This is a genomic window from Acetonema longum DSM 6540 (assembly GCF_000219125.1).
Lineage (GTDB): Bacteria > Bacillota > Negativicutes > Sporomusales > Acetonemataceae > Acetonema > Acetonema longum.
This window is the reverse complement of the sequence record NZ_AFGF01000056.1, coordinates 1-57,671: the sequence shown is the minus strand read 5'-3', so window position 1 is coordinate 57,671 and position 57,671 is coordinate 1. Positions and strand designations below refer to the sequence as shown.

The following is a 57,671-nucleotide window of genomic DNA, read 5'->3' as shown; positions in this document are numbered from 1 at the left end:
ACCATCGTTTCCAAAACCGCATTAGTTAATGCGTCTGGCTTGCCGGCTAATCTCATCTCTATATCCCCATGAGCCACTCGCCACTGAAAATCCCGGTTCAAATGAACCTTTATCCCCAGAAGCGCCGCCTGAGCAAGAGCGGAAACACCGGCACAGACAATGTCTTGCCCTCGCGGAGCAATACCAGCATGTCCTTTTACGTAAAATGTAACAATGTTACCGGATTGATCACGGGTAATTGTTATCTTAATCATTGGCTTAGTTCTAAAGACAGCTTACGCTTCGATTTTTTCGATAACAACTTTGGTAAACGGCTGACGATGGCCTTGGCGTCTGCGGTAGTTGGATTTGGCTTTATACTTGAAGACAAGAATTTTCTTGCCTTTGCCATGATCCACAACCTTAGCGGTCACTTTGGCCGATGCAAGATAGGGTTTGCCGACCTGGACACTGTCGTCTTTGACAACTGTCAGCACCTGATCGAAGGAAACAGCCTCCCCTGCGGCAGCATCCAGCTTCTCCACTGAAATAACGTCGCCTTCACTTACCCGATACTGCTTGCCACCGGTTTGAATAATTGCATACATTCTGGTACACCTCCCCTGGTCAAGTCTCGCCGGATACGGCACCGTCACCGGTTTTACAGCCTCTCCGAGCGGCTGGGCGCGCAGGCGCGCATACGCCTGCAGAATTAAATGGTAGCATATAAAAAGGCGGATGTCAATATTAGCAATCCTCATTACATATACACTAACCGGAACATTTTCGCAGCGCGTGCTTTTTAAATAATGTGTTGACGGGATAGGTCGAATATTGTACTGTTTTAATGGATATTTATGCATGTAAGTCCCACTGCCTTATGACTTATCCTGCAGCAGTTGATGAAAAAAAATAAAGAAAAGGATTATTCTGATTTTAGTCGAAATAGAAAAGATAATTTTATAAGGAGGGGTTCAAGTTTGAAAAAATGGTTAGCAATGCTGCTGGCAGCGATCGTGCTGATAAGCGTGGTCGGTTGCGGCCAGTCCACCTCAACCACTGATGCCAAGAAAAAAATCAAAATCGGCGTCATCACCGGTACTGTCGCCCAGGGCGAGGAAGAATACCGGGCAGCGGAAAAAATGGTTAAGAAGTACGGCAAAGATGTGATCCTGTTCAAGACCTATCCTGATAACTTCATGAAAGAACAGGAAACTACCATCTCCAACCTGCTGGCGTTTGCTGCCGACCCTGATGTCAAGGCTATCGTCATGGTACAGGCTGTACCCGGCGCCGCCGCTGGCTTTGAAAAGGTCAGAGAAAAACGGCCCGACATACTGCTGATCAGCGGCGTACCGGGCGAAGATCCGGATATGATCGCTAAGAAGTCGGATATTGTCCTGCAGGCGGATGAACTGACGATGGGCAAGACCATCCCCGCTCAAGCCAAGAAAATGGGCGCAAAAACCTTGGTTCACTATTCCTTCCCCCGGCATATGTCCTATCCTCTGCTGGCTCAGCGCCGCGAAATTATGAGAGAGGAATCAGAAAAACTCGGATTGAAATTTATTGACGCCACTGCTCCCGATCCGCTGGGAGATGCCGGCGTACCCGGCGCTCAGCAATTTATCCTTGAGGATGTGCCTCGTAAAGTAAACCAGTATGGTAAAGAAACCAACTTCTTCAGCACCAACTGCGCTATGCAGGAGCCGCTGATCAAAGCGACTCTGGACAACGGTGCGATTCTCGCGCAGCAATGCTGCCCGAGTCCCTTCCACGGCTATCCGGGCGCCCTGGGGATCGAAATTCCCCCGGAAAAAGCTGGCGACATCAACTATGTCGTAGAGCAAATCAAAACGAAAGTCGCGGCTAAGAACGGCACTGGAAAATTCGCCACCTGGCCGGTACCGGTCAACATGATGTTTGTCGAAGCAGGCGTGGAATACGCCAAAGATTGGGCAGAAGGCAAGATCAAGAGCAAAAATGATCAAGAGGCCCTAGCCCAAAAACTGTCGGAGGCTGCAAACGGCAAGAAAGTCCAGTACCAGACTTACGCTGGTACCGATAAAACCGGCAAAGAAGTAAAATTCGACAACTTCTACATGGTTCTTTCCGATTATATCACGTTTTAATAGTCTAACGGATGAACGCCCTGCAGGGTAAATCAGAAAGGTTGCTACTGGTACCGTAGTAGCAACCTTTCCCATATCCATTATCATAAGCAGACTACATGCTAAAGATACACACAATCTAGCGCGGCTGCATGCAGCCGTCCACCGGGAGGAAAGCAATGGACGCGAGCAACTTACTGGAAATGCGTAGCATTGAAAAAGAATACTTCGGCAACCGGGTCTTAAAAGGAGTCTCTTTAACGCTCAAACCAGGGGAAATCCACGCCATCGTCGGCGAAAACGGGGCGGGAAAATCCACACTGATGAATATCCTGTTCGGTATGCCGGTTATTTACAACACGGGCGGCATCAAGGGCGAAATATTGTTTAACGGGGAGCCGGTCCTGATCCAGTCGCCCAAGGATGCTCTTGACTTAGGTATCGGCATGGTTCACCAGGAATTTATGCTGCTGCCGGGTTTTACAATTACGGAAAATATCAAGCTCAACCGGGAAATCACCAAGCCCAACGCCTTCAGCAAAATCGGCGGCGATGGGTTCAAGTCACTGGACTTTGCAACCATGCGGCAAGATGCAAAAAAAGCACTGGACGTGCTGGGCATGAATGTGGATGAATGGCTGCCCATCGCCGGTCTGCCGGTGGGGTACATGCAATTTGTTGAAATTGCCCGGGAGATTGACAAAGAAAACCTGAAACTGCTGGTATTTGACGAGCCGACAGCGGTGCTAACGGAAAGTGAAGCCAGTACCCTGCTGGCGGTGATGAAAAAACTGACGGCTAAAGGAGTGGCCATCCTGTTCATCACCCACCGACTGGACGAGGTATTGGCGGTGGCAGATCAGATCACCGTGCTGCGGGACGGAGAAAAGGTGGGCGCTATGGCGAAGGCTGAAGCGACCCTGGAAAAAATAGCAGAAATGATGGTCGGCCGTCAGATTGAGCGGCTGAAGATCAATGTGGCAGAGGAAAAAGCAGCCGGGGAAACGGCTCTGTCGATCCGCAATCTGCGAGTGAACATGCCTGGCGAAATGGTCAAAGATATCAGCCTGGAGGTCCAAAAAGGAGAGATCCTGGGTATCGGCGGTCTGGCCGGCCAAGGCAAAATCGGCGTTGCTAACGGTGTGATGGGACTATACCCGGCGGAAGGGGAAGTATGTATCCATGGGGAAAAAATCGCCCTCAATAACCCCCGGCAGGCCATCAGCCGTAAGCTGGCATTTGTATCGGAGGATCGGCGGGGGATAGGCTTGCTGCTGGATAATTCCATCGAACTGAACATTGCCATAACCAGCATGCAGGTGCGGGAAAAATTCTTGAAACCCTTCCTGGGCATCGGCAAAGTGCAGATGGCGGATGCCCAAGCAATCCGTACCCATGCATTAAATATGATCAAGGACCTTGACATCCGCTGCACCGGTTCAACCCAAATTACGCGACGTCTAAGCGGCGGCAACCAGCAAAAGGTCTGCATCGCCAGGGCGTTGACGCTGGAACCGGAAATCTTGTTCGTGTCGGAACCCACCCGCGGCATTGATATCGGCGCCAAAAAGCTGGTGCTGGACCTTTTACTCAAACTCAATCGCGAGCTCGGTATGACCATTGTGGTAACATCCAGTGAACTGAGCGAGCTCAGGGCCATCTGCGACCGGATCGCCATTGTGTATGAAGGGCAGGTAGAAGCTACCCTGAGCCCAACGGCGGCCGATGTCGACTATGGATTGGCAATGGCCGGCAAATATAAAGCACGCAGGGAGGCCGTATAGACATGCAGGCATTATGGCAGCAATTAACGGAAAAATATGGTTTCCCCAAAGTATGTATTGTCATTTTTTTGTCAATGCTCATCGTCCTGGCATTTATACTTAAGCAGGATGTGGCGGCCATGGTGGGGGATTCGCTGGTGCGCATCGGCATGAACGGAGTGTTGGTGCTGGCCATGGCGCCGAGCATTGTCTCCGGCGCCGGACTGAACTTCGGCTTGTCCCTGGGCATCATCTCCGGGCTCTTAGCCGGCTGCATCAGCATTGAGCTTGATCTCAGAGGAGCGTCAGCTTTTTTCTGGGCGGTCATCATCTCCATTCCTTTTTCCGTAGCAGTGGGATATTGCTATGGCTGGCTGCTGAACCGGGTTAAGGGAGATGAGATGACGGTCGGCACCTACCTCGGATTTTCCATTGTTTCCCTTATGTCGATCGGCTGGCTGCTGATCCCGTTTAAGAGTCCGGAAATGATCTGGGCCATTGGCGGCTCCGGTTTAAGGACGACCATTGCCCTTACCAGCCGTTACGCCAAGGTGCTGGATGATTTTCTGTCCGTAACGATATTCGGCGCGAAAATCCCCACCGGTGCGCTGCTATTCTTTGGCGGCTGCTGCCTGTTGGTCTATTTGTTTATGAAATCCAAGACCGGCATGGCAATGATGGCTGCCGGTGACAATCCCCGCTTTGCCGCAGCTTCCGGCATCAATGTAAACCGGCAGCGCATCATTGGCACAGTGATTTCCACCGTTCTCGGCGGAATCGGCATTTTGGTGTATGCCCAAAGTTTCGGTTTTTTGCAATTATACCAGGCGCCCCTGATGATGCCCTTTGCCGCCACCGCCGCTATTCTCATCGGCGGCGCCAGCGCGCGAAAAGCCACCATCAGCCATGTCATCTCCGGCACGATCCTGTTTCAAGCGCTCCTGACCATCTCGCTGCCGGTCATCAATGAGCTGATGCCGGTGGGCAATCTGTCGGAAGTCGTTCGGATCATTGTCAGCAATGGCGTAATCTTATACGCACTGACCAAAGCGGGAGGTAGCCAGGCATGAATACAGGCATTGCAACTAACCAGGGCAACCTGATGCTGAAAAGCAGGCTGCGCAAATTTTTCACCAGCCATCCCGTACCCTTGTTTTTCCTCGTCTTATGCATCGCTGCCGTCATCGCTTCGGAGCTACCGCCGGTATTTGTGGTCAATGAGCTAATCACCCGGCTGTCGAGAAATTTATTTATGGTATTGTCCCTGATCATTCCGGTTCTGGCCGGCATGGGCCTCAATTTTGCGCTGGTCATCGGCGCCATGGCGGGACAAATCGGCCTTATCGCCGTCAAAGTGTGGGATTTAGGCGGCTTTGGCGGCTTTCTCGCCGCCGTGCTGGTTTCCACTCCCTTTGCCCTGCTGTTCGGCTACCTCACCGGGATTACTCTAAACAAAACCAAAGGCCGGGAAATGATTACCAGCATGATCCTGGGTTTCTTCGCCAACGGCCTGTATCAATTGGTATTTCTGCTGTTCATGGGCACGCTGATCCCTGTCTATAACCCGGAAATCATCTTAAAAGGCGGCGTAGGTCTGAAAAATGCTCTCGATCTAAAATTCGTGCAATACGCTCTTGACCGGATGCTCTACATCAATATCATGGGCCTGGAAATACCGATTGTCACGTTCCTGGCCATCGGTCTGCTGTGCTGGTTCACCCGTTTCATCGTCACCACCAAGCTCGGCCAGGAGTTCCGGTCCCTGGGGCAGGACCTCAATATTGCCCAGGTCGCCGGCATCCCTACCAATAAAATCAGGATCATCGCCATCACCATTTCCACCGTGCTGGCGGCCTGGGGGCAAATCATCTTTTTGCAGAACATCGGCACCCTGAATACTTACGCCAGCCACGAACAGGTCGGCATGTTTTCGATTGCCGCACTGCTGATCGGTGGCGCCACCGTCACCAAGGCGACCATCGGCGATGCCATCATCGGCACGGCCTTGTTCCACACCCTGTTCATCGTCTCCCCCCAGGCCGGCAACAACCTGTTCGGCGACGCGCAAATCGGCGAATTTTTCCGCGTGTTTATCGCCTATGGCGTCATCGGCATGTCACTGCTGCTGCATGCCTGGCATAAGTATATGAAGGCAAAAAAGAAGACGCTTCAGGAAGAATAACGACTCTTTTGAGGCCGTTGAAAAATAAAAACAAACCATAAGATTAGCCGAAGTGCCTGCAAGTTTTTACACATTTGCAGGCACTTCGGCTAATTAAACACTAAAAGCCTCTATATGATGATTATTGTTAGATCTATGCACGCAATCATGGCGACGGTTCTTTACGTCAATATCCACACAATCGCATTTTTATGATCTCCTCTTAGTTTAAATGATCTATTTCATCTTGTTTATATCAATGAACGGATTCGCTCCACCAGTTACAGTTGGAAGTTTACCGTCCCATTTCTCAATAGCTTTCATTTGAGCTTCAATTTTCCTTAATTCAATTAATTCTGGAGTAACTTCTTGCTTTTGAAGACGCAGGGATTCAGCCTCAGCTTTAGCCCGCTCAATTGCTTGCTGTGCCTCAACCTCGATACGCTGCAGGTCAAGTCTGGCTTTTAAAGCATTTTGCTCAGCGATTTGCTTTTGTTCAATAGCGTTATTATATTCTGCGCTGAACTTGAACTCCGTAATGTTAATTTCATCAAGCGCCATAAAGTAAGTTGAAAGCTTGGCAGCAAGGGTTTCCTTGACCTTGGCACTAACTTCTGAACGTTTGGAAATCAGTTCTTCAGCCGTATATTGCGCCGTAACCGCTTTAACGGCTTCTCCAATCGCAGGAGCTACAATCCGATCCTCATAGGCTAAGCCGACATTTTGATAAAGCTTGTTGACTTCCTCCGGAACTAAATGAAAGTTAACAGCAACCGTTGTATTAACAGTTTGTAAGTCCTTAGAAGAAGCAGTCTGATCTGACTGAGCTTTACCCACTCGCACATCAATGGGAATAATTTGTTGAACGAATGGAATTTTAAAATGAAATCCTTCATGTAAGACAAGGGGCTGCACTGCACCTAGCTGGAGTACGATTCCCCGTGTACCGGCTTGAATAATAACGATAGAATTAAAAGCAACAAAAAATAGAATCAATCCTGCTACAAGGGGCACTAACACTCTAGGCGCTTTGCCTCCAGAATCAAATTTCATTTTAACAACATTATCCAGATCCATTACCCAACCTCCTTTTACACATTTTGTAAACTCGAAAAGGATTCTTCCGGGGCACGCTTGTACAACCACTTACACTGTAGAAAGACTGACTAATTCTTATTGCGTCCTCCCTGATTGTCCTTATTATATTCGATATGACGAAAAATATAAAGAGAATATGCCAAAAAAGCTCATTTTCTTACAACTATTTCATCTAATCTTATCTTTTTGCGTTATTTCTTTGCTTTCCAACCTCGTGTTGTTCGAATCGATATCTGTTCATCGGTTTGGCTACATAAAGAATTAAGAACCTCCTCATCCTATTAAGGCGAAAAGGTTCTTTTTTAATAACCTACTCATAACGGAGGTGCAATTTTATGGCCTTTTGGCTGGCAAAAACAGAGCCTACGACCTTTAGTTACGATGATCTGGAGCGTTTGAAAAAGGATATGTGGGATGGGGTACGCAATTTTACGGCTGCTAAGCATATTAGAAGCATGAAGCCTGGCGACCTCATCTATATCTATCATTCAGGGAAAGAAAAAGCGATTGTCGGGGTAGCAGAAACAAGCTCCGAACCCTATCCTGATCCAACGAGCTCTGATTCTCGCTTTTTCACTGTGGATGTTATACCACGTTATCGCTTAAAACGTCCTATCACGCTGCGGGAGATTAAAGCTACGCCTGATTTTGCCGACTGGGAGCTGGTCCGCCAATCCCGTTTATCCGTCATGCCTGTTTCAGAAAATCATTGGCGCCTCGTTCAGAAATTATCCGAACATTAATCAGTCAGGCCCATCCGTTTTATGGATGGGCCTGACTGATTCTGAGTCATTTATGTACTTCCCTTTATTGATTGATTTTGATCCTGCAAAATAGAGAAAGCTTCCGGATGCATAGCCGGAACCGGCTCCACCGATATGGTCCGGGCCATTTCCTGATTGAGACGCTCCAGTTCTCCCTTTTGCAGAAAAACCTCAGCGACCTGGGGATGCACCTGGATAATCAGTTTGTCGCCAGAGCGGCCGCTGCCTGCCAGTCGCCGCAGTTGCCGCCGTACGTTGATGGCAACCGTAGCTGGCGATTTTACTTTGCCGCGGCCTTCACAGCAGGGACAGTCGGAGAATAGCACGGCATCCAGGCTTTGACGGGATTTTTTACGGGTCATCTCCACCAGTCCCAGGCCGGTAATGCCAACCACATTGCTTTTGGTACGATCTTGCTTCAATTTTTCCGTCAGCGCGTCGAGAACCGCCTTCTGATGTTCAGTTGACTCCATATCGATGAAGTCAATGATAATAATGCCGCCAATATCCCGCAGGCGGATCTGTCTGGCGATTTCGGCTGCGGCTTCCAGATTGGTGCGGAATACCGTATCCTCCAGATTGGTCCGGCCGATAAATTTGCCGGTATTTACATCCACCACAGTCAGTGCTTCGGTCCGGTCAATGATAATGTAGCCGCCGCAATGAAGCTCTATCTGGCGTTCCTCCAGTTTCTTCATTTCACTTTCCAGCCCGTAAAAACTAAAAATGTCATCTCCCTGATATAGTTTGGTCCGGGTGGCCAATTCCGGGGAATGATGGGCCAATAAATCCAATACCCGTGTGTGGGCTTCCTGATGATCGACAATGAACTCTTCCACATCGGCTGAAAAATAGTCCCGGACGATGCGAATCACCAGGTCCACGTCCCGGTACAGGACGCAGGGTGCTTTGGAACGCTTGGAACGGACGGTGAGAGACTGCCACAAATTGTGCAGGTATTCTATATCCTTGATCAGGTCTTCCTCGGTTTTCCCCTCCGCCACAGTCCGGATAATCACACCCATGCCGGCGGGACGGACTTTTTCCGCCAGTTCCCGCAGGCGTTCCCGTTCGCCATTGGCGGCAATTCGCCGGGAAATGCCGATGTAATCTACCGTGGGCATCAAAACCACATAACGGCCGGGCAGAGTCAGGTGGGTTGTGGCTCGAGGCCCTTTGGCGCCAAAGGCGTCCTTGACAATCTGTACCAGAATATCCTGTCCTACAGTCAGGATCTTGTCCTTAGGCGTTGCCCGTGACGGAACGTAGGGGAAAATATCGCCCACGTACAAAAAAGCGTTTTTATCGATACCGATATCGATAAAAGCCGCCTGCATCCCCGGCAGGACATTTTTGATCTTGCCTTTGTAAATATTGCCGACAATATGTCCGCTTTGATTTCTCTCAATGGAGACGTCGATTAGTTCGCCGTCTTCCAGTACAGCCATGCGGGTTTCATCCGGCGAGATATTCGTAATGATTCTCTTGGCCATGGTTCAGCCTCCTAAAGAGATGCCAGGCATCTCGGAGTAAGCAGGAAAGCGATTCCTTTTCGGGAGTCCCGACAGAAGCGCCGCATCGGAAACAGCCGAAAAATAGTGTCTCCTGAAATTACCGGCTGTTTATATTTTCATAGGGGAAACATAAGATCCGGCCTCATGAACCCAGAGGCCTAACCGGTGAATCGCCGCTCCAGCCGGGTCAACCGACAGATCATACCTCTCTGCCAGCACTTCCAGTACCTCTCCCGGCTTCACACTGCCGGCAGGTGTAACGGCAATGGCCATCTCCATAATGATGTCAGACCCGGTCTCCAGGAACCTGACCGGTTCCGGCAGAAATTCTTTCAGGTTTATGTCCCGCCGGCCTTTCGGCGTAACCCGGGTATAATCAACCGAACTTTCCCGGTTAAATCGCTCCAGACTGAGCGCCGGGTCGCCGCTCCCTCCCCTTCTGTGAGCGGTAATCCGGTAGGTGGCCCCATTCACCAAAGCCATCAGCGACTTATGCTGAGGTGTAATCTGCCTGAGTTCCTGCAGTGAAATTCCTGGCGGCAGCTGGGGAACCAACCTTTCCCGCACCTGGGACATGGGGATTTCTTGAGTCATGGTCACATCCATATACTCGGCCTGGCTGGTTACGCCTACCGCCAGAGCGGAGGCGAATGCCATACGCATATGGGGATTGAACCCTTCGGAATAGGCCAGTGGCAGCTTGGAACGGCGCAAGGCCCGTTCAATGGCGCCCGCATAGTCAAGATGGGATAGATACCTGACTGCTTCCCCTTTTGTGATTTCACAGCGTACGATCATGCATTTGCTCCCTCCCAGTCCACCACCGCTACTCCCAGACCCGGGCAGACACCACAGACGCCGCATTGACCGCGGCGGCAATCTACTGTGCCTTGTTCCTCCAAAGCTTTTTCATATTCTCTATACATGAACGCTTTGTCAACGCCGGTAGAGAGATGGTCCCAAGGCAGGACCTCCCCTGCCTGCCGCTCCCGGTTAGCGTAAAAATGCGGGTCCACACCGGCAGCCTCAAAGGCTGCCAGCCAAACATCATACTTGAAGTGTTCTGACCAGCCGTCATATTTGGCACCTCTTTGCCATGCCTCCATCAGCACCCGCCCCAGTTTTCTGTCCCCCCGGGCAAAGACCCCTTCCATAAAACTGACCGGGGCATCATGCCAATGCAAAGAAATATTTTTATCTTTCAGTAAGGATTTCAGCAATGCCTGTTTTTCTTCAATCATCTCTATGCTGTTTTGACCAAACCATTGAAAAGGAGTATGAGGCTTAGGAACAAAGGAAGATATGCTGACATTCACCGTTGCGCCGCGCCGCCCTTTCACTTCTTTATAGATATCCAGCACCCGGTAGGCTAAACGGGCGATACCCCGGACGTCTTCCTCGGTTTCTGTAGGCAGTCCGATCATAAAGTACAGCTTGACGCTGGACCAGCCTGCCTGAAAAGCCGATCTTACCGCTTCTTCCAGGTTTTCTTCCGTGACCCCTTTATTGATCACATCCCGCAAACGCTGGGTGCCGGCTTCCGGAGCAAAGGTCAGACCGCTTTTGCGAACTTTCTGCAGTTGATTGGCCAGTTCCACTGAGAAACTGTCAATTCTGAGAGACGGCAGAGATACGCTGACCTGCTGGGCCGACATGTCTGCCTGCAGAGCCGATACCAGGTCCCGCAAACAGGAATAATCGGCGGAACTCAGGGATATCAGGGACATTTCATTATAACCTGTGCTATCCACTATTTCCTGTGCTAACCGGCGCAGAGTTTTCGGACGCCGTTCCCGGACCGGGCGATAAATGGTTCCGGCCTGACAGAAACGACAGCCACGGGTACAGCCGCGAAACAGTTCCAACATGATCCGGTCATGGACGATCTCCAGATAAGGCAGTACCGGGTGAGTGGGAAAAGGCGCTTGATCCAGGTCTTTGACAATCCGCTTGACAATCCGGGGTTTTGCCTCCGGCTGCAGCGGTTCAATCCAGCTGATAGTCCCGTCTAAATGATAGCTGACCTCATAAAAGGAAGGTACATAGACTCCGTCAATCCCGGCCAGCTCTCGCAGCAATGCCGGTTTGCCCCCCTGCTTGCGGCCGCGTTTCCACCGGATCAGGCAGTCTGCTATCTCCTCAATGCTTTCCTCAGATTCTCCCAAGACAAAGCAATCAAAAAAATCGACGAGAGGCTCAGCATTAAACGCACAAGGGCCGCCGCCGATTATGATCGGATATTCTTCACTGCGTTGGCTGCTCAAAAGTGGAATGCCGGCTAAATCGAGCATATTCAGGATATTGCTGTAACTCATCTCATATTGAAGGGTAAAGCCAAACGCATCTATTTCACGGACAGGGCGAAAGGTTTCCAGAGTATATAAAGGCATCCCTGACCGGCGCATTTCATCTTCCATATCGACCCAGGGCGCATATACCCGCTCCGCCAGGGTATCTTGGCGCTGATTAAGAATATGATACAGAATTTTTAACCCCAGGTTGGACATCCCTACTTCATATACATCGGGGAAGGCTAGGGCAAAAGTTAGGTCTACCGAAGAAGGATCTTTGCGGACGCTGTTCCATTCCTGCCCCGTATATCGCCCGGGTTTAGCCACCCGGTTCAAGACAGTCGGTTCCAAAATAACCATGTTGTACCTCCGTATGCTGATACCATTAGCATGTATAAATTTTCCAGTATTATTCCATAATTGTAAGTCTATTCTACACCCTTTCATAAACTCCTGCAAAATCCTGGTGGAAAAATCTTCTTCAGCCTCGAATCTGGCCTTTTTGCAACAGCTCCCTGAGAGTCTGTTGCAAAACTCATCTGCAGCCTCGAATCTGAGACAACGCAGATGAGCCTTTTTCAGCGGTCCCGTAGGAAATCTTTCATCTTGGCCTGAACCCCATGGTACGGCATCCCTTCCCAAATTTCGGTTTCTGTCAGACTGCCTTTCAGCCTTAATCCATCATCTACTACCAATACCACATAATATTTCTCTGCTCCGAACAATGTCAGCACATCTTGAGCCCGTTGGGTTTCCAGTGCAGTATAATGGCCGGTAGGCATAATTCCTTTGTTTTTTAAGTCAATTTTTTTGCGCGAAAGAATCCGCATACTGCGGAAATTTGCCGCCACGATTTCCTTACGAGCCGCCAGAGGCAGATAGACAGCCAGTACGAAAAGAGTAATATTCAAATTGCGGCGATAGACAAAATCGGCAATAACGCCGGCAAATAAAGCGCTGCTCAAAAATAGGCCCAGATAGATCGTAACATTGGTTGCTTTCTGATAGGTGGAGTATTGAGACAGCCAGGCGCGAAAAATCCTGCCTCCGTCCAGGGGCAGTGCCGGTAATAAATTAAACAAGGCCAGCATGACATTGGTTTGATAGGCTAATTCTAACGGTCCGGCCCAGCCTGGAAATACGTCCCGGCTCAATCGCAGCATACCCGCCAGCAACAAGCTGGCAGCCGGTCCGGCGCCAGCCATGAACATTTCACTGCCCGGCGCCGCCGCATCCAGCCCCTCAATGCGGGCTACGCCGCCAAAGGGAAGCAATTCCACCTCTTGGACCTTATATCCCAAAAACCTTGCCGCCAGCGCATGCATTCCTTCGTGGGCCGCTACGCAGGCGAAGACAATCAGTACCTGTCCCAACATACCCACAGCCCCGTACAGGAGCATCAAGGCCACAAACCAGATATTTAAGGACAGAGTTACACCAGCAATTTTGCCGGCCCGCAAAAACTCACTTCCTTCCCAGGTCCTGACTTTGCTCGGTAAATGTTCCCTGAATGCGCTGCAGCGGATCAATGCTCTGTCCTTTCTCCCTAATTTCAAAGTATAGCCTGGGAGATGAGGTCATCCCGGTTTTACCTACCCGGCCGATAACCTGGCCCTGACTCACGATATCACCCGGTTTAACCAGCACTTCTCCCAAGTGGCCATACAAGGTATTTACCTCCTGACCGTGGTCCAGCATTACAATTTTGCCAAACTGGGCGCTTTCATCGGTGAGTTTGACTTTGCCGGCGGCAGCTGCCCGCACACCGGTGCCTTGGGACGCCTCTACGCCGATTCCTTCATACATAACCTGCTGCTTTAAGACCTGATGGGTTTGCCAGCCATAAGCGGCGACCAGCTTGCCATCAACGGGTTTAAGCATATACAACAGCGGGTTCGCCGGTTTAGCGACAGTAGCCCTCACTTGGTTCAGCCAGGCGGAATCGAATTGCCGCGGCATATAGGGAGTAATCTGGCCCACGATCATATCCAGGTCCGTTTCCACAGTCAGGAGGTATTTCACAGCCGCGTTCATTGTCGGCGCCAAAGGCGTGTCAGATATATGAATTGCATAGGTAATGATAAAGAGCAGCCCCGCTATCAACACTTTCTTGAGCCAGGCCAATCGCATTGGTTTCCTGCTCCTGGGCCAGGAATCGAGCGGCTCCTGGTAGGGACGAAAACGACTGTTATTCCAAGGTGTCATACCATCGACCTCCGCCAGCAGGGGACCGTTGAAAAAGGCCCATCTGCGTTGTCAGGCCAGCGAGAGAGCGCTTTCTCGGCCATCCTAGCATCTGGACCTTTTTGAACGGTCCCAGATTCCAGGTTGCAGATAAGTTTTGCAACAACCTCCCGGTTTATCATTCTAAATATATGATCGTCCTAGGGCGTTTTATGCGGATGGTTTTAAAAGAACCAGGAACACACAATGCACTTGCACCGTACGTCCCTGGTTCTTCTAGCAGAACTAAAACATAATTTTTTGTCGTCGCATATAGATATTCAGTAAAATACCCAAACTGACCATATTCGTCGTTAGGGCGCTGATGCCGTAACTCATCAGTGGCAGAGGAATACCGGTAACCGGCATAATGCCGGCGGTCATACCCACATTGACCAATAAGTGAAAGGCCAGCATCGAAACAATTCCGGCTGCCAGCAGCGTCCCAAAATTATCACGGGCTGCTCCGGCGATTTTGACGCCTCTATACAGCAAAAGCATATATAACGCCAATACCAGTACCGAACCGATGAACCCTACTTCTTCTCCTATGACGGCGAAAATAAAATCCGTATGGTTTTCCGGCAAAAAGTTCAATTGGCTCTGGGTGCCGCTAAAAAGGCCTTTTCCATAGAGCATACCGGACCCGATGGCAATTTTGGACTGAATGATATGGTAGCCTGAACCTAACGGATCAGTCCCCGGATCCATGAATACGGTAAGCCGCTTTTTCTGGTAATCCTTCAGAAAAAACCAGAAAATCGGCAGAAAGGCAATCCCGGCTCCGACAATCTTGCCCAACAGCTGCATCCTAATCCCGGCAATAAAAAGCATACCGAACAATATGGCCATAAACACCAGAGCTGTTCCCAAATCGGGCTGTTTTAAGACCAGGAGGAACGGGATGCCCACATAAATAAAAATCGGCAGTACATCTTTCATCGTGTTCAGTTGTCCTGACCGCTTATCCAGGATATGAGCCAGCGAAATAATCATGATCAGCTTGGAAAATTCAGAAGGCTGCAAACTGATCGGGCCAATCTGAATCCAACGTTGCGCTCCCAAGGCTGACTGCCCTATCAACATAACCGCCAGCAGCATGACCAGATTAATTCCGTACAGCACATGCGCCATTTTCCCCAGGGACTTATAGTCGTAATGCAACAGCCAGAATACAACAATAATATTGATCAGAGCAAAAGCGCCTTGCCGCTGCACATACCAATACCTGTCCTCTATGGACGAGTTAATATGGGTAGCACTGCCGATAAAAATCAGACTGATTGCAATGATTAATAAGGTAACGGCAATGAGAACAAAGTCTAAGTTTCTTACCAGACGATGATTTAACATAGATTGTTATCCTTACTTTAATACTTTACTTTTGCTTACGCATCGCAGCCTGAATCTGAATCGTTCCGCTGGCCAGACTGTTCCGCGATGACCCGCTTCATCCGGTTGACCGGTATGTTAGCCACCAGCGCCACTGAGTCGTTATCCTGGGACAGGTTGATTTCCATATCTTTTTCATTAATGTCCATATAATGCGATATCGCTTGGATCATATCATCTTTGAGATTTTGCATGAACTGCGGTGAAGCATTGGCCCGATCATGCACCAAGACCATGCGCAGACGTTCTTTGGCAATATCTTTCGATCCGGATTCTTGTTCTTTCCCAAAAATCTTATGGAAAAGGTCCAGCATGTCTACCCCCCTGTATTCTGAGACCTGCGGCGAAGCTTCTTTTCTGTCATGTACCAGGACCATGCGCAAGCGATCCTTGGCGATGTCTTTTGATCCAATGTTATCATGTTCTTTTCCAAAGATCTTGCTAAAAAGTTCCCGCATGTCAATCCTCCTACATTTTAAGCATTCCTTTGATTTTACCAAAGAAACCGTCATCACGATCCAACATCAGGAAAGGTACATTTTGTCCCATAAGACGCCGAACTATATTTCTGTACGCCATACTGGCAAGAGACGTAGAATTGACCACCGCCGGCTCACCCCGGTTAGTGGAAATAATGATGTATTCATCTTCGGGAATAATGCCGACCAGATCTACTGCCAGGATATCGATAATATCGTCAATATCCATCATATCGCCCTTCTTGACCATTTTAGGACGAATCCGGTTAATGATTAATTTGGGATTCACTTTCCCCTCAGAGCTTAAGATACCAATAACCCGGTCTGCATCCCTTACAGCTGAGACTTCCGGCGTAGTAACCACAATGGCTTTTTCTGCGCCGGCTACGGCATTCATGAATCCCTGCTCGATACCGGCCGGGCAATCCAAGAGGACATAATCAAAATCCTCAGCCAGTTCCTTGCACAGATGCTGCATCTGGTCCGGACTGACTGCATTCTTATTGCGGGTCTGGGCCGCCGGCAGAAGATACAGTGTTTCAAAACGTTTATCCCGGATCAAGGCCTGCTTTAGACGACAATTCCCCTCAGTAACATCGACCAGGTCATAGACGATCCTATTTTCCAAACCCATGACCACATCCAGATTACGCAGGCCAATATCGGCATCTACCAACACTACTTTTTTCTTCATGAGAGCAAAACCAGTGCCCAAATTGGCAGTGGTTGTGGTCTTGCCGACACCTCCCTTACCCGAGGTGATCACCCAAATTTCCCCCATGCAAATCCTCCTCAGCCCATCACATCTCACATCTTCTCAACCGAAATATCTTCGGAGATTATCTTGTGTGCGTATCTCGTGTACTCATCTCTATTGGGACAAATTCGTCTTAACTATATATATTCCTGCTTGTTTATGCAGAAAACTAAAACACACCCTCGCGAAAGCTCACCTGCGGCCTCGAATCTGGGGCCGTTCAAAAGGGTTCAGATGCTAGGCGCGACGAGGACGCGCGCGCAGACAGTACGTTCGAGAGGGTACGGCAAGCGCGTGCCCGCAGGAGCAACGACGCAGATGGGCCCTTTTCAACGGCCCCCTTACAATGCGGTATGCGGACCATACACCCTCGGCACATAATCCAGATTTTGGGTCAGATTAAAGGCCGCTTCCATAATCCGTTTGGCAATAGGCGCGGCAGACACTGAGCCAAAGCCGCCCTGCTCAACGATAACCACTACCACCAGACCCGGGTCCTCAAACGGAGCATAAGCCGCAAACCAACCGTGATCCATACCGTGGGAATTCTCAGCGGTTCCTGTCTTACCGGCCAGAGAAAGCGGAAAATCGCCAAAAATATAGGCTGCCGTACCGGTCCGGGATACTTCATGTAAGGCCTGCCGGATAATGTTGAGATTTTTATCGGTAATTTTGATACGGCCCATTTCTTCCGGTTCAAACGCTTTAATCACCTTACCGTCAGGCGAAGTCATCCGGCTTACTAAATAAGGCCGGTATCGGTGCCCGCCGTTGGCGATCTGGCTGACCAGAGAAGCCATTTGCAGCGGCGTAGCCAGTTGAAATCCCTGGCCGATAGCCGCATCAAAGGTTTCCGATAAATACCAGCTTTCACCATACACCTGTTGTTTATAGCGCTGATTGGCGACCAATCCTTCTGACTCGCCTGGTAGATTAATGCCGGTGACTTCTCCCAGGCCGAACATCCGTGAATACTTTTCCAAAGCATCAATTCCCAGGCGATTGCCCATTTCGTAAAAATAAACATTATCAGACATGGACAATGCCGTATGAAAATTGATCCAGCCCAATGCTTCGCCCTGAGAGTTGCTTTTAGGAATCAGCCAGTGTGTACCTTTATCGAGGATTTTCTCTTCCGGTGTTACTTTCTCCAGTTCCAACGCCGCTGTGCTGGTTACGATTTTGTAAAGAGAGCCGGGGGGATATTCCCCGGCAATAGCCCGGTTTGTCATAGGGTGAAACGGATTTTCACTCAATGCTTTCCAATCTTGCGTGGAAATTCCCACGGCAAACAAATTGGGATCAAAAGCCGGCCGGCTGACCATGGCCAAAACCGCCCCTGTCTTGGGATTCATCACCACTGCCGCCGCGGCTTTAGCATTTGGCTTTTTATACGCGGTTTGCAGCCACCGGAGATGCTCATCGATCGTGGTCTCGGCCGCCGTCTGAATTCTCCAGTCAATGGTTAATACCAGATTATTCCCCGGCACCGGTTCCTGTTTCCCCAGCACCTGGACCGGACGTCCATTCACATCCACTTCCACCTGGCCGCCGCCGTCTACCCCGCGCAAATCCTGGTCATAAACCTTCTCCAGGCCAAATTTACCGATCAGATCGCTCTGCTTATATTTAATCGCTTTCAGTCTGGCCAGTTCCAAATCGTCAATTTCACTGACATAGCCGAAAAGATGGGCGGCGTATTCCTTATTCAGATAGTTGCGCACCGACTGGATCTCCACAACGACACCCGGTAATTCCCCGCGCCGCTCTTCAATTTTAGCTACCACATCCTGTCCCACATCGATTTTTATCGGAACAGGCTCATAGGAGTCCTGGCGGCGTTTTAGCTTGGCGACGATCTCCTGCCGGTCCATTTCCAAGAGCTCGGCCAGCTTATCAATGATTGTATCCGGCACCTCTTTATTCGTGGACACAATCGAAACCGTAAAGCCGGGCCGATTGGACACCAGCGCCACGCCGTTCCGATCATAGAAAATTCCCCGGGGAGCATGGATGGGAATCATTTTAATACGATTTCCATCGGCCAAACGTTCATAATATTTTCCCTGCACCACCTGCAAATAGCCCAATCGACTGATCAATGCAATAAAAATTACAACGACAACAATACTTAACGTATCCAGACGGTGTATAAAACGTTGTACGATCATGCTATCACCTCTCTCACGATCCCCTATAGAAGGTATCGCGAAATATCGTCATATGATAAAGCTATTTTTCAAGAGCTAATAGTCGATACACCACCTGGTGCACCGGGATAGAAAATGCCATATTATACATGATCATTGGCACCAATTGATAAAAGGCCGTCGCCAGCCACTCGGCCTTGTAGCCTAACAGGGCCAACAGGCTCAGAGCAATGAAACCGTGGATCAATGTAAAAATGAACATGCCTGCCACAGGTAAAAACAAATTTTCTTTAAATATTTGTCTTTCTGCACTGCCGGCGATATAACCTACCGCCATTTTGGACAGAATATGAATACCGAACAAGTTTCCGGTAGCCAAGTCCTGGAGCAAACCGGCAAAAAAACCGATCCCAACGGCCCGTTCCTTGCCGCAAAGAAAACCGGTCGATACCACGATAACCAAGAGCAGATCAGGCCGGACGACAAACGGCAGCACAAATGGAACGACAGTTGCCTGCACAACGACTGTAACCAAAAGAAGCAGTATCCACTGCAAAGCTTTCATCGTGCCGTCCCTTTTGCCGGCGGCTGAGAGGGAGCTCCGGAAGGATGGGTCATAATTGGAGAACGGATAATCACCAAGACTTCTTCCAGTTTGTCAAAATTCACTGCCGGCTTCAAGACAGCATATTTTAGCAGACCGCCTTCTTCATTCACAACCTCGACGACTTCCCCGATCATGATGTTTTTGGGATAAATCCCACCAAAGCCGGAGGTAATTACTTTATCCCCTTTGATAATATCTGCATCCCGGGCCAGATTGATCAAACAGGGGGACAATGGTCTGGCCCCATTGCCCTCTACGATTCCGGCTACCCTGGATTCAGGTCTTTGCACCAAAGCGCCGACGGCGCTGCGGGCATCGATCATCAGTTGTATATGGGATGAATGAGGAAAAACCTGAGCCACATTGCCTACCAGACCCTGAGCGGTAACCACCGGCATATCCTTGGCGATGCCATCGGCAGAACCTTTATTAATCACCAGAGTGCTGGACCAGGAACTAGGGCTGCGGGCGATCACTGCCGCCACGGCAAAAGTAAGCTGCGGCACCTCTTTCTTATACTCAAGCAAAGTCCGCAGCCGCGCATTTTCCGCCATTGCTTCGGTTAATTCCATGTTCGCCAGACGCAAACGCTCATTTTCTGCGGCCAATGTCTGGTTACTCCAGTGTACTGTCATAATATCACCGGCGAAGTTGATCGCGTTTCGGATTCGATATCCTGTCTGAGCTATTGCATATTCAACCGGTGAAAGAATTGTGGATACCAGTTTCCCCGCCAGAGGAAACTGGTATCTATTTTTGGCAACTGAACTGGCCAGCAAAAAGACTATTAGCACCACTACAGCTAAAACAATCGCCTTTCTTTGCGCCAACTGCACCCTATGATCTCTCCTTTATCCCTTTTTGGACGAAATGAGCACTCGCTGCAACAACTCAATGCTGTCCAGAGCCTTACCCGTGCCGATAGCCACGCAGGAAAGAGGCTCCTCGGCAATATGCACCGGCATACCGGTTTCTTTTGCGATCATGAGATCCAGCCCGCGCAACAGCGATCCGCCGCCGGTCATAACAATGCCTCTATCCATAATGTCAGCGGCTAACTCAGGCGGCGTCTTTTCCAATGTTGCCTTTACCGCATCCAGTATGCCCAGCACCGGCTCATGCAAAGCCTGTTGCACTTCCTGTGCGCTTAAATTCAGCGTCTTAGGAAGCCCGGAGACCAAATCCCGTCCCCGGACTTCCTGGGTTTCATTGCTTGCCGGCATGGTAGCCGATCCCATTTTGATTTTTACTTCCTCGGCGGTACGTTCGCCAATCATCATATTATAGTTGCGCTTAATATAATGGATAATGGCCTCGTCCATTTCATCGCCGCCAATTCGGATGGACTTGCTGTTGACAATGCCCCCCAGTGAAATGACTGCCACCTCAGTGGTACCGCCACCGATATCCACCACCATATTGCCGATGGGATCCTGAACCGGTAATCCGGCGCCAATAGCGGCGGCCATCGGTTCTTCAATCAGATAGGCCTCTCTGGCCCCGGCCTGAATGGTGGCATCAATCACTGCCCGTTTTTCCACCTCCGTCACGCCGGAAGGAACTCCCACAATCACCCGTGGGCGGATGAGCGTCCGGCTGCCGATACTCTTTTTGATAAAATATTTCAACATGGACTGAGTCACGTCAAAATCAGCAATAACACCGTCTTTCAGCGGTCTGATAGCCACGATATTGCCCGGAGTGCGTCCGATCATTTGCTTGGCCTCATCCCCTACCGCCAGTACTTCGCCGGTATCTCTCTGCATGGCCACCACTGACGGCTCCTGCAGCACAACGCCCCGACCTCCCACATAAACAAGCGTATTGGCAGTCCCCAAATCTATACCCATATCGCGTGAAAACGATCCGAAAAAACCCATAAAAGACAATACTCCCTTCCTTACTTAGACAGCTTACTTAGGCAACTTGCACAGGCACATTCATTGATCATATTATTCCCTTTTCTTTCATGCTAACATACTTGCCATCGCCAATTATTACATGGTCGAGAACCGGGATTTCGATTAATTGCCCGATTTCGACCAGCTTTCTAGTCAGCGCAATGTCTTCCTTGCTGGGTGACGGGTCTCCGCTGGGGTGGTTATGGGCCACAATTACGGCTGCAGCGGCATAATTAATAACCTCACGAAACAATTCCCGAGGATGAGCAACCGATGCGTTGAGACTACCAATGGAGACAGTCGGCGTCGCCAAAACATGATTTTTAGTAGACAATAGAATGGCGATAAAGTGTTCTTTCGTTTCATAGCGCAGTCTTGGCATTAATAGATCCGCCGCATCACCGGGATGTCGGATGACCGGTCTGTCGTGGGGCGTGGCCGTCGATAGTCGCTTACCAATTTCTAAGGCAGCAATAATCGAGACGGCCTTAGCCGCTCCGACCCCTTTCATCCGGCTAAGTTCCTGCGGCGTTACACCACTCAACCCGCTCACCCCATCGTATTGCTTGAGCATTTTCTCGGCAATGCGCAAGGCCGACTCCTGGGGCGTGCCTGTCCGAATCAGTATGGCTAACAACTCAGCGCTGCTTAAAGATTGAGGACCGAATGACAATAACCGTTCCCTCGGCCTGGCCTCTTCCGGCAGTTCTTTAATTGTCAGCGGTTTCTCCTGATTCATAACATTCGAACACCAGCCTTTATCAGTAATCGGGAAAGCGTTACTAACGGCAACCCGACCACGTTGGTATAGCATCCTTCGATTTTCTCCACCAAAAGGACTCCCAGTCCCTGAATGGCATATCCGCCTGCTTTATCGGCAGGTTCTCCACTGGCAATATAACGTTCTATCTCATCCGGTTTCAAGTTTCGGAATATAACCTGTGTCACTTGCACGTCTGACCAGACGCTTTTCCCTTTTACCACAGCTATGCCGGTCATCACCTGATGACAACGGCCTGACAAGATATGCAGCATTTCTCTGGCTTGGCTGGGATGATCCGGCTTGCCAAACACCTGATTGTCCACAACCACAATGGTATCGGCCCCAATGACAATATCATCCGCCTCTGCTTTCGCCGCCACTGCTAATGCTTTTTTCTCAGCCAAGAGAGTGGCTGTCTGCGCCGGTGAGGAACCTTGACAGTTCTTTTCCTCTACTTCACTGGTGACAACGGTAAAGGAGAGTCCGACTTGTTCCAATAACTGCCGCCGGCGCGGCGAAGACGAAGCTAAAATGATAGCCATGGTACCCCCTAAAATATAACGCGATATCTTGTGTCGAATCCAGTCTAATTCAGCTTCAGCGTTATACCTAGTATGTGTATCTTCTACAATAAACAAAAGAAATCCTTGCGATTCGCCAGGATTTCTTTTAGGAATTTTTTTTGTTGAAAAATTTTTTTAAAGTTTATATTCGCGGCTAAGATAGTAGGAAATACTGCTCAAGCCGACGGAGAGATCTTCACTGACAAGACGGACATCGTCCGGCACCTTCAGCCGTATCGGAGCAAAATTCCAAATTCCTTTGACGCCGCATTCCACCAATACATTCGCAATAGACTGGGCATTGGAAGCCGGAACGGTAATAATGGCGATATGGATATCATATTCGTCTACAATCTGGGGTATTTTTTCACAGGAAAAAACCTCCACACCATTGACAATCTGGCCGATCTTCATCGGATCTACGTCAAACAGCGCTTTTAAATTAAATCCTAGCGAAATAAAATTGCGATAGTTGGCCAAAGCCCAGCCTAAATGTCCCACCCCGGCAATAGCAATATTCCAATTGCGATGCAAACCCAGAATTTCGCCGATATTGCGGATCAAATCCCGGACATAGTAGCCAACGCCTTTTTTGCCAAATTCTCCGAATGAGGCCAGGTCCTTGCGTATCTGTTCCGGTGTAACGCCGACCCGGCGGCCCAAATCCTCAGAAGAAATAATTTCGGCTCCTTCTTCCTGTATGTGACGCAAACAGCGAAAATATACCGGCAAACGGTCGATCGTAGCCCGGGAAATAACAATATGGTCTTTCAACAGTCAGAACCTCCCGTTGATTAGTCAATCTCTACAATATCAGTATGTCTAGTTCTGTTTATCCATATCAAATATGCTTCCACTGGGCCAATACTTTTTCCTCTTTTGTCCTTGTACTTTATTTAAAAAAATATTGGAAACAGAATTGGCGCCTCCGGAAAACCGGAGGCGCCAATTCTGTGATAGCGGTCTAGCAGCGTTCCTGGGGATGATAGTGAGTATGCAGCAGTTTATGCGATTTCTCGCCCAGCGGTTTGCCCAGCCAGGTATCATAAAGTTCTCTTACAGCCGGATTCTCATGGGATTTACGCAGTGTCATAGCCTGATCGCACTGGTAAATGGCGTTAATCCGCTGCTGGCGCACTTCCTGTGAAATTGGCGCCGGCTGTCCGCCTCCGCCGATACAGCCGCCGGGACAAGCCATAATTTCAATAAAGTGATAATCAGCCACACCGGCACGAATCTTTTCCATAAGCATACGGGCATTCCCCAGGGTATGAGCCACAGCCACCTTGACTTTTGAATCGCCCACCGGCACTACAGCTTCCCGGATTCCGGTCAAGCCGCGCACATTATGAAATTCGATGTCGGGCAACGCTTTACCGGTTACTGTTTCGGCCACAGTCCTGAGAGCCGCTTCCATCACGCCGCCGGTTGCGCCGAAAATAACGCCGGCGCCTGTGGAAATGCCCAGCGGCGCATCATATTCCTCCGACGGCAGAGCATTAAAGTCGAGACCCGCCTCCCGGATCATGCGCCCCAGTTCCCGGGTAGTAAGGACATAATCCACATCTTGATGCCCGTTGGACTTCATTTCAGTACGGGCTGCTTCGGCCTTTTTCGCCGTGCAGGGCATAATGGACACCGACACAATGCCGGCGGGGCTGATGCCGCTCTTTTCGGCATAGTAAGTCTTAACCAGAGCGCCAAACATCTGTTGCGGTGACTTAGCCGTAGACAGGTGCTCCAGAAGATCCGGATACATCAGCTCGATAAAGTTGACCCAGCCGGGGCTGCAGGAGGTAATCATCGGCAGTTTGCCTCCTTTGGTCAAGCGCTCGATAAATTCCGAACCTTCTTCCATAATCGTCAGGTCGGCGCTGAAGTCGGTGTCGAACACCTTATCAAAGCCTAAGCGGCGCAATGCCGCCACCATTTTGCCAGTCACGATTTGTCCGGCATCCAGGCCCAGGGCTTCCCCCAGAGCCACCCGTACCGCCGGGGCAGTCTGGACCACTACATGCTTCTGGGGATCGCTGAGAACCTTCCACACTTCCGCTGTGTTATCCCGTTCCACAATAGCACCAGTGGGACATACTGCCGCACACTGGCCGCAGAAAGTACAGGCTACCTGATGCAAACCCTGGTTGAAGGCCGGTGAAACCGTAGTATCAAATCCCCGGTTTACGAAACTGTAGACATGAACTCCCTGGCGTTCACTGCAGGCCCGGATGCATCGTCCGCACAGAATACATTTGGACTGGTCCCGTACTAGCGAAGGATTGGAATCATCCAGAGGATAGTGTTTCTTTTCTCCGTCAAACCGGACCTGACGCAGCCCCAAATCACCGGCGATGCTTTGAAGCTCGCAGTTTAGGTTGCGCTGGCAGGACAGGCAGTCTTGAGGATGGTTGGCCAACAGCAGTTCCACCACCATTTTGCGGCCTTCCCGCACTGCCGGAGTATTAGTCCGGACCACCATGCCTTCGTTGACCGGATATACGCAGGAGGCAACCAAGCTGCGAGCCCCTTCCACTTCCACCATACACACCCGGCAGGCCCCTTCCGGTCTCAACTCGGGATGATAACAAAGGCTGGGTATCTTAACGCCTGCGGACCGGGCCGCTTCCAGCACGGTCGAAGTTTTTGGCACTTGCAGCTTTTGGCCGTCAATCGTTATTGTTACTTTATCCTGGTCCATAGTCTCACACTCCTTCATTCGCCTATTTATCCCTTGACGATCGCTTTAAAGGGGCATTTGGCAAAACAAGCACCGCATTTGATGCATTTGGCCTGATCCATACTGTGTATTGCTTTGACTTCGCCGCTAATCGCGTCTACCGGGCAGACCTTCTTGCACAGGCCACAGCCTTTGCATAATTCGGTGATCTGATACCCGGAAAGGCTTTTGCAAGCTCCTGCCGGACAGCGTTTTTCCTTAATATGGGCTTCATATTCCGCCCGGAAATAGCGCAATGTGCTCAGCACCGGATTGGGAGCGGTCTGCCCCAAGCCACACAAGGCAGTGGCCTTGATGTTTTTGGCCATTTCCTCCAGGAGATCAATATCGTTTTCCTGGCCCTTGCCTTCGGTAATGCGGTTGAGAATTTCCAGCATCCGTTTCGTCCCTTCGCGGCAGGGGGTACACTTGCCGCAAGATTCAGACTGAGTGAAGTTCAGGAAAAACTTGGCGATATCCACCATGCAGGTGGTCTCATCCATGACCACCAAACCGCCGGAACCCATCATCGCTCCGGCCTGAATCAGGGAGTCATAGTCCACCGGCAGGTCCAAAAGCTGTTCTGGCAGACAGCCTCCGGAAGGGCCGCCGATTTGCACGGCTTTATATTTTTTGCCGTTGGGAATGCCGCCGCCGATTTCATAGATGATTTCCCGCATAGTAATCCCCATGGGCACTTCCGCCAGGCCGGTATTGTTAATTTTGCCGGTTAAGGCGAAGACTTTGGTGCCTTTGCTGCGCTCGGTGCCAATGGAAGCATACCAATCGGCGCCTTTGGTGATGATCTGAGGTACATTGGCAAAAGTCTCTACGTTGTTAATATTGGTCGGTTTACCCCACAAGCCGGCAATGGCCGGAAATGGAGGACGGGGTCGGGGCATGCCGCGTTTTCCTTCAATGGAATGCAGCAGCGCCGTTTCTTCACCGCAGACAAAAGCGCCGGCTCCTTCTTTGATTTTCAGATGAAAATTAAAACCGGAATTAAAAATATTATCGCCGATCAGGCCCATTTCTTCCGCCTGTTTCATAGCGATGCGCAGGCGTTTGATAGCCAATGGATATTCAGCCCGCACATAAATATAGCCTTCATCCGCACCTATGGTATAACCGCAGATAGCCATGCCCTCAATCACCCGGTGAGGGTCTCCCTCTAAAACGCTGCGATCCATGAAAGCGCCCGGATCTCCTTCGTCTGCGTTACAGACCACGTATTTTTTGTCACCGGCAGCATTACGGGTGAACTCCCATTTCGTGCCGGTAGGGAAACCGCCGCCTCCCCGGCCGCGCAAGCCGGATTTTTTCATTTCGGCGACAACCTCGACGGGCTTCATAACTGTCAGAGCCTTAGCCAGGGCTTCATAGCCGCCGGCAGCGATATATTCTCCGATTTCCTCCGGATTGATATGGCCGCAATTGGCCAGTACCATCCTGTGTTGTTTTTTATAGAAAGCAATATCATTATAATTCGGAATCTTTTCGTGGGATACCGGTTCACGGTATAAGAGCCTTTCGACAATACGGCCCTTGTATAAATGGGAGTCTACCAGTTCAGGCACGTCTTCCGGCTGCACCCGGCAATAAAAAACACCTTCCGGATACACGATCAGAATCGGCCCCATCTCACAGAAGCCGTGGCAGCCGGTTTCAACCACTTTTATTTCCTGATCCAGTCCTTTTTTCACCAGTTCGTCCCGCAAGGCGGTTTCTACTTTTTTAGAGCCGGACGAGACACAGCCGGTTCCGGCACAAATCAGCACATGCGCTCTAATGTGTTGCATATTTTCCCCCTCCTAATCTTTAGCATCATTCAAAGTATCATGGGCGCCTGTCATACTGTTGCAAACTCACCTGCGGCCACGAATCTGAGACCATTCAAAAAAGTCCAGATGCCTGGGTAAGAGCAACGCCTGCGTTGCCGTACTGAAGAATTCAGGTGACTTTGCGGCTTAATGAGAAACCATCCGCCGCTACCTATTTCCCGGAAAGTCACAAATTCTGATACAGCGCGACGAGGACGGCGTGAGACTGTACGTTCGCAGAGTACGTGTCCGTCCGCAAGAGGCTGAAGTGACGCATACGGGCCTTTTTCAACGGTCTCTGGTGATTTTGCCGACTACAAGCTCCTCCACAATCCGTCCGTTTACCACATGTTCTGCAATAATTTTAGACACCACGGCGGGTTTAACTTTGCCATAAGTAATCCTGGGCTCCCCGGGACGCACCACATCCACCAGCACTTCTTTTTCACACATGCCAATACAGCCAGTTTGCCTGACCTCCACGTCCTGTAAATTACGCTTGGCTATTTCATCCAAAATGGCAGTCATTACTTCCCTGGCTCCGGCGGCGATACCGCAGGTCCCCATACCGATGATAATCTGTGTTCCGCTGCTGTGACGCAGGCGGGTTTCGTCCTGTAGTTTTTCCCGCAGACGTTTTAAATCTTCCAGTGTTTTCATCACTTAACACCCCCGTAAAGTCTCGCCAAATTCTCCCGAATGTGCCCGTCAAGCCATAGCAGCACATCCGGGTGAGTCAGCGGAATACCATGCAAAATTCCGCGAATTTCCTGAGTGGAAAGAGAAAAGGTCTGACTGTCAACCTGATGATAATAGCGGATATTTACTCCCGGATTGCCGACCAGCAAAGCTTTCAGCGCAGCCCCAATTTTGCCCAGAGGCGGACAGTCTATATGATTTAAACAATAGGTCGCTTTAACCACCGTTCCCTTACCGGGTTTCGACTCGATATCCAGACTGCCGCCGGCCTGCCGGGCCGTCATGTCAATGAGCGGCAAGCCCAGCCCAACTTTGCGGGTTTTTCGGGTACTTACAAACGGGTCGCGAACCGTTCCCAGCAGAGTTTCATGCATTCCTTTGCCGTTATCAGTCACGCGGAGCATTAACTCATCTTTTGGCCGGTCCTCGATAATTTCCAGAAAGATATCGTTCGCTCCCGCTTCCAGGGAGTTTTGAACCAGATCTAAAATATGCAGCGAGAGTTCATGCATAAAATGCCGCGTCTAGTATTTGGCCAGAATTTCCGGCAGAATATCGGTGGTGAGCCGCCCGTGAGTATCATCATTGATCATCATGACTGGCGCCAGACCGCAGGCGCCGATACAGGCCACCGTCTCCAAGGTGAATTTCAGGTCCGGCGTGGTTTGACCGGCAGAAATATGAAGCTGATCCTCCAGGGCTTGTAAGATCGCCTTACCGCCCCTTACATGGCAGGCTGTTCCCTGACAGACCCGAATGATATTTTTACCCCGGGGATTTAGATGAAACTGCGAATAGAAGGTAATGACTCCATAAACCTGACTTACCGGGATACCCATTTTTTTCGCTATGCATTCTACAACTTCTTTCGACAAGTACCCATAGGCATTTTGGGCCTCCTGCAGAACCGGAATCAAGGCGCCTTGCACACCCTGATATTTGGCCAGAATCGCATCCAATTGCGCCATCTGACTGGCGTTGCCGCCACAGCAGCATTTTTTTACTTCGTTTTCATTGCTCATGATCTATTCCTCCTTCGATTGCAAAGATCGTCTGCGGCTCAAATCCGGGGCCGTTCAAAAAGGTCCAGATACTAGGAAGGTCGAGAAAGCGCGCGCAGACAGTACGTTCGCGAGGGTACGGCAAGCGCGCTCTCGCAGACCTGACAACGCAGATGGGCCTTTTTCAACGACCCCTGCCGGTATAGTGGTTAGACCACCACCTTTCGTGCATTTTGTCCCTGCAAAGCCTGAACTATCTCGGCTAAATTCGGCTGCCGAATATGAAAGACCATTTTCGGTCCGGTAACAAAATCATGTATAGTATGGGCATCGGAAGCGGTAATCACCGGCAGATTCCCGATCCCCGGGAACAAACGGCGGGCATCGCCAGGTTTGGTCAGCCGTGAAACTTCCACTGCTGCCAAAAACGCATCGGCCGGGATAAATCCCAATTGAGAAATAATGCTATAAGATGGGCGGTCGATATGGCTGGCTATCGAAATACCGCCCAGTTCAGCGACCTTCCGGCTGATTTCGGCGATTCCCAGAGAAAGGGACGCCAGCAGAAGTTCCTGTTTTACGGCCACAAATTCATCCTGTGCATCGACAATGAACTGGGCGCCAAATTTTTTTTCATCATTGAGGCGCTTCGGCCTATGGCGCGAGACGATCTCCTCCCAGGCTTTAAACCGATGCATGCTGTCAAATAAAGTGACCAGGTGGATCTCTTCCCTGGTTTCCACTTCCATGGCGGGCAGCACGGTCACATCCAGTCCCTTGGCCGCTTCTATCGCCGCTATTACGTTATCCCCGGCATTATGATCGGCCAGGGCGATAATATTCACTCCATGCCGAACAGCATGCAAAATAATATTGCGAGGCGTCATTTCCACCGCAGCGCAGGGAGAAAGCAGGGAATGGACGTGCAAATCCGCAACAAACTCATCCATTACATACCTCTGACCCCAAGTTGAAATAAGCGCCCCACTAATTCATAAGCCGGCAGCGGCGATAGTAGTACAGGGACTTTTTCACTTTCCGCTTTCTGAAGAACCTCATTTTCCGGCCGCACTTCTCCGGCCAGAAGCACTGCCGCCAGCCCAGCCAACGATGCTACAGCAATAATATTCTGGTGGGCCTGCACTGTGACCCAAATCTGACCGGGCTGTGCCTGCCCCATCACATTGCTCAGCAAATCCGAAACATAGCCGCCAGTCACAGGCTCGTCCAGCATAGATTCCCCGGCGCCAACCTCCAGGGATAAAGCACTGACAAGATCTCTCACCGTCACGGGATTCACCTCCTGTCCTGTACCGATAATCAAGACTCATCGCCTGATTGTTTGACCAGGGGCGGCGGCAGTCTGTCCGCCACTTCAACCATTTCCCGGGCTAAATCCCTTACCTTCTCCCGCAGTTTAAAAAGGCAATCGGTCTCACAGGCTGTTCCCTGAGCAATGTCCTCAGCTAATGCTTTGCAGTTAGGGGAACCGCAGGAGCCGCAGTCTAATCCGGGCAGTCTTTTTAGTGTGTCTTCCATGACCTCCACTTTATATAGAGCCCTGGAAATATCTTCATCCAGCCGCATGACCGGACGCGGTTCAATCACCCGTCGTTCATCCCCTCCTAAAACTGCAGCGTAATCCACATTCACCGACAAATTTCCAATAGCATCCGGGTTCATCTTCCCATCAACCCGCTGCTGCATACGGTATTGGGCTACAAATCGGCTTTCCACGGTCAGAGGTCCGCCAATACAGCCTCCGGCACAGGATAAGCACTCAATATACTCCACTTCTTTAAGTTTGCCTAAGGCAACCTGTTCCAGCACCCCGTTGACACTTTCAATTTCATTAACCACCAACGCTTTGGCAGCCTGTACGGCTGATACCTCACCGCCCGAGAGAGCCCAGCCGATACCTGCCGGAGAAGCTCGCCGCAATTTTTGGCCACCGTTGCAGTCAGGAAACGCTCTGAGCAAGTCCCCATAAATCTCAGAAATGCCGATTGCCCCGGAAATATTGGATGTTTCCGATCCCAACGGCTGTTTTACTGTGGTCATCTTGGCCGGACAGGGGGTAATAAACCAAACACCGATGTTCTCCGGCGCCAGTCCGGTTCGTTTAACAGCTTCATCCCGTGCAATGCGGGTGGAAACTTCTACCGGCGCATCAATGGGTATTAAATGATCAATCAATTCCGGAAACTGCACCTGCACCAGCCTCACTACCGCCGGGCAGGCGGAAGATATGGCCGGCCTTTTAATATCCGGCCGTTTTAAGTATTCGGCAATGGCACGGGAAACAATATCCGCCCCCAAGGCGACTTCAAAAACTGTATCAAATCCCACTTGCAATAAAGATTCAAGAATTTTCTCAATAGTCACATCGGAATTAAACTGTCCGTACAGGGAAGGCGCCGGCAAGGCCACATTAAATGGGTATTGTTTAATATGTTCCAAACAGTCAGTAACAGCTGTCTTGGCATGATTCGGGCAGCGCCTGATACATTCGCCGCAGTCTATACAGCGGGATTCCGTGATCCGGGCTTTGCCGCCGCGAATGCGAATCGCTTCCGTGGGACAATGTTTGATACAATTCACACATCCCTTGCAGCGCTCCGCTATCAGCCGCACAGAATGAAAGTATTCACTAATAGCCTCCACCCCCTCTGTCCACGAAGTTTTGTCATACAACTGGGGCCTCGAATATGAGACCGTTCAAAAAAGTTCAGATGCTAGGCGCGACGAGGACGCGCGCGCAGACAGTACGTTCGCAGGGTACGGCAAGCGCGCGCCCGCAGGAGTAACGACGCAGATGGGCCTTTTTCAACGGTCTCCTAGTGGAGGATCATCATATAGATCCTAGTCCCCTTCCCGACTTCCGATGTAATCTCAAAGGCATCACAGCAGCGGGCTATATTCGGCAATCCCATACCGGCGCCAAAACCCAATTCCCGAATATGGTCGGAGGCGGTAGAATATCCTTCCTGCATGGCCAGTTTAATATCCGGGATACCCGGCCCTTCATCTTCAATGGTGATTTCAGTCCGGTTAGGATAGATGCTAACTCTCATTTCACCGTGATAAGCGTGAATAATCACATTCATTTCCGCCTCATAGGAACTGATGGCAATGCGGCGGATCACGTCAGATTTGACTCCGACCTGCTGCAGGATTCGCTTTATTTTACTGGAAGCGGCGCCGGCTAATTCAAAGTCTGCGCCGTGCAAAGTAAACTCCAGAGACAAACCGGCATCAGCTTTCATGATGAACTCCTTGAGGAGAGGAACAGCCCCTGATACCGCCGCTGTATAATAAGCCGCAAGCTTCAAACATTGGCCAGCTCGTAACTAGCAAAGGAATACCGTTATTGGCGGCCAGTTGAATGACATCCTGACTCGGCCGCTTGCCTCTGACAAATACAATTCCCGCCAAGTCACTCATCTCGGCGGTCCGGATGACCTGCAGGTTCGTCAATCCGGTTAGCAGCAGGGTCCGTTCTTTGGTGAACGCCAACACATCGCTCATGAGATCCGCGCCACAAGCAGTGGTTACTTCCTTATCTAAAAGATGCCCCCCAAAAACCACTTCTGCGTTGAGCAGTATTTTTGCCTCACAAAGCTTCACCAAATCCCCCCTAGGTTCCGGCTGTTTGTTCGAATTTTCACAAATTAATACATAAAAAATTAGAGGGCACATAGCCCTACTAGACTTAATATATCTAATTTTATTTACTATTTGTTTTATTCGCTCAAAAAGAAATTTTTCCTGCTGCCTCGCCTGTCCTTATATATTTTTTTCGGCTCGGCAGTGCGCCACAACACTAAAACCATGGCATTAAAAAACCAGAACAGCATGGACATCTGGACACTAAACAAAACGTGGTCGGTCATGCCATTCACGGCAATACCGAAAAAAGCCGCCAGGATTCCCGCCGACAAACCGCTGACCCATGGCTCAGCCTTGCTCCGATACAGAGTAAAGGCCATCTTGGCATGATAGCCCATGAGAATTAAAAAGGCCGCCAGGCCCGGAATACCTGTTTCCGCTGCCATATGCAGGTACATATTGTGTGCATGGAAAATAATAATCGAGGGGTCTTGAATAAAAAAGTCGTAATGGGGATAGACCATCCAGTATGTACCCCAGCCAAACCCCAATAAAGGTCGGTCATGGATCATGGCCAGTGTACTTTCCCACAGAGCAAACCGCAAAGTCGAGGAAGTATCGGTGGGGTGCAAAATAGAAACCAGTCTAAGATAAACATCGTCCGTACAAAGGGCCGCCAGAGGCACGGCCAGCAGCAGCCATAAAACCCAGCGGCGGCACAATAGGCCATAGGCCAGAATAACTGCCAGCAAGCTCACCCAGGCGCCCCGGGAATATGTAAGAACCAGACAGCCGCTCATTAGCAGGATAAAAATCAACAGCAAAATCTTCTTGTCCCAATCCCGTGTACCTAATCCAAGCCCCAACCCCAGCCCAATCATCATGACCATAAAACCGGCCAGCAAGTTGGGGTTCTCCAGGGTGGAAAATATTCGTACTTTCAGGTCGGGAAACTGATCGCTGTCCACCCATTCAAAAGCCGAAATATCGACTCCCAGGATGTATTGGTAGAACCCGTAAAGAGCAACCACCACCGATGAGGCCAGCAGTGAATACACCACCTGTTTCAACTGCTGCCGCGATGTCACATTATAGCTGATGAGAAAATAGAGACCCAGGTAACGCCCCATCAGATGCACAAAATTGTAGAGACTGAACCCCCGGTCAGCCGAAACAAGAGCTGACGTCAGACCTAAAAACACCAGGAAAAATAAGGTCTCATCAAAAGGGGTGCGTTGGAATTCCCATTGACGGCACACCAGCATTTTAGCCAGCCAAAGAAATATGCCAAAAATCAACAGCACGGTGGACATTCGCAACGACAATGGCAGAAAGAATGCCAGAGCTAAAATGGTATATTCCATCAGTCCGCTATAGCCGGCGCTGATCTGGCGATATATAGTTTCTTTCACAATATTTTCACCTTGTGCGGAATTGGTACGCAAACAGCATTAATCCGTATAAATACCCTTACCATTATATCCTAGTCCTATTCTTTTGTCCAATTCCGCAATATTTGACGGGTGCTTCCAATTAAATACAAAGAGCCGGCGACACAGATTACCTGATCCGCCCCGGCCAACCGGCCGGCTTGCTGCAGACCGTTTTCCAGGCTGTCGGCTATCTTCGTCTGATATCCCGTTAACAATTGGGCCACCGACTCCGGCGCCGCCGCCCGCTCTGAATAGGGCTTCACCAGAATAATGCGGTCCTGGGGCCGGAATAATTCACGGATAACCCCGGCAATGTCCTTGTCAGCCAGCACGCCAAATACAAAAATAACCGATGCCTGAGGAAACACCTCATCCAAAGCGGCGCGCAAAATTCTAGCTCCGTCCGGGTTATGGGCGCCATCGACCACGATAGTGGGACTGCCGGGAAATACTTCAAACCGGCCGGGCCAGACTGTCTGCTCCATCCCCGTTTTCATAGCGGACACAGAAATTCTGGGATCATGTCCGGCCAGCAGTTGAGCCGTCATGATCGCCAGGGCGGCATTTTCCACCTGATGCCGCCCCAGCAAAGGTGTGATGAAAGTGCCGCTGAGGCCGGATTTCTGCAGCTGGATTGTTATTTTTTGCCGGAAAGATTCTATCCCTTCGGACTGAGCGTATATATCACGGCCATACAGATACAAGGCAGAGCCCAACTCAGCCGACCGGCTGGCGATCAAGTCGCCGGCCGGTCCCTGAGCCGCTGTCACCACCGGTTTTCCCGCTTTAATGATGCCGGCTTTATGGCGGGCAATGTCCAGGACAGTAGGACCGCATTTATCCGTATGCTCCAAAGTTACATTAGTGATAACCGAAACTTCCGGCAGGATAACATTGGTGGAATCATATAAGCCTCCAAGGCCCACCTCAATGACCGCATATTCCACCCCAGCCTCGGCAAAGAAATAAAATGCCGCCGCCGTCAACACCTCAAACTCGGTAGGATGCTCCATTCCCTGAGCGACGGCATGTTCCACAAACCGTCGGGTGTATGCCACCGATTGGGCAAAAGACTCCCGTGAGATATCATGCCCGTTCACCGTCATCCTTTCAGTATAGTCTTCCAGATGAGGTGAAGTATATAACCCGGTTTTAATGCCGCCGGCCCTGAGGATACTGGCCAGCATGGCGGAAGTGGAGCCTTTGCCGTTGGTGCCGGTTATGTGCACAGTCTTATAACAGCGCTCAGGATGATCCATCAATTCCAGCAGCGTTTCAATTCGTTCCAGGCCAAGCTGTATACCGAAGCGGGATAATGAAGCAAGGTAGGCTAAAGCCTCGGGATAATTCATAAATCGGGCGCCTCCTCTTAATTATAACGTAGCAAGATAGGCTAACCGTTCATTAATAACCGCACATTTTTCCTGAAATTCCTTTTGCTTGGTTTTTTCCTTTTCGATCACATCGGCCGGCGCTTTGGCGACAAACCCTTCATTGGAGAGTTTGCCGGCAATGCGGGTCAATTCTTTTTTCAGCCCGTCCAGTTCCTTTTTCAGCCGGGTGCTTTCTTTTTCCACATCAATCAAGCCCTTCAGGGGCAGATAGACCTCCACGCCGTTGACAACCGCCGCCGCGGCATTGGCCGGTTTTTCCGCCTGAATCAGCCCAATTACCGGTTCCGAGGCGCCCAGGGTTTTTAAATATTGAATATTAGCAGTAAAAACGGCTGCTAACGAAGGGTTGGCTGCCTGCAGGATGACCTCGCTGCGTTTTCCGGGGGGCACATTCATTTCCGCCCGCATATTACGAATGGCTTTAATGGTGTCCATTAAAAGGCTCATATCCCGTTCAGCCTCATCAGAGGCGTATTGCGGTTCCGGCTGTGGCCAGGCCGAGGTCATGACGCTCCGGCCTTCATGAGGCAGATGCTGCCAAATCTCTTCTGTCAGGAAAGGCATAAAGGGATGCAGCAGTCTCAGCGTATTGGACAGAACATGCCACAGAACATACTGAGCCGTGGCCCTGGCCGCCACATTCTCCTTATCATACAGGCGGCCCTTGGTCATTTCAATATACCAGTCGCAATACTCATTCCAGATAAAATCATATAAGAGCCTGGCGGCCTCGCCCAATTCGAACCGCTCCAGATTGCCGGTAACTGCCTCTACCGTATGAGTATAGCGGCTTAATATCCAGCGATCCGCCAGAGTCAGTCCCGCCGGCGGCTGAGACGGATTAAAATCCGCCAGGTTCATCAAAACAAAGCGGGAAGCGTTCCAGATCTTGTTGGCAAAATTGCGGCTGGACTCTATCCTCTCCCAATAAAAGCGCATGTCATTGCCCGGAGTGTTGCCGGTCACCAGGGTAAAACGAAGAGTATCGGCACCATACTTTTCAATTACATCCAGGGGATCGATGCCGTTGCCCAGGGATTTGCTCATTTTACGGCCCTGGGAATCCCGCACCAGGCCGTGGATAAATACATGACGAAAGGGAATCTCCTTTTGGAATTCCAGACCCATGAAAATCATGCGGGCTACCCAGAAAAAAATGATATCATAGCCGGTAACCAGCACCGAGGTAGGATAAAAATGCTTCAATTCAGCCGTATTTTCCGGCCATCCCATGGTGGAGAACGGCCAAAGGGCTGAACTGAACCAGGTATCCAAAACATCCGGATCCTGTTCCACATGGCTGCTGCCGCATTTGCCGCAGGCGGTTACGTCGGTGCGGGATACCGTAATTTCGCCGCAATCCCGGCAATACCAGGCGGGAATCCGGTGTCCCCACCAGATTTGCCGCGAAATGCACCAGTCCCGGATATTTTCCAGCCAATTGATATAGATCTTGGTGAACCGTTCCGGTACGAACTGAATTCTGCCGGAAGTAACCGCCTCAATGGCCGGCTCAGCCAAAGGCTGCATTTTTACATACCATTGCTTGGATATGAGGGGTTCCACCACGGTGGCGCAACGCTGGCAATGGCCCACGGCATGGGCATGCTCATCGATTTTTACCAGGAATCCCTGTTCTTTCAGATCAGCCACCAAGGCCCTGCGGCAGTCATAACGGTCCATGCCGGCATATTTGCCGGTATCTTTGGCCATGGTTCCATCCGGGTTCATGACCACGATTTGCTCCAGTTGATGCCGCAGCCCCATGTCGTAGTCATTGGGGTCATGGGCAGGCGTAACCTTAACGGCGCCGGTGCCGAAGGACGGGTCCACATACTCGTCGGCCACAATGGGCAGCCGTCTTCCCACCAGAGGCAGAACCAAATACCTGCCCACCAGATGACGGTAACGGACATCATCGGGATGAACCGCTACGCCGCTGTCGCCGAGAATGGTTTCCGGCCGGGTGGTGGCCACGGTCACATACTGGCCGTCGCTGTCTTCCACCGGGTAACGGACATGATACAGATGACCCGGCTGCTCTTCATGCTCCACCTCAATATCGCTGAGGGCGGTATTGCAGCGGGGACACCAGTTGGTGATGCGGTTGCCCTGATAGATCAGTCCCTTTTCATATAAGGATACGAAGACTTCCTTTACGGCCTGGGAGCACCCTTCATCCATGGTAAACCGTTCTCTCTGCCAGTCGCAGGAAGCTCCCATCCGTTTCAGTTGGGTAAGGATCCGGCTGCCGTACTGATGTTTCCAGTCCCAAACCTTTTCGATAAAGGCAGGCCGTCCCAGGTCGTAACGGGATTGCCCTTCCTTGGCCAGGTTTTCTTCGACTTTGATCTGAGTGGCAATGCCGGCATGGTCGGTCCCCGGCATCCAAAGAGTGTTATATCCCTGCATCCGGCGGAACCGGATCAGAATATCCTGCAGCGTGTTATCCAAAGCGTGACCCATATGCAGCTGCCCGGTTACATTGGGCGGTGGGATAACAATGCTGAACGGTTTTTTCCCGGGTTCGACCTCAGCATGGAACAGGGCTTCCTGTTCCCAGTATTCATACCACTTAGTTTCTACTGCCTGCGGATCATATACGGTCGGCATATTGTCTTTTTCCATGAATAATACCCCCTGGAACTCGAATTTTATAAATAAAAAAGCACTTTCATCCCCGCAGGGACGAAAGTGCTTAATCTTCCGTGGTACCACCTTGCTTCCCAGAGTGAATACAAAACAGCCTGGGCACTCAAAACGCGATAACGGCGCTATCCGGTTGCACCTACTCAAGTTCAGCGCAACAACTCCAGGCTGACCTTCGGCTATGATCCGCGGGAAACTTCGCAGCCTAAGAGTTCCTCTCTGAGCCGCCGATCATTGCGTACTCTGCCTATCATGGTTGATTCTATATTTTACTATACAGTAGTATTTACTATATCTGTTATTTCTATATTTGTCAAGATATGACCGCAATATTACAAGCTAACCAGAGTAAAGAGAAACATCAGAATCGACACCAGCCCGTTGCGCATAAAATAAGTCTGAGTGACCCGGGACAAATCCCAGGGCCTGACGATATGATGCTGATAGCAAAGGACCATCGCCGCCAGTCCTACCCCCAGGTAGTAATACCCTTTTAAGTTCAGCATCAGGCCCACCGTGATCAAGCCCAAAATGCTCAGGCCATGCATCCAGCGGGAAATCCGCAGAGCGCCGGGGATGCCGAACCGTACCGGTATGGAATGGAGTTGGTGCTCCTGATCAAAAACCGTGTCCTGGCAGCCGTAAATCACATCAAAAGCAGCAATCCATGCCGCTACCGATCCGCCTAAAATCAGAACCGGCCAAGGCATATCGCCCCTGATGGCCAGCCAGGCGCCAACCGGGGCGCAAGCCAGAGCCACTCCCAGCACCAAATGACAGGTCCAGGAAAAACGTTTCATGTAAGGATAAAGCAAAAATGGCAAAATTGCCAAAGGGGAAAGCAGCAAACAATTCGGATGCAATTGGGCCGCCGCCCAGAGAAATACCGACAGACTCGCCAGGATAAAGGAAAAAGCCTCCCAGGGCTTAATCGTTCCCTTGACCATCGGCCGGGCGGTAAAGCGGGGATGAAGCTTATCGTATTTTAGATCGATCAGGTTATTCAGAGCCAGGGCAGCACTTCTGGCGCCAATCATCGCCAGGGTGATCCAGCCCAATTCAGCCCATCCCGGCCGGCCGCCGGCCGCCAGAAAAGCCCCCATATAGGCAAACGGCAGAGCAAACACCGAGTGTGACAAGGCAATATTGGTTACATGAGCTTGCATCTTGTCTACAATCCTAGATTTTCCCATTTCTCATCCACCTGTTTCTTGATCTCCGGCGACATGACGATCTCGTCTGGCCATTCCCGGCTATTGCCTTCCTCCGGCCAGGTCTTGGTAGCATCAATGCCGACTTTCGTTCCCCAGTGGGGCATGGGTGACGAGTGGTCCAGCACGTCCAGGGGCCCGTCCACCATGACCACATCCCGCCGGGCGTCAATGTTATTATAGACCCGCCACCAGACCTCATTCATATCCTGAACGTTCACATGATCGTCTACCACAATAATCATCTTGGTAAACATCATCTGGCCCATGCCCCAGATGGCATGCATGACTTTTTTCGCCTGCTGGGGATAGCGTTTTTTGATGGACACAATGGCGCAGTTATGAAATACCCCTTCCAGAGGCAGGTTGATATCCTTTACTTCCGGCATGGCCACCTGCAAAAAAGGCAAAAAGATTCTTTCGGTGGCTTTGGCGATGAAGCAGTCTTCCATGGGAGGCTTGCCCACAATGGTCGCCGGATAAATCGGGTCCTTCCGGTGAGTGATGCAGGTGATGTGAAAGACCGGATATTGCCCCGCCAGGGAGTAGTAACCGGTATGATCGCCAAAAGGTCCCTCCAGCCGGGTCTCGTCCAGCTCGACATAGCCTTCCAGAATAATCTCGGCGTGAGCAGGCACTTCGATATCCACGGTTTCACATTTGATTAATTCCACCGGTTTTTTGCGCAGAAAGCCGGCGAACAGCATTTCATCGATGTCCGGCGGCAGAGGAGCCGTAGCGGCGTAGGTGATGGCCGGATCGCCGCCGATGGCCACAGCCACTTCAATCCGGTCTTTGCCCAGATCCTTGTGGGCCCGGTAATTATCGGCGCCGCCTTTGTGAATGTGCCAATGCATGCCGGTCGTTTTTTCATCAAATACCTGCAGCCGGTACATCCCTACGTTCCGTTTGCCATTTAGGGGGTTCTTAGTAAACACCAGCGGCAGGGTGATAAACCGTCCAGCGTCCTGAGGCCAACATTTAAGGATGGGAAATTTCGCCAATGACGGCTGATCTTTGATAATAACCTCTTTACAGGGACCGGACTTTACGTAACGGGGAAAGTTGATCGCCCGTTTCATCTGAGGAATAACCGAAACCAACTGGAGTTTATTCTGTAGTGAAATGTAGGGCAGCTTCAGCAATTGACGAATTTCATCGGCAATATCGTCAATTTTTTCGACCCCCAGGGCAAAAGCCATGCGTTCCACACTGCCAAAGGCGTTGATAAGCACCGGCACATCATAGCCTTTCACATTTTCAAACAGCAGAGCCACATTTTTATCCCCCGACATTTTGGAAACCCGGTCGGTAATCTCGGTGATTTCCAATTCGCAATCCACCGGTTGGTGAATCCGTTTAAGCCAGCCCCGTTCTTCCAAGGCCGCGATAAATTCCCGCAAATCCTGAAATGCCAAAGTAAATACTCCTTTCACAAGAGAAAAAACTCATCCTCCTCGAATCTGAGACCGTTCAAAAAGGGAGGGTCTCCTACTTGCCAAACCATACCCGGATGACCCAAACGCTCATCTCAAATAGCAGCATCAGCGGCAGCGCAAGCATAAGCTGTCCGAAGATATCCGGCGTCGGCGACACTACACCGCCGACAACAAATGCCCCCACTAAAACCACCTTGCGCTTGGACACAAGGAAGGTCGAACTGATGATTCCCATTTTGGCGAGAACCATGATGAACAACGGTAATTCAAAAATAAAGCCAAAGGGAAACAGCAGGGAAATGACAAAGGAAATATATTGCCCCAATGAAAACATGGGTTGTAAGGTATCAGTGGCAAACCCCATAAAGAAGGTAACTGCCATGGGCAAGACCAAAAAATAAGAAAAAGCCAGACCTATATAAAAAAGAACCACCGAGACCGGCATTAATGCGACAAACAGCTTCCGCTCGCTACGGGTAAGAGCCGGGACGATGAAGGCCCAAGCCTGGTACAGTACAATTGGCAAAACCAGCAGAAAGCCGGAGAAAACGGCGGTCTTAATATAGGCCATAAAAGCCTCAGCCGGATTCATGTAATACAGCTTACCGGCGGGCCGAATGATATAGGCTATAATTTTTTCCACAAAAAAATAGCAGGCTGTGCTGCCAGCGATAATTGCTGTCAGGGCAATGATAATGCGCTGCCGCAGCTCCTGCAGATGGTCTACGATGGTCATCTCAGCTACCGGAAGTTCCCGCTGGGAGTTGAGCTGAGCCTGGTCCTGATCCATTGCTTGTTCCTGTTGGCTTGTCGTTTCAGACATTCAACAGTTCCTCACTTTTTTTCAGCATGAGTCAGTCCGTCTGACTTTGCTTCAACAGCTTTGGCCTGCACGGTGATTTCTTCTTTCTGCTCGCCGCTGGTAGCCCGGCGGAATTCTGAAATACCCTTGCCTACCGCTTTGCCGATATCCGGCAATTTGCCAGGGCCAAACACCACCAGAGCAATAACCAGGATCAGAATTAATTCAGGCATACCCAAATTAAACATACAATCACCCTCCTCGTTAGTATCTCACAACGTATTTCCTATGCTGTTTTCTATTTCTTATTATAACTGTCTGTCCCGCAAAAAACAATCAGTCAAACCTTGTTTGCCGCCATCGTCATCATTCCAAAAATCAGACTTTTCCCATGCGTGCGCCGGTTAATTTTAAAAAAGCCTACTGTTTTTTTATCTTGATACCGGAGTTCATTGTATCCTGTTTCAGCTGCAGCATAGTTTTCTCCACCATATCCAGATGTTCGTGCATCCGGCTACGGGCCAGTTTCGAATCGCATGCCGCAATAGCGGCATAGACCCGGGAATGGGATTCATATACCTGCTGAGGCATATTTTTCACTAGAAACAGCTTTTGCCGGGAAGCGCGGAAACTGTTGGTCATCACGTCGGTAATGGTACTCATGACCTTTTCCAAAACCGGATTGTTCGCAGCCCTGGCTACGGCAAAATGAAAAGCATCATCCGCTTTGTCGCCAATGCCGCCGCTGTCTACCTCCTCAATCAGGGAGGAAAGAGTCCGGCGCAGTTCTTCCAAGTTCTCCGCCGTAGCCCGGATCGCCGCCAGGGCAGCCATTTCTGCCTCCAATATCTTCCTGACCTCAAGGACCTGGGTAATATCGGCGATATCCACCTGCAGCAAAAACGAAAGGGGTTCCAGCATGCCTTCATAGGATACCTGCCGGACAAAGCTGCCCTCGCCGGGACGTATCATAATGATTCCCATCATTTCTAAGGCGCTGAAAGCCTCACGCACCGAGGCTCTGCTGACATTGAGCTTTTCGGAAAGTTCCCGTTCCGACAACAGCTTATCGCCCGGCTGCAATTTGCCGTCAATAATAAGTTGTTTGATTTGCGCCACAATTTCTTCGTATACTTTTTTTGTTTTTACCGGATTGAACATGTTATCCTCCGCTACCCATCCGAACAGCTAAAATTTACGAAGTCCGACAAAGTCGGCAATTGCCACTAACGCCCGCTGTGCCTCAGGAGCCAGTGAAGCGGGCAGCCCGGCGATTGCTTCCCGCAGCTGCGCTTGAACCTTACTGTATGAATATTCGATAGCGTCGCAGTCTCTCACGATCGCCAGACAACGATTCAATACCGGATCCGACATATCCCGGGCAACAATAGCCATGCGCAGTTCCTCTCTGTGAGGGCTGACCTCCAGAGCCCGGATAACCGGCAGGGTGATAATTCCCTGGGCCAGATCGCCGCCCACCGGTTTACCCAGCTGGGGTGCAGAAGCGGTAAAGTCCAAAATGTCATCGGTAACCTGAAAAGCCAGCCCCACTAAATAACCATACTGCCGCACAGCCTGAACCGCAGCCGCCTCCATGCCGGCGGCCATAGCTCCCAATTGACAGCTGGCTGCCAGAAAGTCAGCCGTTTTCTTGGCGATACGCATTGCATAGTCATCTTCCGACTGATCCGCCAGAAACGCACTGTTTGCTTGCAGAATTTCTCCTTCGCATAAGGAACAGACTACTTCCGCTAATTCTTTCATGACCCGGTTGTCATTTGTCTTGGCCAGCAGCGCAAATGCCCTGGCAAAAAGATAATCTCCAGCTAACACCGAGGGATGATCCCCCCAGCGGGAATTCGCCGTCGGAATCCCCCGGCGGGTGGAGGCATGATCAATTACGTCATCATGCACCAGAGTGGCCATATGAATGAGTTCAATGGCAGCGGCCACCACAATGGCCTGATCCAGACCGGTATCCGTTTGCAGTCCCTTAGCAGATATAAGGTACAGCGCGGGCCTTAATCGCTTGCCGCCCGCCTGTACCAAATGCTGACCAATATCCGTTACCATATCAACCTGAGAATAAGTCACAGACATCAGCAGAGTCTCAACTTCTGCCATATCGCGTTCAATTAATGCCAAAGCTGCTGCTTCCACGAGTCTACACACCCTAACCGTGATAGTCTGTGTCTATAATACACCAAAAAATTCCCCACGTCTATATGTCCTGGCAAGGTGGCCATTACTTTTTCTTCTCCACCCGAATGGCACAGTCAGGACAAACCATTTGGCACATGCCGCAGAGAATGCATTTTCCCATGTTGGCTTCCACTCTTGGCGTTCCATACACGCCAAGATCATCAGACCAGCTGATGCATTTTACCGGGCATTTTTCGATACAGAGTCCGCAGCCTTTGCACAATCCGGGAAATACAGTCCAAAAGCCCTTGGAGCTGTTATATGTCGCACTTTTCCAGTTTGTTTTCGCCATGATATCCCTCCCGCCTCCTTACATCGCATTCCTTATGAGTTGATAGCCACGCTCCAACGCCCGGAAATTCATGGTGCGCAATTCGGGGTTAGATTTAAACTTATCGCCCAGTTTGACATCCAGCGCCTGCTTGATTTGATCTAAGGGCAATACTTCGGTAGCGGCGATCACTGCGCCAAGGATAATCATATTGAATACGCGGGGATGCAGGCCTGCTTCATTTTTAGCCATATCATTGGCCGGAATGGCGACCACCTTTTTTACCGACGGAATATCCGCCGGATTGATCCCCGGCCCGGGTTTGGTAAAGGAGACAGTTTTGGGCTCGCCGTCAATCATATCCCGGGGCAAATCCTTATTGGGGGCGTCGGCGGTAGGATTCGGCGGCGTCACGTCAAAATACTGCAGGCCTATGATATTGTCATTGACTTCACCTTCGACGATAAGGGAGTTATCATAGATATAGACGGTGTCTTTGCCGGCATGCATCCGGGTTCGTTTTACCGCACGAGCACTTAAGGGAATCAAAATATCGGCTTTCTGGAACTTAGGAGCGCCTATGGCGTCGTCACTGATCTGCACATAGGCAATGGAAACGCCGCCCCGCTGCTCCACGCCAAAATTGGGAATATAAAGAGCCTGTTTACCCCCTTCATTGGCAGCTTCCGCCAAGATTTCCGCAATAGACTGCACCCCCTGACCGCCTTCACCGGCCAGCGCAATTTTTGTTATTTTCGCCATCCTCAGCCCTCCTCGCTTTGGGGTGTACGCAATTCGCCCAATTTAAAATACTGGGCCATATCTCTTTCGATGAATTCCCAGGTTTGTTTGGCATTGGTGCGCCAGTTGGTGGGGCAGCCGGACAAACATTCCACGAAGGAAATACCGTTTCCGGCCATTTGATTTTCCAGAGCTTTCTTAAGATACGCTTTCATCTGGCGGGGATTGGAAACCGTGCCGCGAGCTACATAAGCCCCCTCCGGCGCAACAGCTGCCACCATTTCCGGCCCCTTGGTCGGATAACCGGTTTGCTCCACGTCACGGCCATAGGGAGTCGTCTCGGTTTTCATGCCGGGCAAAGTGGTGGGCGCCATTTGACCGCCGGTCATGCCATAGTTGCAATTATTGCAAAGAATAATCGTGATTCTTTCATTCCGTACGGCCGCATTGAACAAGTGTTGGGAGCCGATGGCATACCCGCCGCCGTCGCCCATGTACGCCACGCCTACAATATCCGGATTGGCGCGCTTCATGCCGGTGATGACAGGTGTGGTGCGGCCATGATGAGTCTGCACCGAATCCACGGCGAAAAAGTCCCAGGCTAACAGAGAACAGCCGATGTCACAGCCAAAAACGACCTTATCTTTTAATTCCAGTTCATCAATGGCTTCGCCCAGAGCTTTCAGGATAATACCATGTCCGCAGCCAGGGCAAAATTTGTGGGGTTTGGTTGCTTCGTTCCAGCAGGCAGGCATTGCCGGCTGCAGTTCACTATTTTTCATGACCTCTTGCATATGGATCCTCCCTTCTATTTTGACAGTTTCGCATATTCTTCTAAGATTTCCTCAGTAGTGATCCCCACACCCGGCCGCAGTACCGGTACGATTTCAACCGGATTGCGATAGAGGGCTGTTTGCACTGATTGCAGGAACTGCCCGTAGGCTGATTCGGCCACCAACAGTTTCTTAGCATTTTTTACTGACTTCACCAACTGTTCTTCCGGGAAAGGGCGTACAGTAATCGGCCGGAAGCAGCCTACCTTCTTGCCTTGAGCCCTCAGTTGTTTATAGGCTCCCAAAGCCGCCCGGGATACAACGCCATGAGTGACCAAAATGATCTCAGCATCCTCACAGCCTTGTTCGTCCCACTCTACAATCTTAGGAGCCATGGCATCCCAGTCTTTTTGATGAGCCAGGACTACTTCATACAGTTCATCCTCGGTGTTGTAAGTGTTGCGCAAGTGGCGAAAAGGCTCGCTTGTTTCGCCCAAAATGGCCTCCGGCTTGGCGAGGGTCTGGCCCCTTTCTTCCGGATCGTAAATCGTGAGGGTTTCCCGCATTTTCGCCTGGTATCCGTCTCCCAGAACAAAAGCGGGGAACCGATAGGTCCAAGCCATGTTAAACGCTTTGATCGTATAGTCGAACAGTTCCTGATGGGTAGCGGTGGAATAGACAATGCGGTGGCCTTCGCCGTTGCCGCCGAAGGTCGTCATCCGATATTCCTGCTGGGCATAGATAACGGTTGCCGTAGAAGGACCGCCTCGCTGCTGGATTACATACACGATGGGCAGGCGCATCATCTCGGCCATAACGGCTGATTCCTGCATCAAAACGTTACCGGGACCGGCAGTGGCGGTAAAAGCCTTTCTGCCCGTCATCACCCCGCCGAGAGTAGTAAAGCCGGCGGAAATTTCATCTTCTGTCTGCAAAAAGCGTTTGCCGTATTTTGGGGCAAGCCGGGTCCAATAGTGCATGATTTCATTTTGCGGCGTAATCGGGTAGCCGTACATGATGTCCGCTTTAGCTGCCACAGCAGCCCAGGCAACTACTTCATTGCCTGTCATGAATACTCTTTGTTCACCTTCCAGTGAAGCTTCAGCCATAAGAGCACCTCCTGCTTGAGTGCTTTGCAATGCTGTCAGACTATACGCCAGCCTCTACAGCTCGGCTGCCATAACAGTCCAAGCGTACAATAGCATGAATTTACAGATTTAGCATGGCAGGAATCAGTGACCGGCATACATTTTCCCATAAATCTTTACTCCCGCTACCGCCACTTCCGCAAATGCTGTAAATCTGCTGCAACACAACAGGGGGGCGCACATGAACCGACCGGCTCATGTGCGCCCCCCTGCGAGCAACAACGCAAATGGATCTTTTTAATAGTCCTTAGGTCTCTTAGCCAAGTAAGGCACCTATGGCTAGGAATTATCCTTCCTGAAAATAGCGCATACTGGTCTTTTTCCACTCTTTGGTACTAAATAACAAAGTGTAGTCGGTAAGCCGGGTTAATGCCGCCAGCTCCTCCGCCAGCTGCTTGCACTCCTCTCGGGTTTGGGCATGAATCATGGTATATAAATTATAAGGCCAGTCAGAATAGGGAGTCCGGGTGTAGCAATGGGTTACGCTGGGCATCTGCGCCATCATTATCCCTGCCTCTTCCAGACGATCAGTTGGCGCCTGCCAGGCGCATAAGGCGTTAGCCGCAAATCCCACCTTACGGTGCCACAGCACAACTCCCATTTTGCGAATCTGGCCTTCTTTCTGATATCGCTGCAACCGTTTTAACAGTTCCTCTTCGCTGATGCCGATCTGAGAAGCCAGTTCCTTATAAGGCTCAGCGACCAGCGGAAATTCATTCTGCATCATTTGAATGATTTTTCGATCTAGAGTATCAAACATAGCACACCGCCTGCAGATTTAATCGAGGGTAAATCGCACGTTGACCTTAAATTTTTTCGTAGACGGCAGGTTGAGAAGCTTTTCCACACCGTCGAAAGCCTCTACCTCAGCCAGTGTTCTTTGCTGTTCCTCCCGGCTGGGTGACAGTAATGTGAACCATAAATTGAAGCTGCCTTCCCGTTCGTAATTGTGAGTAACACCGATGTAACTGTTGATTTGACGGGCTACCGTCTCCAGCTTTTCCGGACTGACCCGCAAAGCCACCAGCGTGCCCACATACCCCAGACGGGTAGAATCAAAAAAAGGTCCGATGTGCCGGATATAGCCATGTTCCCGCAAAACGGACAGACGCTCCAGCACCCTGGATTCATCTGTCCCCAGTTGCCGAGCCAGGCAGGTAAAAGGACGGGATTCCAGTGGCAGATTATTTTGAATTAAATTGAGCAACTGTTTATCAAAAGCTGTTAACATGTAATTCTCCCATCTGTACAATGCAAACATGGCAGCAGGACAGCCCTTGCGATCTGCAACCTCTAAATATACTGCCCGTTTTAAAGGTTATGGCGCACTGGCCGCCCTGCTAACTCTTTCCTGTCTTTTTCTATTGTAGCAAAATTTGTACAATATCGTCAAGCAACTCATCGCGTCCGGCGCCGCTTAAAGCCGAATGGATCAGGATCTGTTCCGGCTCGATTCCCAGGGTCCGGGCGATCACCCCCATATGCTCCTTCATGCGGGAACGGGTGATTTTATCCGACTTGGTAGCGACGATTTTTACCGGCAGTCCCTGCCGCCTCAGCCATTGATGAAAAAGAATGTCACTTTCCATGGGAGGGTGCCTGATGTCGATCAGCTGATAAATGCGTTTGAGCCGAGAGGACTGAAGAAAATATTCTTCGATAAACTTAGCCCACTGCCGCCTGGTGCTTCGACCGGTTTTAGCATAGCCATAGCCCGGCAGATCCACAAAAAAAATCTGACGCCGGGCTTCACTATTGTTATGGGACAGCTTAAAGAACACGCGAAAGAAATTAATAGTCTGAGTCTTGCCGGGAGTCGCACTGGTCAGGGCCAATCCCCGATGACGGCAAACCGAATTAATGAGGGAAGATTTTCCCACGTTGGAACGGCCGATAAAGGCGATTTCCGGCTCATCGCCGGGCGGATACTGCTCTTGCCGCACCGCCGAGATCAGATATTCCGCCCGGATGACATCCGGCTTTTGAGCCGGATGCAACTCACTCATGATTGTTCCCTTCGATCAGGGCTGCCCGCAATACTTCATCCATGTGCTCTACAAAGATAAACTCCAGGGCCCGCTTCACATTGACCGGGATCTCATCAGTATCCCGTTTATTTTCTTTGGGCATGATCACCTTTTTAATGCCGATGCGATGGGCTGCCAGAACTTTCTCCTTGATGCCGCCCACCGGCAGCACCCTGCCCCGCAGAGTGATCTCGCCGGTCATGGCGATTTCCGTTCTGACCGGCCGGCCGGTCAGAGCCGAAGCCATAGCTGTGGCCATGGTAATACCGGCTGAAGGCCCGTCTTTAGGAATGGCGCCTTCCGGCAAATGGACGTGGATATCAGTTTTTTCATGGAAATCCTCCTGAATCCCCAATTCCCTCATCCGGGTACGGATATAGGTAAATCCGGCTTGGGCTGACTCCCGCATCACATCGCCCAACTGTCCGGTGAGGGTTAGCTGTCCTTTGCCCGGCATAACCGATACTTCCACGGATAACACATCGCCGCCCACTTCGGTCCAGGCCAGTCCGGTAGCCAAACCCACCTGATGATTCAGCTCGGTTGGAGTTTTGCGGTATTTAGGAGCGCCTAAATACGTATGCAGATTTTGCGCGGTCAGTTTCACGGCAGTCCGCTTATGCTGAACAATCCGCCTGGCTGCCTTGCGGCAAAGTCCGGCGATATTTCGTTCCAGGCTTCTGACTCCTGCCTCCCGGGTATAGTCCCGAATCACTTTTTGCAGGGTGCCTTCCGAAAACATCAGCTGCTTTTCAGTTAGCCCGTGTTCCTTTAATTGTTTAGGAATCAAATAACGCAAAGCAATCTGAATTTTTTCCTCTTCAGTATAGCCGGCAATAGTTATGATTTCCATCCGATCCAGTAAAGGACGGGGAATATTATGCATGGCATTGGCGGTAATGACCCATAGAACCCGGGACAAATCAAAGGGTAATTCCACGTAGTGATCGCTAAAGGTATTATTTTGTTCCGGATCTAAAACCTCCAGCAGGGCGGCCGATGGATCGCCGCGGAAATCGGCGCTCATCTTATCGACTTCATCCAGCAGGAATACCGGGTTTTTCGAGCCGGCAGTGCGCATGCCCTGGATGATCCGTCCCGGCAAAGCGCCCACATAGGTGCGCCGGTGTCCGCGAATTTCGGCTTCATCCCGGACCCCGCCCAGGGATACCCTCACAAATTTCCGTTCCATAGAACGTGCTATCGATCTGGCCAGAGAAGTCTTACCCACCCCCGGCGGTCCCACCAGGCAAAGGATAGCCCCTTTCATATGTTCATTCAGTTTACGGATAGACAGGTATTCCAGAATTCTTTCCTTGACTTTTTCCAAACCGTAATGATCCTCTTCCAGGATCTTTTCCGCTACGTTAATATCCAGCCGGTCCTCAGTTTCCTTCGTCCAGGGAAGAGACAGGAGCCAATCCAGATACGTACGAATCACAGAGCTTTCGGCCACCATAGGCGGTGTTTTTTCCAGGCGTTCGATTTCCTTTTGGATCTTTTCCGCCACTTCTTTCGGCAGGTCCTGCTCTTTCAGCCGCTGCCGGTATTCTTCGGCTTCCGCCATCCGATCGTCCTTATCGCCCAGTTCTTTTTGGATGGCCTTCATCTGCTCGCGCAGATAGTACTCCTTCTGGGTTTTTTCCATCTGTTTGCGGACCCGGACATTGATCTTCTTTTCCAGTTCCAGAATCTCCAGTTCCCGCCCCAGAATGTCGCAAAGGACCTCCAGCCGTTCTTTTACAGGAATGGCCGCCAGCAGCATCTGCTTATCTTCGATTTTCAGGGAAAGATGACTGGCGATCAAGTCTGAAAGCCGTCCCGGTTCTTCCACCGTGACCACTGATACCAGAGTCTCAGGTGGAATCTTTTTACTGAGTTTGACCCATTGCTCGAACTGATGGATGGTAGTGCGGATCAGGGCTTCAATTTCAGGCGTCTTGGTCTGGATTTCCTCATATTCTTTTACTTCCACCGTAAAATAAGGATCAAATTCGTTATAAGCGATGATCTCAGCCCGGCGCAAGCCTTCCACTAAGACATGGATGGTGCCTCCTGGCAGTTTTAATAGCTGTTTGACTTCCGCAATCGTGCCGATGGAATAGATATCCTCCGGCGCGGGTTTATCATTTTGCGCGTCTTTCTGTGTCGCCAGCATGATAAGGCGATCATGGACCATAGCCTCTTCCAGCGCGCTGATCGATTTTTCCCGTCCCACATCCAGATGAATGATCATATATGGGAAAACTAATATTCCTCTAAGCGGCAACAGTGGTATAAAGCGTGTCTCAATCCCAGAACTCATCAGGTATCCCCCTCTTGGTAACCGTAGGAGACCGTTGAAAAAGATCCATCTGCGTTGTTGCTCCTGCGGGCGGGCTCATTCGGAAAACATCCTCCCTTTTGGACTCAGATTACAGTAGCCTTTTGTTGTGACTACGGCAAAAGGTGATTTGTTTTCTTCCTGATCTCACGATGCTTCGCATCGTTCTAGTATCGACGTACCCTCCGAACGTACAGTCTCACGCCCGTCCTCGTCGCGCCCAGCATCTGAACCTTTTTGAACGGTCCCAGATTCGAGGCTGCAGATGCATTTTACAACAAACCCCTAGCAAGTATATTCATCGGTAGTTTCAGCGTACTTCTTTATTAATATTCTTAGGCATGTGAAAAAATCCTTTTCCAAAAAGCTGCAATATATAATAAATGCAACCAGTTTTCTGGCTGCATTTATACTTCAACGCTCCCCTACATTTTTACGCCTGCGCCGGCCGCCGTTAAGAGCTCCGGTTGAGGAGCGACGATTTCCAGGCGGACGGGATCTGCCGGTTTCACTAACGCATACTTGAATACCTCATCCAATGTTTCTACGGCAATCACTTCCACATTCCAGGACTGAAACAGCTCCTGCCAGTTTTCTTTCGGGATGATCACCCGGCGTGCGCCGGCCTGTATGGCTGCGGCTACTTTAACCGGTACGCCTCCCACCGGTTTCACCAGTCCTCGGATCGAGATCTCACCGGTCATGGCTACGGTGTTATCGATGGGAATTCCTTTCACCGCCGAATAGATGGCAGCCGCTACCGTAATGCCGGCGGAAGGGCCGTCAATGGGACCGCCGCCGGGAAAATTGACGTGAATATCATACTTATTGCATTCCAGGCCATACTTGCCGGTCAAAACAGTCAATACATTATCCAGAGAGCCTTTGGCCATACTTTTGCGCCGAATCAGCCGGCCCGGCGTTCCCAGCTCTTCTTCATCCACCACGCCGGTCACGACAAATTTACCGCTGCCAAACAGATTGGGCTGGACTGACACCTCAATTTCCATCACTGTTCCTACATTAGGTCCATAAACCGCCAATCCGTTAGCAAGCCCAATCTGTGGTTTCGCCGGCACTTTCTTTTCCGGCCTGGGATTATACTGGCCAAAATTCACGACCCATTCAATGTCAGCGGTCAAAATTTCCCGGCGTTGTTCATGGGTGGCAATGCCGGCAGCAATCTGGACGATATTCACAGCTTCCCGTCCATTAGTGGCATAACGGCTTAAAATATCCACCGCATTGTCTTCAATGTTAAACGCGACTTTTTGGACAGCATTTTTGGCGATTTGCCGCACTTCATCCGGCAGAAGAGGCCGGAAAAAAATTTCTACACAGCGGGAGCGAATGGCGGGCGGAATATCCCCTGGCAGGCGGGTCGTCGCCCCCACCAGCCGGAAATCAGCCGGCAGGCCATTTTGAAAGATATCATGGATATGGGTGGGTATATTGGTATCTTCGCTGCTATAATAGGAACTTTCCAAAAACACCTTACGGTCTTCCAGCACTTTCAGCAATTTATTCATTTGTACGTGGTGCAGTTCACCGATTTCGTCGATAAACAGCATACCGCCGTGGGCTTTGGTAACCGCTCCGGCTTTGGGCTGGGGAATACCGGCCATGCCCAAAGGACCCGCGCCCTGATAGATAGGATCATGCACCGTACCGATTAAAGGATCGGCGATGCCTCGCTCATCAAACCGGGCTGTGGTGGCATCCATCTCAATAAACTTAGCGGATTTACGAAAAGGTGACAGGGGATTGCGTTTCGCCTCTTCCAGCACCAGGCGCGCCGCCGCCGTTTTCCCGACCCCAGGTGGGCCGTATAAGAGAACATGCTGCGGGTTCGGACCGCAAAGAGCTGCTTTGAGAGCCTTGATGCCTTCATCCTGGCCAATAATTTCCCCAAAAGAGACAGGACGCGTCCTCTCGGCAAGGGGCTCGGTCAGGGATATTTCGCGCAAACGCTGCAATTTATCCATTTCCTTTTTCGATTCCTTTTCTACCGCTACCCTGCTGCCTTGCTGCGACCGTAACAAGTTCCAGAAGTAGAGCCCGATGACAATGGCGAAAAAGAACTGAATAAGCGTTATGACGTTAATAGCGTAGTCCACGCGTTAGACCTCCTTGTTAGTCCTGGCATTTTTCTTCTCATTCTAGAACTAGTATTGGCATATGGAATGTTTTTATCCGGCAAAAAAGGGCGTTAAAAGAGTAAAAATCGGCATAAAAAAAGGAGGGGATTAAATATCCCCTCTTTTTATGCCGATTCTTCTTTTTTCTTTGTTTTTCGCTCCGCTGTGACGACAATGGGCTCTTCCTTGTTCACAACCACTTCCTTGGTCACAATGCACTTAGTCACATCGTTACGAGAAGGAACGTCGTACATTACGTTGCGCATGATGGCTTCGATAATCGCCCGCAGGCCCCTGGCGCCGGTATTGCGCTTTAAGGCTTCCGCCGCGATTGCCCGAAGGCCGTCTTCTTTAAATTCCAGCTGAACGTTATCGAGCTCCAGGAATTTTTGATATTGCTTGACCAGAGCGTTTTTGGGTTCAACCAGAATGCGGACCAGAGCGTCTTCATCCAAGGCATCCAAAGTCACGATGACCGGCAGACGTCCCACAAACTCCGGGATCAAGCCGTATTTCAGAAGATCTTCCGGCAGAATCTGCCGTAAAATCTCGCCTACCTTTTTGGTCTCTTTAGTTTTCACATCAGCACCGAAGCCAAGGGTTTTTTTACCGGTACGGGCGCTGATGATCTTGTCGACGCCGTCAAAAGCGCCACCGCAGATAAAGAGAATGTTGGTGGTATCGATCTGAATAAATTCCTGATGCGGATGCTTGCGCCCACCCTGAGGCGGAACACTGGCAATGGTGCCCTCCAGAATTTTCAGCAGTGCCTGCTGCACACCTTCACCGGAAACATCCCGGGTAATTGAAGGATTTTCCGACTTGCGGGCAATTTTGTCAATTTCATCAATATAGACAATCCCTTTTTCGGCTTTCTCCACATCATAATCAGCTGCCTGAATCAGCTTGAGCAGGATGTTCTCCACATCCTCGCCCACATAACCGACTTCCGTCAACGATGTGGCATCAGCGATGGCAAACGGCACATTCAGGATTTTAGCCAGAGTCTGGGCTAACAGAGTCTTGCCGCTGCCGGTAGGGCCCAACATGACGATATTAGATTTTTGCAGTTCTACATCATCAACTTTGGAGCCGAGATTGATGCGCTTATAGTGATTATAAACCGCTACAGCAAGGGATTTTTTCGCTTCATCCTGACCGATAACATATTGGTCGAGGATGCTCCGAATTTCCTTGGGTTTAGGAACATCTTTCAGTTCGACTTCTACGTCTTCGTTCAGTTCTTCTTCAATGATCTCATTGCATAATTCAATGCATTCGTCGCAGATATATACACCGGGACCGGCTACCAACTTTTTTACTTGTTCCTGAAGCTTGCCGCAAAACGAGCATTTAAGTTGTCCCTTGTCATCCCCAAACTTTAACATGTTATCACCTCTCTATTTGGGACTTTGGGTTTCCGGCCTTTCACCTCGCGCCAATACCGAATCAATAAGGCCGTATTCCTTGGCCTCTTGCCCGGACATGAAGAAATCACGTTCCAGGTCACGCTGCACTTTTTCCACCGGCTGCCCGGAGTGACGGGCCAGAATGTCGGCGCCGATTTCACGCAACCGCAAAATCTCGCGGGCATGAATTTCAATATCAGTAGCCTGACCCTGAGCGCCTCCGTGGGGCTGGTGAATCATCACTCTGGCATAAGGCAGAGCGTAACGCTTGCCCTTAGCGCCGGCCGTCAGAAGGATTGCCGCCATACTTGCGGCTAATCCCAGACAAATGGTCGAAACATCCGGTTTGATGTACTGCATGGTATCATAGATAGCCAGTCCGGCTGTAACAACCCCGCCGGGACTGTTGATATACAGATGGATGTCTTTTTCCGGATCTTCCGATTCCAAGAACAGCAACTGAGCGATCACCAAATTGGCCATAGTGTCGTCAATAGGTCCTCCGATAAAAACAATACGGTCTTTCAACAGACGGGAGTAAATGTCATACGCTCTCTCCCCTCGGTTGGACTGCTCTACAACAATAGGTACAAAACTCATAGAGATTACACCTCGGTTCTTAAAGACTCATTAAATAAGCCTTCATTCTCTAATATTAACCAAAATTACCAGGGATTATTCACTTACTGTTTAACAGCACTGTCAATGATCAGTTTAGCCGCTTTTTTGCGGGCTACGCTGAGAGCCAGGGCGCCTACCCTGTTTTGCTCCAGGATCACTTTACGCACGTCTTCCAGCGGCGCATGATATTCAGCAGCCATAGCCGCCACTTCGTCTTCCAGATCCTTGGTCTCGGCTTTGATTTCTTCGGCTTTAACCACCGCATCTAAAAGCAGGTCGGTTTTTACACTGACAGCAGCGGATTCACGGTATTTTTCCCGTAGTCCCGCGATATCCATATTCAGATATTTCAGATACTGATCTAAGGCCATGCCGCGATTTTGCAGGTTGATGTCAAAATCCTGGATCATCTGGTCAATTTTGTCCTCGATCATGACATCCGGGATATCAACTGTTGCATTATCTACAGCTTGCTTAATCGCCTGATTGCGGAACTCTTTTTCACTCCGTTCCGCGGCGGCCTTTTCTAATTTATTCTTGATGTCAGCCTTTAATTCCTCCAGGGAATTAAACTCACCGGCATCTTTCGCAAATTCGTCATCCAGAACAGGCAGTTCCTTGCGTTTGATATCATGGACAGTAACCGTGAATTTCGCTTCTTTGCCGGCCAGTTCGGCGACAAAATAGTCGGCGGGAAAGGTAACGGTAACTTCGCGGTTTTCCTCGGTTTTAGCACCAATCAGCTGGTCTTCAAATCCGGGAATAAAGCTGCCGGAACCTACTTCCAGAGGATATCCTTTAGCATCGCCGCCTTTAAAAGGCTGCCCGTCAATATAGCCGGCAAAGTCAATAATGGCAAAATCGCCCTTTTGCAGCACAGCGTTTTCCACTACTGACATTTTGGCGTTCTTTTCCCGCAGATCCTCAAGTGCCTTATTAATTTCCGTTTCACCGATTTCCGCCGGTTTATGCTCCACTTTGAGATCCTTATACTGCCCGATAGAAATTTCGGGTTTAGTAATAACCGTGGCCTTAAAAACGAACGGTTTGTCTTCTTCTAAGATAACGACATCAATTTGCGGGCGGCTGACCGGTTCCACATCCTGCTCCTCCAGAGCTTTGCCATAGGCAGCCGGCGCCAGAAGTTCAAATGCCTCATCGGCGAAGGCTTCTTTGCCAATGCGCATTTCCAGCACCTTACGGGGCGTTTTGCCTTTACGGAAACCCGGTATATTAACTTTATTCGCTAGATTTTGATAAGCACGATCAAATGCCTTCTTAACTTCTACCTGAGGCACTTCCATTTCCAGCACCATTTTATGATTGTCAATTCGTTCTGCGGTAACCTTCACTATTAGGACATCCTCCTTAATTAAATTATACCCGCCGGTCAGCGCAGCCACTGGCCGTAAAACTCACAGTATCTAGTGATGCCATGCATTATATGATACCATAACTATACAGCAAAAACAAGTGATATAGAAAAACCCAGCATTGCTGCTGGGGATCAAATCAAGTATGGAGCGGAAAACGAGATTCGAACTCGCGACCCTCGCCTTGGCAAGGCGATGCTCTACCGCTGAGCTACTTCCGCATGCTCTCATTTCAGGTGACTGCTGTCTAACAACGTATTTTATTTTACACAACAGTATTACTTTTGTCAACAGCATATTTCATTTTTTCTTTCGGAACTTTCCGCCCTATCCGCGTACTTCTTTTTACTATCTTTTAATTATCACATGGAATAAGAGAAGAATTTCGATCGAACAAACGGGGCGGAAGCACCCGCGTTATTGCCACTGCCGGGACATTGCCTCGGAGAGGCTGCGCATAAAGACCTGCGGCAAAAGTGGTGCCATGAAAACCGCTCTGGAATGGGTTATATTCCTTTAACTGCCGGAAGCTTGCTTAATTCCTCGGTTTCGATAGCAGCGATTAATCGCGGGACTTCCTTTTTGGATAGGTATTGGAGATAATGACATTCGCCTACATGTCCGGTCTGGTTCATACATCGGTTCCGATATATTCTTTTCGGGGTAGTATCCAGATTGGCAACAAAATAATCATCGATTTGGCGAATCACGCCGGCACCTCCGAAAATCCGCAACGATGGAGTGGTATGAACTACGCCCTTTCTGCTTTTGTATGTCCAGGAACTTATGCATGCTTTTGTATAACAATACCCTTTGATAAAATGCAAGTGACTAATATCACCCTGTGGATATTGCCGATGCTTATCTTTTCGTCCGGACCAGCCCCAAGATAGCAGTGTTTGCGTCAATTCTTCTTCCATCGGAATGAGCAGCATCATTTTGTTTTCATACTGACGCAGCTTTAAAGCATTTTTGCTTTGGAGACTATTCGCTATCAATTGCAATAATGCTTTATTACGGTATTGTATACGCAGCCCATAGTCGGTTATCGTTCCATTGCCCCATACAAAACCAATAATCCAGTCAAAGGGAAGCATGCCACTCGCCTCTTCTAAATATGCATTACGTTATGAACCAAACAGCAGATTTCAATCTGCTGTTTTAATCCCCCAGAGTTACGCCGTGGGAGTCTGCTTCGAATCCGCTTCAGGCCGCGGTATCTCGTTAAACTCGACTGTGACGGGTCCATGATCCCCTTTAAGAATGCGGGATATTTCCCGGGTGAATGTTTGGGAAATCTCGTCTTTCTGCGCCTGGGTCCGGCCTTCATACATTTTGATGGATATAACCGGCATATAA

General features: G+C 50.3%; 56 protein-coding genes, 1 tRNA gene, 1 pseudogene and 1 other annotated feature (1 of these 59 running past the window's edge). Of the genes and pseudogenes, 5 read left to right on the top strand and 53 right to left on the bottom strand.

Features of this window, described 5'->3' with window-relative positions; genetic code table 11:
* Nucleotides 1-254, bottom strand: partial view of a ribosomal-processing cysteine protease Prp gene (locus ALO_RS07620; RefSeq protein WP_004094521.1) — the 5' portion only. It extends 91 nt beyond the left edge of the window; only the first 254 of its 345 coding nucleotides appear in the window; its start codon is at nucleotides 252-254; its stop codon lies beyond the left edge, outside the window.
* A gap of 21 nt (nucleotides 255-275) precedes the next feature.
* The gene (rplU, locus tag ALO_RS07615) at nucleotides 276-587 is read right to left on the bottom strand and encodes a 50S ribosomal protein L21 (RefSeq protein WP_004094519.1); all 312 of its coding nucleotides are present in this window, start codon (nucleotides 585-587) and stop codon (nucleotides 276-278) included.
* A gap of 372 nt (nucleotides 588-959) precedes the next feature.
* On the opposite strand from rplU, the gene ALO_RS07610 reads away from it, so the two are divergent.
* The 4 genes from ALO_RS07610 (at nucleotide 960) to ALO_RS07595 (ending at nucleotide 6,035) form a co-directional block, all read left to right on the top strand.
* On the top strand, nucleotides 960-2,111 hold the full coding sequence (locus ALO_RS07610; protein WP_004094517.1) for a DUF3798 domain-containing protein: 1,152 nt from the start codon (nucleotides 960-962) through the stop codon (nucleotides 2,109-2,111).
* Between the two features lie 158 nt (nucleotides 2,112-2,269).
* On the top strand, nucleotides 2,270-3,874 hold the full coding sequence (locus ALO_RS07605) for a sugar ABC transporter ATP-binding protein (RefSeq protein ID WP_004094515.1): 1,605 nt from the start codon (nucleotides 2,270-2,272) through the stop codon (nucleotides 3,872-3,874).
* Nucleotides 3,875-3,876: 2 nt separating this feature from the next.
* Nucleotides 3,877-4,923, top strand: a complete 1,047-nt coding sequence (locus ALO_RS07600; protein WP_004094513.1) for an ABC transporter permease subunit — start codon at nucleotides 3,877-3,879, stop codon at nucleotides 4,921-4,923.
* Entirely contained in the window at nucleotides 4,920-6,035 is a 1,116-nt protein-coding gene (locus ALO_RS07595; RefSeq protein ID WP_004094511.1) for an ABC transporter permease subunit, read from the top strand. The genes ALO_RS07600 and ALO_RS07595 overlap by 4 nt, the downstream gene beginning before the upstream one ends.
* A 216-nt stretch (nucleotides 6,036-6,251) precedes the next feature.
* Here ALO_RS07595 and ALO_RS07590 read toward each other — a convergent pair whose 3' ends face one another.
* Nucleotides 6,252-7,091, bottom strand: coding sequence for a prohibitin family protein (locus ALO_RS07590; protein WP_004094510.1), 840 nt, complete (start codon nucleotides 7,089-7,091; stop codon nucleotides 6,252-6,254).
* Nucleotides 7,092-7,447: 356 nt separating this feature from the next.
* On the opposite strand from ALO_RS07590, the gene ALO_RS07585 reads away from it, so the two are divergent.
* Complete coding sequence (locus ALO_RS07585; protein WP_004094509.1) at nucleotides 7,448-7,855, top strand: EVE domain-containing protein; 408 nt, start codon at nucleotides 7,448-7,450, stop codon at nucleotides 7,853-7,855.
* A gap of 50 nt (nucleotides 7,856-7,905) precedes the next feature.
* Here the strand turns inward: ALO_RS07585 and ALO_RS07580 are convergent, their stop codons facing one another.
* The 50 genes and pseudogenes from ALO_RS07580 to ALO_RS07340 all read right to left on the bottom strand — a co-directional run.
* Entirely contained in the window at nucleotides 7,906-9,369 is a 1,464-nt protein-coding gene (locus ALO_RS07580) for an Rne/Rng family ribonuclease (RefSeq protein ID WP_004094508.1), read from the bottom strand.
* Nucleotides 9,370-9,498: 129 nt separating this feature from the next.
* On the bottom strand, nucleotides 9,499-10,188 hold the full coding sequence (locus ALO_RS07575; protein ID WP_004094500.1) for a TIGR03936 family radical SAM-associated protein: 690 nt from the start codon (nucleotides 10,186-10,188) through the stop codon (nucleotides 9,499-9,501).
* Entirely contained in the window at nucleotides 10,185-12,041 is a 1,857-nt protein-coding gene (locus ALO_RS07570; protein WP_004094499.1) for a TIGR03960 family B12-binding radical SAM protein, read from the bottom strand. The genes ALO_RS07575 and ALO_RS07570 overlap by 4 nt, the downstream gene beginning before the upstream one ends.
* Nucleotides 12,042-12,259: 218 nt before the next feature.
* Nucleotides 12,260-13,141 carry a M50 family metallopeptidase gene (locus tag ALO_RS07565; protein WP_004094498.1) on the bottom strand — a complete coding sequence of 294 codons (882 nt, stop codon included), beginning with the start codon at nucleotides 13,139-13,141 and terminating at the stop codon, nucleotides 12,260-12,262.
* A 4-nt stretch (nucleotides 13,142-13,145) separates the two neighbouring features.
* Nucleotides 13,146-13,811, bottom strand: coding sequence for a M23 family metallopeptidase (locus ALO_RS07560; protein WP_004094497.1), 666 nt, complete (start codon nucleotides 13,809-13,811; stop codon nucleotides 13,146-13,148).
* A gap of 339 nt (nucleotides 13,812-14,150) precedes the next feature.
* Nucleotides 14,151-15,257, bottom strand: coding sequence for a rod shape-determining protein RodA (rodA, locus tag ALO_RS07555; protein WP_004094495.1), 1,107 nt, complete (start codon nucleotides 15,255-15,257; stop codon nucleotides 14,151-14,153).
* Between the two features lie 35 nt (nucleotides 15,258-15,292).
* Nucleotides 15,293-15,610 carry a cell division topological specificity factor MinE gene (gene minE, locus ALO_RS22055; RefSeq protein ID WP_050806989.1) on the bottom strand — a complete coding sequence of 106 codons (318 nt, stop codon included), beginning with the start codon at nucleotides 15,608-15,610 and terminating at the stop codon, nucleotides 15,293-15,295.
* 27 nt (nucleotides 15,611-15,637) lie between these two features.
* Nucleotides 15,638-15,754 (bottom strand): annotated as a pseudogene (locus tag ALO_RS23450) (cell division topological specificity factor MinE); the annotation flags it as partial.
* 10 nt (nucleotides 15,755-15,764) lie between these two features.
* Nucleotides 15,765-16,556, bottom strand: a complete 792-nt coding sequence (minD, locus tag ALO_RS07545; RefSeq protein WP_004094490.1) for a septum site-determining protein MinD — start codon at nucleotides 16,554-16,556, stop codon at nucleotides 15,765-15,767.
* A 317-nt stretch (nucleotides 16,557-16,873) separates the two neighbouring features.
* A complete protein-coding gene (mrdA, locus tag ALO_RS07540) occupies nucleotides 16,874-18,703 on the bottom strand; it encodes a penicillin-binding protein 2 (protein WP_004094486.1) in 1,830 nt (609 codons plus the stop codon).
* A 61-nt stretch (nucleotides 18,704-18,764) separates the two neighbouring features.
* The gene (gene mreD / locus ALO_RS07535; protein ID WP_004094484.1) at nucleotides 18,765-19,247 is read right to left on the bottom strand and encodes a rod shape-determining protein MreD; all 483 of its coding nucleotides are present in this window, start codon (nucleotides 19,245-19,247) and stop codon (nucleotides 18,765-18,767) included.
* On the bottom strand, nucleotides 19,244-20,125 hold the full coding sequence (gene mreC / locus ALO_RS07530) for a rod shape-determining protein MreC (protein WP_004094483.1): 882 nt from the start codon (nucleotides 20,123-20,125) through the stop codon (nucleotides 19,244-19,246). The genes mreD and mreC overlap by 4 nt, the downstream gene beginning before the upstream one ends.
* Nucleotides 20,126-20,140: 15 nt before the next feature.
* Complete coding sequence (locus ALO_RS07525) at nucleotides 20,141-21,169, bottom strand: rod shape-determining protein (RefSeq protein WP_004094482.1); 1,029 nt, start codon at nucleotides 21,167-21,169, stop codon at nucleotides 20,141-20,143.
* A 67-nt stretch (nucleotides 21,170-21,236) separates the two neighbouring features.
* Entirely contained in the window at nucleotides 21,237-21,929 is a 693-nt protein-coding gene (radC, locus tag ALO_RS07520) for a RadC family protein (protein ID WP_004094480.1), read from the bottom strand.
* Nucleotides 21,926-22,495: a Maf family protein gene (locus ALO_RS07515; protein ID WP_004094479.1), complete on the bottom strand. Its 570-nt coding sequence runs from the start codon at nucleotides 22,493-22,495 to the stop codon at nucleotides 21,926-21,928. The genes radC and ALO_RS07515 overlap by 4 nt, the downstream gene beginning before the upstream one ends.
* 156 nt (nucleotides 22,496-22,651) lie before the next feature.
* Nucleotides 22,652-23,290: a redox-sensing transcriptional repressor Rex gene (locus tag ALO_RS07510; protein ID WP_004094477.1), complete on the bottom strand. Its 639-nt coding sequence runs from the start codon at nucleotides 23,288-23,290 to the stop codon at nucleotides 22,652-22,654.
* 190 nt (nucleotides 23,291-23,480) lie between these two features.
* The gene (locus tag ALO_RS07505; protein WP_004094475.1) at nucleotides 23,481-25,211 is read right to left on the bottom strand and encodes an NADH-dependent [FeFe] hydrogenase, group A6; all 1,731 of its coding nucleotides are present in this window, start codon (nucleotides 25,209-25,211) and stop codon (nucleotides 23,481-23,483) included.
* A gap of 26 nt (nucleotides 25,212-25,237) precedes the next feature.
* Nucleotides 25,238-27,028: an NADH-quinone oxidoreductase subunit NuoF gene (nuoF, locus tag ALO_RS07500; RefSeq protein WP_004094473.1), complete on the bottom strand. Its 1,791-nt coding sequence runs from the start codon at nucleotides 27,026-27,028 to the stop codon at nucleotides 25,238-25,240.
* 309 nt (nucleotides 27,029-27,337) lie between these two features.
* Nucleotides 27,338-27,709, bottom strand: coding sequence for a (2Fe-2S) ferredoxin domain-containing protein (locus ALO_RS07495; protein ID WP_004094470.1), 372 nt, complete (start codon nucleotides 27,707-27,709; stop codon nucleotides 27,338-27,340).
* Nucleotides 27,709-28,260 carry an ATP-binding protein gene (locus ALO_RS07490; RefSeq protein WP_004094468.1) on the bottom strand — a complete coding sequence of 184 codons (552 nt, stop codon included), beginning with the start codon at nucleotides 28,258-28,260 and terminating at the stop codon, nucleotides 27,709-27,711. The genes ALO_RS07495 and ALO_RS07490 overlap by 1 nt, the downstream gene beginning before the upstream one ends.
* Before the next feature lie 12 nt (nucleotides 28,261-28,272).
* Nucleotides 28,273-28,770 (bottom strand): NADH-quinone oxidoreductase subunit NuoE, encoded by a 498-nt coding sequence (gene nuoE / locus ALO_RS07485; protein WP_004094465.1) that lies wholly within the window; start codon nucleotides 28,768-28,770, stop codon nucleotides 28,273-28,275.
* A gap of 188 nt (nucleotides 28,771-28,958) precedes the next feature.
* Complete coding sequence (locus ALO_RS07480) at nucleotides 28,959-29,699, bottom strand: PHP domain-containing protein (protein WP_004094462.1); 741 nt, start codon at nucleotides 29,697-29,699, stop codon at nucleotides 28,959-28,961.
* Nucleotides 29,699-30,040, bottom strand: coding sequence for a DRTGG domain-containing protein (locus ALO_RS07475; protein ID WP_004094459.1), 342 nt, complete (start codon nucleotides 30,038-30,040; stop codon nucleotides 29,699-29,701). The genes ALO_RS07480 and ALO_RS07475 overlap by 1 nt, the downstream gene beginning before the upstream one ends.
* Nucleotides 30,041-30,069: 29 nt before the next feature.
* On the bottom strand, nucleotides 30,070-31,404 hold the full coding sequence (locus ALO_RS07470) for a [Fe-Fe] hydrogenase large subunit C-terminal domain-containing protein (protein WP_040292951.1): 1,335 nt from the start codon (nucleotides 31,402-31,404) through the stop codon (nucleotides 30,070-30,072).
* 182 nt (nucleotides 31,405-31,586) lie between these two features.
* Complete coding sequence (locus tag ALO_RS07465) at nucleotides 31,587-32,015, bottom strand: ATP-binding protein (RefSeq protein WP_004094456.1); 429 nt, start codon at nucleotides 32,013-32,015, stop codon at nucleotides 31,587-31,589.
* Entirely contained in the window at nucleotides 32,005-32,376 is a 372-nt protein-coding gene (locus ALO_RS07460; protein ID WP_004094454.1) for a DRTGG domain-containing protein, read from the bottom strand. The genes ALO_RS07465 and ALO_RS07460 overlap by 11 nt, the downstream gene beginning before the upstream one ends.
* Before the next feature lie 116 nt (nucleotides 32,377-32,492).
* Nucleotides 32,493-33,770: an O-antigen ligase family protein gene (locus ALO_RS07455; protein WP_004094453.1), complete on the bottom strand. Its 1,278-nt coding sequence runs from the start codon at nucleotides 33,768-33,770 to the stop codon at nucleotides 32,493-32,495.
* Between the two features lie 77 nt (nucleotides 33,771-33,847).
* Nucleotides 33,848-35,143 (bottom strand): bifunctional folylpolyglutamate synthase/dihydrofolate synthase, encoded by a 1,296-nt coding sequence (locus tag ALO_RS07450; RefSeq protein WP_004094452.1) that lies wholly within the window; start codon nucleotides 35,141-35,143, stop codon nucleotides 33,848-33,850.
* Between the two features lie 21 nt (nucleotides 35,144-35,164).
* Nucleotides 35,165-37,813, bottom strand: coding sequence for a valine--tRNA ligase (locus ALO_RS07445; protein ID WP_004094451.1), 2,649 nt, complete (start codon nucleotides 37,811-37,813; stop codon nucleotides 35,165-35,167).
* Nucleotides 37,814-37,866: 53 nt separating this feature from the next.
* Nucleotides 37,867-38,097, bottom strand: a binding site (T-box leader).
* A gap of 69 nt (nucleotides 38,098-38,166) precedes the next feature.
* Complete coding sequence (locus ALO_RS07440) at nucleotides 38,167-39,027, bottom strand: UbiA-like polyprenyltransferase (protein WP_040292950.1); 861 nt, start codon at nucleotides 39,025-39,027, stop codon at nucleotides 38,167-38,169.
* The gene (locus ALO_RS07435; RefSeq protein WP_040292949.1) at nucleotides 39,006-40,463 is read right to left on the bottom strand and encodes a menaquinone biosynthesis decarboxylase; all 1,458 of its coding nucleotides are present in this window, start codon (nucleotides 40,461-40,463) and stop codon (nucleotides 39,006-39,008) included. Before ALO_RS07435 ends, ALO_RS07440 begins: the two co-directional genes overlap by 22 nt.
* Nucleotides 40,464-40,536: 73 nt before the next feature.
* Nucleotides 40,537-41,307 (bottom strand): twin-arginine translocase subunit TatC, encoded by a 771-nt coding sequence (tatC, locus tag ALO_RS07430; RefSeq protein ID WP_004094444.1) that lies wholly within the window; start codon nucleotides 41,305-41,307, stop codon nucleotides 40,537-40,539.
* An 11-nt stretch (nucleotides 41,308-41,318) separates the two neighbouring features.
* A complete protein-coding gene (locus ALO_RS07425) occupies nucleotides 41,319-41,534 on the bottom strand; it encodes a twin-arginine translocase TatA/TatE family subunit (RefSeq protein WP_004094442.1) in 216 nt (71 codons plus the stop codon).
* A 172-nt stretch (nucleotides 41,535-41,706) separates the two neighbouring features.
* The gene (locus tag ALO_RS07420) at nucleotides 41,707-42,447 is read right to left on the bottom strand and encodes a FadR/GntR family transcriptional regulator (protein WP_004094435.1); all 741 of its coding nucleotides are present in this window, start codon (nucleotides 42,445-42,447) and stop codon (nucleotides 41,707-41,709) included.
* Between the two features lie 27 nt (nucleotides 42,448-42,474).
* Entirely contained in the window at nucleotides 42,475-43,446 is a 972-nt protein-coding gene (locus ALO_RS07415; protein WP_004094434.1) for a polyprenyl synthetase family protein, read from the bottom strand.
* Between the two features lie 85 nt (nucleotides 43,447-43,531).
* Nucleotides 43,532-43,780, bottom strand: a complete 249-nt coding sequence (locus ALO_RS07410; RefSeq protein WP_004094433.1) for a 4Fe-4S binding protein — start codon at nucleotides 43,778-43,780, stop codon at nucleotides 43,532-43,534.
* 18 nt (nucleotides 43,781-43,798) lie between these two features.
* Nucleotides 43,799-44,521, bottom strand: a complete 723-nt coding sequence (locus tag ALO_RS07405; protein ID WP_004094432.1) for a 2-oxoacid:acceptor oxidoreductase family protein — start codon at nucleotides 44,519-44,521, stop codon at nucleotides 43,799-43,801.
* A 2-nt stretch (nucleotides 44,522-44,523) separates the two neighbouring features.
* On the bottom strand, nucleotides 44,524-45,294 hold the full coding sequence (locus ALO_RS07400) for a thiamine pyrophosphate-dependent enzyme (RefSeq protein ID WP_004094431.1): 771 nt from the start codon (nucleotides 45,292-45,294) through the stop codon (nucleotides 44,524-44,526).
* Between the two features lie 14 nt (nucleotides 45,295-45,308).
* Nucleotides 45,309-46,382, bottom strand: a complete 1,074-nt coding sequence (locus tag ALO_RS07395; RefSeq protein WP_004094430.1) for a transketolase C-terminal domain-containing protein — start codon at nucleotides 46,380-46,382, stop codon at nucleotides 45,309-45,311.
* A gap of 325 nt (nucleotides 46,383-46,707) precedes the next feature.
* Nucleotides 46,708-47,181, bottom strand: coding sequence for a siroheme decarboxylase subunit beta (ahbB, locus tag ALO_RS07390; RefSeq protein ID WP_004094428.1), 474 nt, complete (start codon nucleotides 47,179-47,181; stop codon nucleotides 46,708-46,710).
* An 18-nt stretch (nucleotides 47,182-47,199) separates the two neighbouring features.
* The gene (gene ahbA, locus ALO_RS07385; protein WP_004094414.1) at nucleotides 47,200-47,652 is read right to left on the bottom strand and encodes a siroheme decarboxylase subunit alpha; all 453 of its coding nucleotides are present in this window, start codon (nucleotides 47,650-47,652) and stop codon (nucleotides 47,200-47,202) included.
* Between the two features lie 130 nt (nucleotides 47,653-47,782).
* A complete protein-coding gene (gene yihA, locus ALO_RS07380) occupies nucleotides 47,783-48,427 on the bottom strand; it encodes a ribosome biogenesis GTP-binding protein YihA/YsxC (protein ID WP_004094412.1) in 645 nt (214 codons plus the stop codon).
* Nucleotides 48,420-50,753, bottom strand: coding sequence for an endopeptidase La (gene lon / locus ALO_RS07375; RefSeq protein ID WP_040292945.1), 2,334 nt, complete (start codon nucleotides 50,751-50,753; stop codon nucleotides 48,420-48,422). Before lon ends, yihA begins: the two co-directional genes overlap by 8 nt.
* 443 nt (nucleotides 50,754-51,196) lie before the next feature.
* Nucleotides 51,197-52,888 (bottom strand): ATP-dependent protease LonB, encoded by a 1,692-nt coding sequence (lonB, locus tag ALO_RS07370; protein WP_004094400.1) that lies wholly within the window; start codon nucleotides 52,886-52,888, stop codon nucleotides 51,197-51,199.
* A 146-nt stretch (nucleotides 52,889-53,034) separates the two neighbouring features.
* Entirely contained in the window at nucleotides 53,035-54,297 is a 1,263-nt protein-coding gene (clpX, locus tag ALO_RS07365; protein WP_004094395.1) for an ATP-dependent protease ATP-binding subunit ClpX, read from the bottom strand.
* 12 nt (nucleotides 54,298-54,309) lie between these two features.
* Entirely contained in the window at nucleotides 54,310-54,918 is a 609-nt protein-coding gene (gene clpP / locus ALO_RS07360) for an ATP-dependent Clp endopeptidase proteolytic subunit ClpP (protein ID WP_004094394.1), read from the bottom strand.
* An 83-nt stretch (nucleotides 54,919-55,001) separates the two neighbouring features.
* Nucleotides 55,002-56,291: a trigger factor gene (gene tig / locus ALO_RS07355; protein ID WP_004094393.1), complete on the bottom strand. Its 1,290-nt coding sequence runs from the start codon at nucleotides 56,289-56,291 to the stop codon at nucleotides 55,002-55,004.
* Nucleotides 56,292-56,458: 167 nt separating this feature from the next.
* Nucleotides 56,459-56,533: transfer RNA gene (locus ALO_RS07350), tRNA-Gly, on the bottom strand.
* Between the two features lie 285 nt (nucleotides 56,534-56,818).
* The gene (locus ALO_RS07345) at nucleotides 56,819-57,409 is read right to left on the bottom strand and encodes a hypothetical protein (RefSeq protein WP_004094392.1); all 591 of its coding nucleotides are present in this window, start codon (nucleotides 57,407-57,409) and stop codon (nucleotides 56,819-56,821) included.
* A gap of 78 nt (nucleotides 57,410-57,487) precedes the next feature.
* Nucleotides 57,488-57,671, bottom strand: a 184-nt coding sequence (locus ALO_RS07340; RefSeq protein WP_004094390.1) for a tautomerase family protein, incomplete at its 5' end; no start/stop codon positions are given.

Excerpts from the sequence above, each read along its gene's own strand:
- rplU (WP_004094519.1), bottom strand. The coding sequence starts at position 587 with ATGTATGCAATTATTCAAACCGGTGGCAAGCAGTATCGGGTAAGTGAA.
- ALO_RS07605 (WP_004094515.1), top strand. The coding sequence starts at position 2,270 with ATGGACGCGAGCAACTTACTGGAAATGCGTAGCATTGAAAAAGAATAC.
- ALO_RS07600 (WP_004094513.1), top strand. The coding sequence starts at position 3,877 with ATGCAGGCATTATGGCAGCAATTAACGGAAAAATATGGTTTCCCCAAA.
- ALO_RS07595 (WP_004094511.1), top strand. The coding sequence starts at position 4,920 with ATGAATACAGGCATTGCAACTAACCAGGGCAACCTGATGCTGAAAAGC.
- ALO_RS07590 (WP_004094510.1), bottom strand. The coding sequence starts at position 7,091 with ATGGATCTGGATAATGTTGTTAAAATGAAATTTGATTCTGGAGGCAAA.
- ALO_RS07585 (WP_004094509.1), top strand. The coding sequence starts at position 7,448 with ATGGCCTTTTGGCTGGCAAAAACAGAGCCTACGACCTTTAGTTACGAT.
- ALO_RS07580 (WP_004094508.1), bottom strand. The coding sequence starts at position 9,369 with ATGGCCAAGAGAATCATTACGAATATCTCGCCGGATGAAACCCGCATG.
- ALO_RS07575 (WP_004094500.1), bottom strand. The coding sequence starts at position 10,188 with ATGATCGTACGCTGTGAAATCACAAAAGGGGAAGCAGTCAGGTATCTA.
- ALO_RS07570 (WP_004094499.1), bottom strand. The coding sequence starts at position 12,041 with ATGGTTATTTTGGAACCGACTGTCTTGAACCGGGTGGCTAAACCCGGG.
- ALO_RS07560 (WP_004094497.1), bottom strand. The coding sequence starts at position 13,811 with ATGCGATTGGCCTGGCTCAAGAAAGTGTTGATAGCGGGGCTGCTCTTT.
- rodA (WP_004094495.1), bottom strand. The coding sequence starts at position 15,257 with ATGTTAAATCATCGTCTGGTAAGAAACTTAGACTTTGTTCTCATTGCC.
- minE (WP_050806989.1), bottom strand. The coding sequence starts at position 15,610 with ATGCTGGACCTTTTCCATAAGATTTTTGGGAAAGAACAAGAATCCGGA.
- minD (WP_004094490.1), bottom strand. The coding sequence starts at position 16,556 with ATGGGGGAAATTTGGGTGATCACCTCGGGTAAGGGAGGTGTCGGCAAG.
- mrdA (WP_004094486.1), bottom strand. The coding sequence starts at position 18,703 with ATGATCGTACAACGTTTTATACACCGTCTGGATACGTTAAGTATTGTT.
- mreD (WP_004094484.1), bottom strand. The coding sequence starts at position 19,247 with ATGAAAGCTTTGCAGTGGATACTGCTTCTTTTGGTTACAGTCGTTGTG.
- ALO_RS07525 (WP_004094482.1), bottom strand. The coding sequence starts at position 21,169 with ATGGGTTTTTTCGGATCGTTTTCACGCGATATGGGTATAGATTTGGGG.
- radC (WP_004094480.1), bottom strand. The coding sequence starts at position 21,929 with ATGAATCAGGAGAAACCGCTGACAATTAAAGAACTGCCGGAAGAGGCC.
- ALO_RS07515 (WP_004094479.1), bottom strand. The coding sequence starts at position 22,495 with ATGGCTATCATTTTAGCTTCGTCTTCGCCGCGCCGGCGGCAGTTATTG.
- ALO_RS07505 (WP_004094475.1), bottom strand. The coding sequence starts at position 25,211 with ATGGACCAGGATAAAGTAACAATAACGATTGACGGCCAAAAGCTGCAA.
- nuoF (WP_004094473.1), bottom strand. The coding sequence starts at position 27,028 with ATGCAACACATTAGAGCGCATGTGCTGATTTGTGCCGGAACCGGCTGT.
- ALO_RS07495 (WP_004094470.1), bottom strand. The coding sequence starts at position 27,709 with ATGAAAACACTGGAAGATTTAAAACGTCTGCGGGAAAAACTACAGGAC.
- ALO_RS07490 (WP_004094468.1), bottom strand. The coding sequence starts at position 28,260 with ATGCATGAACTCTCGCTGCATATTTTAGATCTGGTTCAAAACTCCCTG.
- nuoE (WP_004094465.1), bottom strand. The coding sequence starts at position 28,770 with ATGAGCAATGAAAACGAAGTAAAAAAATGCTGCTGTGGCGGCAACGCC.
- ALO_RS07480 (WP_004094462.1), bottom strand. The coding sequence starts at position 29,699 with ATGGATGAGTTTGTTGCGGATTTGCACGTCCATTCCCTGCTTTCTCCC.
- ALO_RS07465 (WP_004094456.1), bottom strand. The coding sequence starts at position 32,015 with ATGAAAGCTGATGCCGGTTTGTCTCTGGAGTTTACTTTGCACGGCGCA.
- ALO_RS07450 (WP_004094452.1), bottom strand. The coding sequence starts at position 35,143 with ATGAATTATCCCGAGGCTTTAGCCTACCTTGCTTCATTATCCCGCTTC.
- ALO_RS07445 (WP_004094451.1), bottom strand. The coding sequence starts at position 37,813 with ATGGAAAAAGACAATATGCCGACCGTATATGATCCGCAGGCAGTAGAA.
- ALO_RS07440 (WP_040292950.1), bottom strand. The coding sequence starts at position 39,027 with ATGGGAAAATCTAGGATTGTAGACAAGATGCAAGCTCATGTAACCAAT.
- tatC (WP_004094444.1), bottom strand. The coding sequence starts at position 41,307 with ATGTCTGAAACGACAAGCCAACAGGAACAAGCAATGGATCAGGACCAG.
- ALO_RS07425 (WP_004094442.1), bottom strand. The coding sequence starts at position 41,534 with ATGTTTAATTTGGGTATGCCTGAATTAATTCTGATCCTGGTTATTGCT.
- ALO_RS07420 (WP_004094435.1), bottom strand. The coding sequence starts at position 42,447 with ATGTTCAATCCGGTAAAAACAAAAAAAGTATACGAAGAAATTGTGGCG.
- ALO_RS07410 (WP_004094433.1), bottom strand. The coding sequence starts at position 43,780 with ATGGCGAAAACAAACTGGAAAAGTGCGACATATAACAGCTCCAAGGGC.
- ALO_RS07405 (WP_004094432.1), bottom strand. The coding sequence starts at position 44,521 with ATGGCGAAAATAACAAAAATTGCGCTGGCCGGTGAAGGCGGTCAGGGG.
- ALO_RS07400 (WP_004094431.1), bottom strand. The coding sequence starts at position 45,294 with ATGCAAGAGGTCATGAAAAATAGTGAACTGCAGCCGGCAATGCCTGCC.
- ALO_RS07395 (WP_004094430.1), bottom strand. The coding sequence starts at position 46,382 with ATGGCTGAAGCTTCACTGGAAGGTGAACAAAGAGTATTCATGACAGGC.
- ahbB (WP_004094428.1), bottom strand. The coding sequence starts at position 47,181 with ATGTTTGATACTCTAGATCGAAAAATCATTCAAATGATGCAGAATGAA.
- ahbA (WP_004094414.1), bottom strand. The coding sequence starts at position 47,652 with ATGTTAACAGCTTTTGATAAACAGTTGCTCAATTTAATTCAAAATAAT.
- yihA (WP_004094412.1), bottom strand. The coding sequence starts at position 48,427 with ATGAGTGAGTTGCATCCGGCTCAAAAGCCGGATGTCATCCGGGCGGAA.
- lon (WP_040292945.1), bottom strand. The coding sequence starts at position 50,753 with ATGAGTTCTGGGATTGAGACACGCTTTATACCACTGTTGCCGCTTAGA.
- clpX (WP_004094395.1), bottom strand. The coding sequence starts at position 54,297 with ATGTTAAAGTTTGGGGATGACAAGGGACAACTTAAATGCTCGTTTTGC.
- clpP (WP_004094394.1), bottom strand. The coding sequence starts at position 54,918 with ATGAGTTTTGTACCTATTGTTGTAGAGCAGTCCAACCGAGGGGAGAGA.
- ALO_RS07345 (WP_004094392.1), bottom strand. The coding sequence starts at position 57,409 with ATGCTTCCCTTTGACTGGATTATTGGTTTTGTATGGGGCAATGGAACG.